Origin of the sequence: Sphingomonas sp. (assembly GCF_039595165.1) — a bacterium.
In the GTDB taxonomy this organism is placed as follows: domain Bacteria; phylum Pseudomonadota; class Alphaproteobacteria; order Sphingomonadales; family Sphingomonadaceae; genus Sphingomonas.
Genome location: NZ_JBCNMA010000017.1, coordinates 1 through 48626, shown reverse-complemented (window position 1 = coordinate 48626; position 48626 = coordinate 1). Strand labels below are relative to the sequence as shown.

Annotated in this window: 33 protein-coding genes; 18 read left to right on the top strand and 15 right to left on the bottom strand. The window is 67.9% G+C overall.

The features are described 5' to 3' along the window. The 10 genes from rhmD to ABDV68_RS05100 all read left to right on the top strand — a co-directional run. Positions 1–969, top strand: a 969-nt coding sequence (gene rhmD, locus ABDV68_RS05145; protein WP_343518604.1) for an L-rhamnonate dehydratase, incomplete at its 5' end; no start/stop codon positions are given. A gap of 23 nt (positions 970–992) precedes the next feature. Further along, complete coding sequence (locus ABDV68_RS05140; RefSeq protein WP_343518602.1) at positions 993–1850, top strand: fumarylacetoacetate hydrolase family protein; 858 nt, start codon at positions 993–995, stop codon at positions 1848–1850. After that, positions 1847–2599, top strand: a complete 753-nt coding sequence (locus ABDV68_RS05135; protein WP_343518601.1) for an SDR family NAD(P)-dependent oxidoreductase — start codon at positions 1847–1849, stop codon at positions 2597–2599. The genes ABDV68_RS05140 and ABDV68_RS05135 overlap by 4 nt, the downstream gene beginning before the upstream one ends. Position 2600: 1 nt before the next feature. Beyond that, a complete protein-coding gene (locus ABDV68_RS05130; protein WP_343518600.1) occupies positions 2601–3527 on the top strand; it encodes an amidohydrolase family protein in 927 nt (308 codons plus the stop codon). Positions 3528–3530: 3 nt separating this feature from the next. Beyond that, the gene (locus ABDV68_RS05125; RefSeq protein WP_343518599.1) at positions 3531–6599 is read left to right on the top strand and encodes a family 78 glycoside hydrolase catalytic domain; all 3069 of its coding nucleotides are present in this window, start codon (positions 3531–3533) and stop codon (positions 6597–6599) included. A gap of 14 nt (positions 6600–6613) precedes the next feature. Further along, positions 6614–7282, top strand: coding sequence for an aspartate/glutamate racemase family protein (locus ABDV68_RS05120; RefSeq protein WP_343518598.1), 669 nt, complete (start codon positions 6614–6616; stop codon positions 7280–7282). After that, a complete protein-coding gene (locus ABDV68_RS05115; protein ID WP_343518597.1) occupies positions 7279–8526 on the top strand; it encodes an MFS transporter in 1248 nt (415 codons plus the stop codon). The genes ABDV68_RS05120 and ABDV68_RS05115 overlap by 4 nt, the downstream gene beginning before the upstream one ends. Next, entirely contained in the window at positions 8523–10580 is a 2058-nt protein-coding gene (locus tag ABDV68_RS05110) for a beta-galactosidase (RefSeq protein ID WP_343518595.1), read from the top strand. The genes ABDV68_RS05115 and ABDV68_RS05110 overlap by 4 nt, the downstream gene beginning before the upstream one ends. After that, positions 10580–12646: a beta-galactosidase gene (locus ABDV68_RS05105; protein ID WP_343518594.1), complete on the top strand. Its 2067-nt coding sequence runs from the start codon at positions 10580–10582 to the stop codon at positions 12644–12646. Before ABDV68_RS05110 ends, ABDV68_RS05105 begins: the two co-directional genes overlap by 1 nt. After that, the gene (locus ABDV68_RS05100; RefSeq protein ID WP_343518593.1) at positions 12643–13845 is read left to right on the top strand and encodes an SGNH/GDSL hydrolase family protein; all 1203 of its coding nucleotides are present in this window, start codon (positions 12643–12645) and stop codon (positions 13843–13845) included. Before ABDV68_RS05105 ends, ABDV68_RS05100 begins: the two co-directional genes overlap by 4 nt. 227 nt (positions 13846–14072) lie before the next feature. Here ABDV68_RS05100 and ABDV68_RS05095 read toward each other — a convergent pair whose 3' ends face one another. The 4 genes from ABDV68_RS05095 to ABDV68_RS05080 form a co-directional block, all read right to left on the bottom strand. Beyond that, entirely contained in the window at positions 14073–15116 is a 1044-nt protein-coding gene (locus ABDV68_RS05095; protein WP_343518592.1) for a hypothetical protein, read from the bottom strand. Between the two features lie 11 nt (positions 15117–15127). Continuing rightward, complete coding sequence (locus tag ABDV68_RS05090; protein WP_343518591.1) at positions 15128–17335, bottom strand: hypothetical protein; 2208 nt, start codon at positions 17333–17335, stop codon at positions 15128–15130. Then, on the bottom strand, positions 17335–18939 hold the full coding sequence (locus tag ABDV68_RS05085; RefSeq protein ID WP_343518590.1) for an alpha-L-fucosidase: 1605 nt from the start codon (positions 18937–18939) through the stop codon (positions 17335–17337). The genes ABDV68_RS05090 and ABDV68_RS05085 overlap by 1 nt, the downstream gene beginning before the upstream one ends. A gap of 105 nt (positions 18940–19044) precedes the next feature. Further along, entirely contained in the window at positions 19045–19827 is a 783-nt protein-coding gene (locus ABDV68_RS05080) for a FadR/GntR family transcriptional regulator (protein WP_343518588.1), read from the bottom strand. Positions 19828–19926: 99 nt separating this feature from the next. Here ABDV68_RS05080 and araD1 point away from each other — a divergent pair, with 99 nt between their 5' ends. Continuing rightward, positions 19927–20919: an AraD1 family protein gene (araD1, locus tag ABDV68_RS05075; RefSeq protein WP_343518607.1), complete on the top strand. Its 993-nt coding sequence runs from the start codon at positions 19927–19929 to the stop codon at positions 20917–20919. A gap of 163 nt (positions 20920–21082) precedes the next feature. On the opposite strand, the gene ABDV68_RS05070 is transcribed toward araD1, so the two are convergent. Together ABDV68_RS05070 and ABDV68_RS05065 are read right to left on the bottom strand one after the other, a co-directional pair. Beyond that, on the bottom strand, positions 21083–22873 hold the full coding sequence (locus ABDV68_RS05070; protein WP_343518587.1) for an IlvD/Edd family dehydratase: 1791 nt from the start codon (positions 22871–22873) through the stop codon (positions 21083–21085). Positions 22874–22886: 13 nt separating this feature from the next. Next, positions 22887–24020, bottom strand: coding sequence for an aldose epimerase family protein (locus ABDV68_RS05065; protein ID WP_343518586.1), 1134 nt, complete (start codon positions 24018–24020; stop codon positions 22887–22889). A 116-nt stretch (positions 24021–24136) separates the two neighbouring features. Here ABDV68_RS05065 and ABDV68_RS05060 point away from each other — a divergent pair, with 116 nt between their 5' ends. The 3 genes from ABDV68_RS05060 to ABDV68_RS05050 all read left to right on the top strand — a co-directional run bounded on the left by ABDV68_RS05060 (position 24137) and on the right by ABDV68_RS05050 (position 29331). Continuing rightward, on the top strand, positions 24137–25468 hold the full coding sequence (locus ABDV68_RS05060) for a sugar MFS transporter (protein WP_343518585.1): 1332 nt from the start codon (positions 24137–24139) through the stop codon (positions 25466–25468). 136 nt (positions 25469–25604) lie between these two features. Beyond that, the gene (locus tag ABDV68_RS05055) at positions 25605–28241 is read left to right on the top strand and encodes a TonB-dependent receptor (protein ID WP_343518584.1); all 2637 of its coding nucleotides are present in this window, start codon (positions 25605–25607) and stop codon (positions 28239–28241) included. A 40-nt stretch (positions 28242–28281) separates the two neighbouring features. Further along, positions 28282–29331, top strand: a complete 1050-nt coding sequence (locus ABDV68_RS05050; RefSeq protein WP_343518583.1) for a hypothetical protein — start codon at positions 28282–28284, stop codon at positions 29329–29331. 141 nt (positions 29332–29472) lie between these two features. On the opposite strand, the gene ABDV68_RS05045 is transcribed toward ABDV68_RS05050, so the two are convergent. From ABDV68_RS05045 to ABDV68_RS05010, 8 genes are all read right to left on the bottom strand, one after another. After that, on the bottom strand, positions 29473–33516 hold the full coding sequence (locus tag ABDV68_RS05045) for a glycosyl hydrolase (protein ID WP_343518582.1): 4044 nt from the start codon (positions 33514–33516) through the stop codon (positions 29473–29475). 35 nt (positions 33517–33551) lie between these two features. Continuing rightward, positions 33552–34832 carry a four-carbon acid sugar kinase family protein gene (locus ABDV68_RS05040; protein WP_343518581.1) on the bottom strand — a complete coding sequence of 427 codons (1281 nt, stop codon included), beginning with the start codon at positions 34830–34832 and terminating at the stop codon, positions 33552–33554. A gap of 148 nt (positions 34833–34980) precedes the next feature. After that, positions 34981–36249, bottom strand: a complete 1269-nt coding sequence (locus ABDV68_RS05035; RefSeq protein ID WP_343518580.1) for a ribulose-bisphosphate carboxylase large subunit family protein — start codon at positions 36247–36249, stop codon at positions 34981–34983. A 154-nt stretch (positions 36250–36403) separates the two neighbouring features. Continuing rightward, the gene (locus ABDV68_RS05030) at positions 36404–38236 is read right to left on the bottom strand and encodes a beta-L-arabinofuranosidase domain-containing protein (RefSeq protein ID WP_343518579.1); all 1833 of its coding nucleotides are present in this window, start codon (positions 38234–38236) and stop codon (positions 36404–36406) included. A gap of 271 nt (positions 38237–38507) precedes the next feature. Continuing rightward, positions 38508–39278, bottom strand: coding sequence for a FadR/GntR family transcriptional regulator (locus tag ABDV68_RS05025; RefSeq protein ID WP_343518578.1), 771 nt, complete (start codon positions 39276–39278; stop codon positions 38508–38510). A 369-nt stretch (positions 39279–39647) separates the two neighbouring features. Next, complete coding sequence (locus tag ABDV68_RS05020) at positions 39648–42479, bottom strand: TonB-dependent receptor (RefSeq protein ID WP_343518576.1); 2832 nt, start codon at positions 42477–42479, stop codon at positions 39648–39650. 92 nt (positions 42480–42571) lie between these two features. Next, positions 42572–43843: an MFS transporter gene (locus ABDV68_RS05015; RefSeq protein ID WP_343518575.1), complete on the bottom strand. Its 1272-nt coding sequence runs from the start codon at positions 43841–43843 to the stop codon at positions 42572–42574. Between the two features lie 27 nt (positions 43844–43870). Then, positions 43871–45022, bottom strand: a complete 1152-nt coding sequence (locus ABDV68_RS05010; RefSeq protein WP_343518574.1) for a mandelate racemase/muconate lactonizing enzyme family protein — start codon at positions 45020–45022, stop codon at positions 43871–43873. 294 nt (positions 45023–45316) lie between these two features. Between ABDV68_RS05010 and ABDV68_RS05005 the strand changes: the two genes are divergently transcribed. Continuing rightward, entirely contained in the window at positions 45317–46048 is a 732-nt protein-coding gene (locus ABDV68_RS05005) for a FadR/GntR family transcriptional regulator (protein ID WP_343518572.1), read from the top strand. 36 nt (positions 46049–46084) lie between these two features. On the opposite strand, the gene ABDV68_RS05000 is transcribed toward ABDV68_RS05005, so the two are convergent. Continuing rightward, positions 46085–46447, bottom strand: coding sequence for an L-rhamnose mutarotase (locus tag ABDV68_RS05000; RefSeq protein ID WP_343518570.1), 363 nt, complete (start codon positions 46445–46447; stop codon positions 46085–46087). Between the two features lie 87 nt (positions 46448–46534). On the opposite strand from ABDV68_RS05000, the gene ABDV68_RS04995 reads away from it, so the two are divergent. The 3 genes from ABDV68_RS04995 to ABDV68_RS04985 form a co-directional block, all read left to right on the top strand. Then, entirely contained in the window at positions 46535–47713 is a 1179-nt protein-coding gene (locus ABDV68_RS04995) for an aldose 1-epimerase family protein (RefSeq protein WP_343518569.1), read from the top strand. Beyond that, positions 47710–48456, top strand: a complete 747-nt coding sequence (locus tag ABDV68_RS04990; protein WP_343518568.1) for an SDR family oxidoreductase — start codon at positions 47710–47712, stop codon at positions 48454–48456. The genes ABDV68_RS04995 and ABDV68_RS04990 overlap by 4 nt, the downstream gene beginning before the upstream one ends. Before the next feature lie 10 nt (positions 48457–48466). Continuing rightward, a partial coding sequence (locus ABDV68_RS04985; RefSeq protein ID WP_343518606.1) for a CoA transferase occupies positions 48467–48626 on the top strand: 160 nt, incomplete at its 3' end.

The window sequence follows — 48626 nt, the reverse complement described above, 5'->3', positions numbered from 1 at the left end:
GCCATAGTAGGAGAGCCGGCCTGCTTCATCGTCGAGAAGCATCTCTCGCGCTTCCTGATCGGGCGCAGCCCGGCCGAATATGAGAAGATCTGGGACCAGATGTACTTCTCGACGCAATATTATGGCCGCAAGGGGCTGGTGGTGAACGCCATCTCGGGGGTCGACCTTGCGATCTGGGACCTGCTCGGCAAGCTGCGCGGCGAGCCGGTCTATCACATGCTCGGCGGCGCGGTGCGCGACGAGCTGCAATTCTACGCCACCGGCGCGCGGCCCGACCTGGCCAAGCAGATGGGGTTCATCGGCGGCAAGCTGCCGCTGCACCATGGCCCCGCCGAGGGGCTCGAGGGGCTCGAGAAGAACATCGCCGACCTTGCCGACATGCGCTCAAAGTGCGGCGACGATTTCTGGCTGATGCTCGATTGCTGGATGAGCCTCGACCTCGACTATGCGACCCGGCTCGCGCATCGCGCCTATCATGAGTGCGGGCTCAAATGGATCGAGGAAGCGCTCTCGCCCGACGATTACTGGGGCTATGCCGCATTGAAGCAGAACGCCCCCAAGGGCCTGCTCGTCACCACCGGCGAGCATGAGGCGACGCGCTGGGGCTTTCGCATGCTGATGGACATGGACTGCTGCGACATCATCCAGCCCGATGTCGGCTGGTGCGGCGGCGTCACCGAGCTCATCAAGATCGCCAACTATGCCGACAGCCGCGGCGTGCTCATGGTCCCCCACGGCTCGTCGGTCTACAGCTACCACTTCGTCATCACCCGCCACAACTCGCCCTTCGCCGAGTTCCTGATGATGCACCCCGGACCCACCGAGGTCGTCCCCATGTTCGCCCCGCAACTCCTCGGCGAACCCGTGCCCCAGAACGGCAAGATCCGCGCCAGCGAACTCGACAAACCCGGCTTCGGCGTCACCCTCAACCCAGACATCGCGCTACACCGGCCCTATCCCGCCAACTGATTCTCCAGACTGAAGGACTCGACATGAAGCTCTGCCGTTATGGCGCCCCCGGCGCCGAGAAGCCCGGCCTGATCGACGCCGATGGCCGTATCCGCGACCTGTCCAATTATGTCGCCGATATCGACGCCCGGACGCTGTCGAAGGAAACGCTGGCGAACCTCGCCGCTGTCGATCCCGCGACGCTCACGCTGGTCGAGGACGGCGTGCGCTACGGCCCCTGCGTCGCCGGCACGCGTCAGTTCGTCGCGATCGGCCTCAACTATGTCGACCACGCGCATGAATCGAACCTGCCGATCCCCGAGGAGCCGGTGGTGTTCAACAAGTGGGTGAGCTGCATCCAGGGTCCGAACGATCCCGTGACGATCCCCAGGGATTCGAAGAAGACCGACTGGGAAGTCGAGCTCGGCATCGTCATCGGCACCGCCGCCAATTACGTGTCGGAGGCCGATGCGCTGGATCATGTCGCCGGCTATTGCGTGGTCAACGACGTGTCCGAGCGCCACTGGCAGGCCGAGCGCGGCATGACCTGGGACAAGGGCAAGGGCTTCCCGACCTTCGGTCCGATCGGCCCGTGGCTGGTCACCGCCGACGAGGTGGGCGATCCGCAGAACCTGTCGATGTGGCTGTCGGTCAACGGCAAGAAGGTCCAGGACGGCAACACCAAGACGATGATCTTCAACGTCGCGCAGATCGTCTCCTACCTCTCGCAGATCATGACGCTGCTGCCCGGCGACGTGATCACCACCGGCACCCCGCCGGGCGTGGGCCTCGGCCAGAAGCCCGAGCCCTGGTATCTGAAGGCCGGCGACGTGGTGGAGCTCGGCATCGAGAAGCTCGGCCAGCAGCGCCAAGACTTCGTCGCATGGGCGCCGGCCAAGTGAGCGCGTACGCGGGCCGTTTCGCCGGGCGTACGGCGGTGATCACCGGCGGCGCGTCGGGCCTCGGCAAGGCGGTCGCCAAGCGCATCGTCGCCGAGGGCGGGCAAGTCGCTTTGTGGGATCTCAGCGCAGACAATCTCGCGGCGGCGAAGGACGAGGTCGGCGCCGCCGACGTCCAGGCGCTCGACGTGTCGGATCAGGCGGCGGTCGAGGCCGCGGCCAAGGCGAGCGCCGCGGCGCTGGGCGGCAAGGTCGACGTGCTGGTCTGCTCGGCGGGCATCACCGGGGCGACCGCGCCGGTGCATGAGTATCCGGTCGACAGCTGGCTTCGCGTGTTCGACATCAACGTCAACGGGCTGTTCTACTGCAACCGCGCGATCGTGCCGCTGATGCTCGCGAACGGCTATGGCCGCATCGTCAACATCGCCTCGGTCGCGGGCAAGGAAGGCAATCCCAACGCCAGTGCCTATTCGGCGTCGAAGGCGGCGGTGATCGGCCTCACTAAGTCGCTCGGCAAGGAGCTCGCGGGCAAGGGCGTGATCGCCAACGCGCTGACCCCGGCGACGTTCGAAAGCCCGATCCTGGCGCAGCTGCCGCAGAGCCAGGTCGATTACATGCGCTCGAAGATCCCGATGGGCCGCCTCGGCGAGGTCGACGAGAGCGCCGCCATGGTCTGCTTCATGGCGAGCGAGGAGTGCAGCTTCACCACGGCCTCGACCTTCGACACCTCCGGCGGACGGACCACCTTCTGACATGAGCACCCCAGAGTCCTTTGGGCGCCCGCCCCTCGTCGACGCGCACGTCCATCTCTGGGACCTGTCGCACATCCGCTATCCGTGGCTCGCGCCGCCGTACGACGACAATAATCCCAACGGCAGCGTAGAGCCGATCGCGGTCGACTATCCGCTCGACGCCTATCTGGCCGATGCGGCGAAGTGGGACGTGCGCGGGATCGTGCATATCGACGCGGGGGCGCATTCCGAGGACTCGCTCAAGGAGACGCAGTGGCTCCAGGCAATGGCCGATGAACGCGGCTTGCCGACGGGGATCGTGCCGTTCGCGGCGCTCAATGAGCCGGGGGTCGAGGCGCTGCTCGCGGCGCACGCCGAGCATCGCAACGTGCGCGGCATCCGCCACATCATCAACTGGCATCCCGATCCGGTGCGCAGCTACTCGCCCGCCGACGTCACCACCACCGACGAATGGGAGCGCGGGTTCGGGCTGCTCCGCAAGTTCGACCTGAGCTTCGACCTGCAGGCCTATCCCGGCCAGTTCGCGCATCTCGCCGAGCTTATCGCACGGCATCCGGACACGCAGGTGATCCTCGACCATACCGGCATGGCGATCCCCGGCGACGAAGATGGCTGGGGCGTGTGGCGGCGCGGCATGGCGGGCTTCGCGGCCTTGCCCAACGTCGCGGTCAAGATCTCGGGCATGGGCTTCACCTGGCGGCCATGGGACGCCGAGCAGGCGCGGCCCTATGTGCTCGAGACGATCGAGCTGTTCGGCACCGATCGCGCGATGTTTGCGAGCAATTTCCCGACCGACAAGCTGTTCGGCAGCTTCGACAAGCATTTCGACGCTTATGACGCGATCACCGCGGACTTCAGTGCGGACGAACGCGCGGCGCTGTTCGGCGGCAACGCCAACCGCATCTACCGGCTGGGGATCGAGCTCTAGGCCATGCGCGTCACCGACCTTCGTGCCGAATACACCGTCGATCTGCTCGGCACGGAGGTGCGGCACCCGCGCCTGTCGTGGCGGATCGAGGATGCCGCGCGCCAGACCAGCTATCGTATCCGCGCCGCGGCGAGCGAAGCGGCGCTGAACGCCGGTGGGCTGCTGTGGGACAGCGGCGAGGTCGCCAGCGATGCGACGATCGACATCGCCTATGGCGGCCCGGCGCTCGCGTCGATGCAGCGCGTGTGGTGGACCGTCGAGGTCGACGGCGCGGTGACGTCCGAGCCGGCATGGTTCGAGGCGGGGCTGCTGACGCCGGACGACTGGCGCGGCGAGTGGATCGAGGCGGAGGACGCATTCGCCGCCGCCGATCGCGCGGCGGGGGTGAGCTGGACGTGGGGCGAGACCTCGCTCGACGCGCGGCCGCACGCCTTCCGGCTCGATTTCGACGCGCCGGCCGATCTGGTCTCGGCCGAGGTGCTGATCGCGGGCAAGGATCATCTGCGCGGCGTGTGGGTCAACGGCGCCAAGTCGCCGCTCGACTGGCATTTCGACTGGGACACCTATCTGCCCTTCTGGGGCACGCTCGCGCCCTATGCAGGCGAGGTGAAGCCGGGCCGCAACAGCGTGTGTGCGCTGGTCGAGGCGGACACGACCGGCTTCTTCCCGGTCGACGGCGGCGCGTTCGCCGCGCTGATCCGGCTGCACCGCGCCGACGGCAGCGTCGAGCGGATCGTGAGCCGTGCCTTCCGCGTGATGCCCGATGCGCCCGAGGACTGGACCGAGCCGGGCTTCGACGCGAGCGGCTGGGCGGCGGCGGTGCCGAGCACGAGCTGGGCGCAAGGCGACCCGCGGCCGAGCGAGCCGGCGATGCTGCTGCGGACCGGGTTCGAGGTTTCGAAGCCGGTCGCCTCAGCGCGGCTCTATGCGACGGCGCTCGGCGCCTATGACGCGCGGATCAACGGCCAGAAGGTTAGCGAGGCGATCCTCGCGCCCGAGATCACGGTGGCGAAGCGCCATATTCTCTACCAGACCCACGACGTCACCGGCTTGGTCGCGCAGGGCGAGAATGCGCTCGGCGCGGTGGTCGGCGACGGCTTCTACGCCTCGCCGTTCGGGTGGCGGATCGAGCGTTATGGCTTTGGCCCTGCGCCGCGGCGGTTCCGCGCGATGCTGCGGATCGACTATGCGGACGGCTCGCACGACTGGGTGACGACCGGGCGGGGCTGGAAGATCGCGAGCTCGCCGATCCTCAAGTCCGAGATCTATGACGGCGAGACGTTCGATGCGCGGCGGATCGTGCCGGGCTGGTCGGCGCCGGGGTTCGACGCGTCGGGCTGGGCGGAGGCGAAGGTCGGCGTGGCGCCGAACGCGAAGCTGGTCGCGCAGACCTCGCCTTTGCTCGAGCGCACCGGCGCGCGCCGCGCGGTTTCGGTCAGCGAGCCGTTGCCCGGCCGCTTCGTGTTCGACTTCGGCCAGAATTTCTCCGGCTGGGTGCGTATCCGGGCCACCGGTCCGGCGGGCACGACGATCACCGCCAAGTTCGCCGAGCTGCTCAACCCGGACGGGACGGCGGACCTGTCCAACCTGCGCCTCGCCAAGGCGACCGACAGCTTCACGCTGGCGGGGACGGGGGCGGTCGAGAGCTTCGAACCGCACTTCACCTATCACGGTTTCCGCTATGTCGAGGTCGAGGGCTATCCGGGCACGCCGACGGCGGACGATATCGAGGGCGTGATCGTCCACAGCGCGTGCCGCGAAGTGGGTGAGATGACCTTCCACGACGCGCCGTTGCTCCAGCAGATCTGGAACAACGCGCTGTGGAGCCAGCGCAGCAACTTCTTCGCGGTGCCGACCGATTGCCCGCAACGCGACGAGCGGATGGGCTGGATGGGCGACATCCAGGTGTTCCTCGACGCCGCCGCGTTCAACATGGAGGTCGATCCCTTCATCCGCCGCTTCCTGCTCGAGGCGCGCGCGGCGCAGCGCGAGGACGGGGCGTATCCGATCGTGGTGCCGCAGCCCTTGTCCTTCCCCGACGTGGTGACGGCGGGGTGGAGCGAGGCCGGGATCATCCTGCCCTGGCAGCTGTGGCAGCGCTATGGCGACACCGCGGTGATCGACGAGAATTGGGACGCGATGGAAGGCTGGATGGCCTATGTCGCGCGCACCAATCCCGACCATGTCTGGCGCAACGACCGCGGGCTCGATCTCGGCGACTGGCTGTCGGTCGACGCGATCAAGCCCGACGACGAGACCACCCCGCGCATCCTCTGCGCGACCGCCTATTGGGCCTGGTCCGCCGAGCTGATGGCCGAGATGGCGGCCGCGACGGGGCGCGACGCCGACGCGGTGCGCTACCGCGCGCTGCGCGAGGCGATCGGTGAGGCCTATGCCGCCGAGTTCGTGGGCGCGGACGGGGTGTGCGGCAATGGAAGCCAGACGAGCCAGGTGCTCTCGCTCGCCTTCGGGCTGGTGCCGGAAGACCGCCGCGCGGCGGCGGCGCAGGTGCTGGCGAAGGAGATCCGCGGGCGCGGGATGAAGCTGTCGACTGGCTTCCTCGGCACGCCCTATCTGCTCGATGTGCTCGCCGATGCGGGGCTGTGGGAGGAGGTCAGCGGCCTGCTGCTCCAGACCGGCTATCCGAGCTGGGGCTATATGCCGCAGCAGGGCGGGACGACGGTGTGGGAGCGCTGGAACGGCGACACCGGCGACCTCAGCATGAACAGCTACAACCACTATGCCTTCGGTGCGGTGGTCGGCTTCTTCTATCGGCGGCTGGCCGGAATCGCGCCTGCCGCGCCGGGCTTCCGCCGGATCGCGGTGCGGCCGGTATGGCTGGCCGAAGTGGGTCGCGTCGCGGCGCGGTTCGATTCACCGGTCGGGCTGATCGCGACCGAGACGGGCGGCGATGGCGAGGGGTTGAAGCGGTTCGCGCTGACCGTGCCGGCCAACACGATCGCCGAAGTCGAACTGCCGGGCATTGGTTGGCGCGGCGTGAGTAACGCCCGCGAGGATGAAGGATCGACCCGCTTCGAAGTCGGCGCGGGCAAATACGAATTCACAAGATAATCGAGAGGATTGCGATGCCGACGCTGGGACTGATCCACAACTCGCCGATGCTGGCGGGCGTGTTCAACGAGATCGCGGCGCGGGCGATGCCCGATGTGCGCATCCTCCACTTCGTCGACGAGAGCACGATCAAGAACACCATCGCCGCCGGGCACTTGCAGAAGGCGACGATGCGGCAGGTGATCCGGCTGGTCGGATCGACCTTCGACGCCGGCTGCGACGTGGCGATGGTGACCTGCTCGTCGATCGGCCGCGCGGTCGAGATGGCGGCGGAACTCTATGAGCAGCCCGTCCTGCGCGTCGATCGCGCGATGGCCGAGCAGGCGGTGGCGAGCGCCAGGCGCATCGGCGTGGTCGCCACGCTCTCGACCACGCTCGATCCCACCGCCGACCTCGTCCGCCGCGTCGCCGCCGAGCAGGGCAAGGACATCGAGCTGGTCGCGCATCTGTGCGAAGGCGCGTTCGACGCTGTGATGAAGGGCGACGGCGCGACGCATGACCGCATCGTCGGCGAGGCGCTGACCAACGCGCTGGCCGATGTCGACGCGATCGTGCTGGCGCAGGCATCGATGGCGCGCGTCGTCGCGAGCCTGCCCGACGGCGCGGTCAAGGCGCCGGTGCTGTCGAGCCCCGAGCTCGGCATGCTGCGCGCGGCCGAAGTGCTCAAGGGTCTCGACGCGTGAAGAAGCGGCATGTCGTACTCGGCCTGCTCGCCGCGCTCTCGGTCATCACCTTCATCGACCGGATGGCGATCGCGGTCACCGGCACGGCGATCCAGAAGGACCTCGGCCTTACGCCGTCGCAATGGGGCTGGGTGCTGGGCGCCTATACCTTCGCCTACGCGGTGTTCGAGGTGCCCTCGGGCGCGATCGGTGACCGCTATGGCTATCGCAAGGAGCTGACCCGCATCACTGTGTGGTGGTCGTTCTTCACCGCGATCACCGCGGCCTGCGTCAATTTCTGGCAGATCACCGCGGCGCGCTTCCTGTTCGGGCTCGGCGCTGCGGGCGCCTATCCCAATATGTCCGGCGTGCTCTACCGCTGGTTCCCCAAGCGCGAGCGCGCGCGGGGGCAGGGCGTGATCTGGGCGGCGAGCCGGCTGGGCGGGGCGCTGGCGCCGCTGTTGCTGGTGCCGATGAACACGCATCTCGGCTGGGAGATGGTGTTCGTCATCCTGGGCCTGATCGGCTTCGTCTGGGCGATCCTGTGGTGGCGCTGGTATCATGATCGTCCGGCCGAGCAGCCCGGCATCACGGCGGAGGAAGTAGCCGAGATCGGCGACGATGCCGGCGCCGGCCATGCGGGCACGCCGTGGGGCAAGCTGCTCGGCCTGCCGCAGCTGTGGCTGATCGGCGTGGCCTATTTCTTCTATGCGTTCGGCAGCTGGTTCTTCTTCGGCTGGTTCGCGCAGTGGATGACCAACGGCCGCGGCTTCACCCCGGCCGAGATGGCCTTCTATGCCGCGATCCCGTTCCTGCTCGGCATCGTCAGCAACCTGATCGGCGGGGTGCTGAGCGACCGGCTGGGCGCGCGGATCGGGTTCAAGCTCGCCTATCGCCTGATCACCAGCGTGTGCCTGACCGTCACCGCGGCGCTGCTGCTGGCGATGAGCCTGACGCCGGACAAGACCATGGTCGTGATGCTGGCGGCAGCGAGCTTCGCCGTGATGGACCTGATGCTGCCGTCGGCCTGGGCGATGTGCATGTCGATCGGTGGGCGCTACGGCGGCACCGCGACGGGCTTCATGAACATGCTCGGCAATCTCGGCGGGTTCATCTGCACCGTGGCCACCGGATACATCATTGCGGGCACCGGCAGCTACGACCTGCCGGTGCAGGGCATCGCGCTGATGGTGCTGATCGCCGCGGGGCTGTTCGCGCTGATCGACAGCTCCAAGGGCTTCGACCAGAAGGCGGCGACGGCATGAAGCGGCTTCTGGCATTCGCGCTGCTCGCGGCGGCGCCCGTCCTTCCCGCGGCGGCGCAGACCGATGCGCCGGCGGGCCAGCAGCAGTTCGAAAAGCTGTGGCTCGGTTCCGCCTGGTATCCCGAGCAATGGCCCGAGGAACGCTGGGCCGAGGATCTGCGCCTGATGAAGGCGCATGGCGCCAATGTCGTGCGCATCGGCGAATATGCCTGGAGCCGGATGGAGCCGGAGGAAGGCAAGTACGACATGGACTGGCTGGTGCGCGCGGTGCGGCTGGCGGCCAAGTACGACATCAAGGTGGTGATCGGCACGCCGAGTGACACGCCCCCCGCCTGGATGACTCAGAAATACCCCGACGTCTCGCAGATCCAGAGCAACGGCCAGAAGGTCGGTCATGGCGGGCGGCGCCAATTCTCGATCTCGTCGCAGCGCTATCGCGACTTCTGCCGCGAGATCGTGACGCGTATGGCGCAGGCGCTGGGCAAGGAGCCCAATGTCATCGGCTGGCAGATCGGCAACGAGCCGACCGACGAGAGCTACGACCCCGAGGCGCGCGCAGCGTGGGTCGCCTGGCTCAAGCAGCGCTACGGCACCTTGGACAAGCTCAACGACGCGTGGACCACGCAATATTGGTCGCAGAGCTACACCGCCTGGGAGCAGGTGCCGTTCAGCAACGACAAGGCCAATCCCGGCTGGATGCTGGAATTGAAGCGCTTCATCACCTCGCAATGGGTGGGCTTCCACAAGAACCAGCTCGACGCGATCCGCGCGCACGCGGCGCCGTCGCAGTTCATCACGGTGAACTTCGGCGGGCTCGGCTGGGCCAATCGCTTCGACCGCTACGCCGCCAATCGCGACCTCGATTTCACCTCGTGGGACAATTATGTCGGCTCGGGGCACTTGAAGCCCTATCGCAACGGCGCGACGCACGACCTGGTGCGCGGGTGGAAGCGCAAGAATTTCTGGGTGATGGAGATCCAGCCCGGCTATGTGAACTGGGCGGGGGTGAGCAACATGCTCTATCCCGGCGAGACGCGGCGCATGGCGTGGCAGGCGATCGGCCACGGATCGGACGGCATCCTCTATTGGCAATGGCGCAACGCGCTCAACGGGCAGGAGACGCTGCACGGATCGCTGATCGGCGCCGACGGCAAGCCGGTGCCGGTCTATGCCGAGGTGCAGCAGATCGGGCGCGAGATGGCCAGGGCGACGCCGCTGATCGCGGGCACGCATCCGGTGTCGCCGGTCGCGGTGCTGCAGGACTATGCCAGCCGCTGGGCGATCGACTTCCAGCTGCACCACAAGGACTATGACCAGATCGAGGTGCTGCTGGATTACTACCAGCCGCTCAAGGACGCGCTGGGCGCGGTGGACATCGTCGAGGCGGAGGTGGCGCCGCTGTCGGGATACAAGCTGGTGGTCGCGCCGAGCCTCAACGTGATCAGCGAGACGACGGCGAAGCGGCTGACCGATTATGTCCGCAGCGGCGGGCACCTGATCCTCGGGCCGCGATCGGGGATGAAGGACGCGTTCAACGCGCTCGAGCCGCAGCGCCAGCCGGGGCCGCTTGCTGAACTGCTCGGCGGGCGGGTCGAGCAATATTACGCGCTCGACGAGGAAATCGAGGTCGGTGGGGGCAAGGCGACGATCTGGGCCGAGCAGCTCTCGACCAGCGCGCCCGATACCGAGACGTTGCTGCGCTACGGCAAGGCCAATGGCTGGCTCGACGGCAAGCCAGCGGTGATCAGCCGCAAGGTCGGCAAAGGGCGCATCACCTATGTCGGCGCGTTAGTCGACGATGCGGTGATGAAGACGCTGATCGACGGGGCGCTGGCCGGCGCTGGCGTGGCGCGTGACCTCGCCGTGCCGGCGGAGGTCGAGCTGATGACTCGCGAGGGGCAGGAGCGGCGGATCGTCATCCTGATCAACCATGGGCGCACGGCGCAGACCGTGACCTTGCCCGAGCCGATGGCCGACATCCTCGCCGGCGGCACCAAGTCGAGCGTCACGCTGCCGGTCGAGGGTGTGGCGGTGCTGCAGCGCAGGGGGAAATGATGCGGACGATCCTGCTGGCCGCGGCGGCGGCGGCGCTGGCGCTGGTCCCGGCGGCTTCGGCGCAGACCGCGTTCCCGAACCGCGCGACCGCCTTCGCCGACCGGCCCGCGATCGCCGTGGGCGTCGCCTGGTATCCCGAGCAGTGGCCCGAGGCGCGCTGGGAGGTCGATCTCGACCTGATGAAGGCGTCGGGCTTCAACACCGTGCGCATCGGCGAGTTCGCCTGGGCGCGAATGGAGCCGGAGGAGGGCAAGTTCGACTTCGCCTGGATGGACCGCGCGATCGATGCGGCGGTCAAGCGCGGCTTCATGGTCGTGATCGGCACGCCGAGTGCGGCGCCGCCGGCGTGGCTCACCCAGAAATACCCCGATACGCTGCGCGTCGATGAGAATGGCCAGCGCGCCAGCCATGGCGGGCGGCGGCACTTCTCCTTCGCCAGCCGGCGCTATCGCGAGCTTTCGCGCCGCATCGCGGTGGAGATGGCGAAGCGCTACGGCAAGCATCCCGCGGTGGTCGGCTGGCAGATCGACAATGAGGTCGGGCCGCCGTCATGGGATGCGGAATCGGTCGCGGCATGGCATGCGTTTTTGAAGCAGCGCTACGGCACGATCGACGAGCTCAACCGCCGCTGGACGACGCAATATTGGTCACAATCCTATAACGACTTCGATCAGGTCCCGCTGCGCCAGACCGGGCAGCAGAACCCCGGGCTGCTGCTCGACTTCCGTCACTTCACCACCGCGGTGTGGACCGACTACGTCCAGAACCAGGCGCGCGCGATCCGGCCGCTGATCGCGCCGCGGGCGTGGATCACGACCAATACGATGTTCTGGAACGCGGGCTTCGACCATTTCGTGATGCACCGCGATCTCGATATCGCGAGCTGGGACAATTACATCCCCGACGGGCGGCCCGACTGGGTGGCGAACGGCGCCAATCACGACCTCGTCCGTGGCTACAAGCAGCGCAATTTCTGGTTGATGGAAACTCAGCCTGGCCGGGTCGACTGGGTGCCGGTCAACCGCGCGCTCGATCCGGGGCAGGTGCGCGAGCTGGCGTGGCAATCGGTCAGCCATGGCTCGGACGGGGTGCTCTACTGGCAGTGGCGCCCGGCACGGAACGGGCAGGAGACCTATCACGGCGCGGTGCTGGGGCAGGACGGCACGCCCAATCCGATCCATGCCGAGATCGCGCAGATCGCGAAGGAGCTGACTGCGGCCGGGCCGCTGCTGGCGGATACGGGCCCGGCGGCGAAGGTCGCGATGCTTTGGTCCTATGACAGCCGCTGGGCGATCGATCTGCAGCGCCACCATCGCGAGTTCGATCCGGTGAAGGCGTTCACCGACGTCTACCGCCCGCTGCGCGTGCAGAGCCAGGGCGTGCACGTCGTGTCGCCGGATGCCGAGCTGAAGGCTTATCCTTTGGTGGTCGCGCCCAACCTCAACGTCGTGACTCAGGCGCAGGCCGACCGGCTTGCGGCCTATGTGCGGGGCGGCGGGCATCTCGTGCTCGGGCCGCGCTCGGGGATGAAGGACGACGCCAACGCGCTGTGGCCGCAGCGCCAGCCGGGGCCGCTGGCTGGGCTGCTCGGCGCGACGGTCGAGCAATATTACGCGCTGGACGTGCCGGTCGGGATCAAAGGCGAGCTGGGCGAGGGGAAGGTCGCGATCTGGGCCGAGGACATCCGGCCCGACGCGAAGGACGTGCGCGTGCTGGCGACCTATACCGATCCCGGCGGCTGGCTCGACGGCAAGCCCGCGGTGGTGACGCGCAAGGCCGGGCGCGGCACGATCACCTATTTCGGTGCGTGGCTCGATCCTACGACGATGCAGGCGCTGGCGGCGCGGTTGCTGGGCGAGGCGAAGATCGCGCCGCTCGTGCCCGGCGCGCATGCCGATCTCGAGATCAGCGAGCGTGCGGGAGGCGGAAAGCGGGTGATGATCGTGATCAACCATGGCAGCGGCGCGCGGCCGCTGGCGCCGCCCGAGGGTGCGCGCTTCGTCAGCGGCGATTGGGCGGACGGCCAGATGAAAGCGCACGGCGTGGCGCTGTTCCAGCTCAAATGAGGGTGCTGCTCGCCTCCGCCGCCGCGTTGCTGCTGATTGGCGCGGCAGCCCCCGAGCGTTGGATCGCGGCCTGGACTGCGCCGCCGATCGGCTATGAGCCCAAGATCCGCGACGGGCTCGGCCGGCCCTATCGCGACGAGACGGTGCGCCAAGTGGTGCGCGCGGGGATCGCCGGGCGCACGCTGCGTATCCGCCTGTCGAACGAGCTGAGCGATGCGCCGCTGAAGCTGGGCGGCGCGTCGATCGTGCGGCTCGATGCCCAGGGAGCACCGGTGCCGGGGAGCCTGCGAGCGCTGCGCTTCGCGGGCAGCGGCGAGGTGATCATTCCAGGCCGGGCGCCGTATCTGAGCGATCCCGTCGACTTCCCGGTGGCGGCAGGCGAGCGTTTTGCCGTCTCTGTCCACTATGCCGGCGAGAGCGAGGCCGCGGCGCATGCGCAGATGGTCGATATCGCGCCCGGTAACCAGACGGAATCGGTCGCGCTGACCGACGCCAGGCGGGCGCGGGCCTCGGGCATCGTCTCGGGCGTCGAGGTGACGGGCAGCCGCGAGAGCCGCGTGCTCGTCGCATTCGGCGATTCGATCACCGAGGGTGCCGGCGCGACGCAGAGCAAGGCGATGAGCTGGCCCGACCAGCTTCAGCGGCTGCTCGCGGCCAATGCGCGCGGGCGCTGCTGGTCGGTCGCCAATGCCGGGATCAGCGGCAACCGGCTGCTGAGCAGCGGGCGCGGCCCGAATGCGCTGGCGCGCTTCGAGCGCGACGTGCTGAGCGTGCCGGGCGTGACGCATGTCGTGCTGCTCGAGGGGATCAACGACATCGGCAAGATCGCCGATCCGGCGCGCGCGCACGAGCAGGCGACCGCGGCGCAGATCATCGCCGCGCACCGCCAGTTGCTCGCGCGGGCCAGGGCGGCGGGGCTCAAGGTGATCCTCGGGACGCTGCTGCCCTATGAGGGCGCGGCCTATGCCGATGCGGCGGGCGAGCAGCGGCGGCAGACGGTCAATCGCTGGATCCGCGACAATGCGCGCCAGTATGATGCGGTGATCGACTTCGACGCAGCGATGCAGGAGCCGGGCAAGCCCAACGTGATGCGGCTGGCGTGGCAGATCGGGGATCATCTGCACCCGAACGATGCGGGTTACACGGCGATGGCGCAGGCCGCGCTGCCGGTGGTGCTGCGGCAGGGGTGCGGGCGGTAGAAGAGACGCGATCAAGGCTCTCGCGCCGAAAGTCGACACTGGCTTTACACTATCGCGCGGACGTGCGGCGTTGACGAAGTTGACGGGTTCGCGCGGCGGGTGATCCCCGGTTCAAGAGCGGCCGGGACATGCTCCAGCAGCGGGCGCCGGCAGCGGAAGTGGAGCAGGCGAATTCCAACATTGCAAGAGGATTGAGGGGTGACGGAGTCGCTCACCTCGCCCTCACCTCACCACGGCTTCGACCGCGCCACCGCCAGCCCGCGTACGTCGTTCGGCCATTTCCCGCTGACCGCGCAGTAGAAGTGATAGAGCGCCCCGTCGTGCCAGATCACCGCTGGCTTATGCGCGTATTTCTCGTCGATCGACCCCGGCGGACCGACGTCGATCAGCACCTCGCTCGACTTGGTGAAGCTGGTCGGGCCGTCGCCGAGCGCGATCAGGTCGCGGGCGAAGCCGTCGGTCGACAGGCCGAAATAGAACATCGCCCATTGGCCCTGGTGCGTCACCACCACGGGGTCGCTGGCGAAGCGGTCGTCGGGCGAGCCCTTGGGGCCGTTGACCAGCAGCGGGCTCGCCGGGTGGCGCGTCCAGGTCTTGAGGTCCCTGGAGATGGCGAGGCCGGTCTGTTCCTTCCACGGGCTGCCGGTGGTCTTGGCGTTGTAATAGAGGTGGAAGGTGTCGCCGACCTTGATGAGGTAGGGCTTGTAGAGCCCGCCGCGCTCCCATTCGGCGCCGTCCTCGGCGCGCAGGATCACGGGCCCGCGCTCCCACTTCATGAAGTCCTTGCTGAAGGCGAGGCCGATCACCGCCGGACCTTCCTCATAGCCGGGGCTGGGATAGGCGTGCCACGCCGCGACGTACTGTCCGCCGATCTTCACCAGCCGCGCGGGGCTGCGCAACTCGTTCTCGCGCAGGATCGAGGCGCAGGCGATGTTGTGGCGCGTGACCGGATCGCTCGGGTCGCGCGACATGATCATGCCGAGCCGCTTCCAGTTCAACAGGTCGCGCGATTCGCAGATGCCGGTCTGGTAGCCGGAGCCGTCGAAGCCGACATAGGTCAGGTAGAACTTGCCGTTCGCCGAGAAGACGAACGGGCAGTCGACCGCCTTCTCGTCGAAGCTGCCCTTCACCCCCGAACCGCCGAGGATCAGCCTGGGATGCTTGTAGGGCGTGCGATAGGGCGCCAGCGGATCGCGCGCGGCCCGGGCCGGGAGCGCGGTGAGCCCCGCGCCCGCGAGCGCACCGCCGATCAGGTTGCGCCGGTCGATCATCGAATTTCTCCCTAGCGGATCACGCGCACGAGATAGGAGGCCGCGGCGGGGGTGCCGACCTCGATCTCCCAGCCCGGCTCGATCATCCTGCCGCGGATCTCGGGTCCGATCGGCCGCGCCGATCCGTCGAGCGGCTGCGCGAAGACGCCGACCGCGCCCTCGAGGTCCTTGAGCTGGATCCAGCCGGTGATCGGCTCGATCAGCGTCGGCGCGGTGCCCCAGTCGGTCAGCATCGCGCGGCGCGCGTCCCACTTGGCGCCGGTGTTCTCGACCCGGCCGGTGGTGGTGAGCAGCATCCGGTCGGAAATGTTGATCGGCTTGCCGTCGAGCGAGGACAGGGTGATCGCGGCGAAAAGGTTCCTGATCTCGGCGCCGAGATGCCGCGTCTGCGCGTCGCGATTGGCGGCGACGAAGCCGACCAGCCCCTGGCTCAGCGGACTGTCGATCCGCACCAGCCCGTCCTTGCCGCCATTGGTCTGCCAGCTGAGCTCGCCGGTGTCCGACACGATCGGATTGGCGGCGGGCAGCGGCGCGGGGAGCGAGGGCTTGCAGTCGATACAGGCGATGCGCGAGCCGTGGCGCAGCGGGATCGTCATGTCGAAGCCGGGCGAATAATAGGGCATCGCCGCGCGCGGCATCCGCGCCGCGTCGCTGATCTGCTCGGCGGAGTAGGAGCGGGTGAGCGTCCGCTTCGCCGCCGACACGTCGCCGCGCAGGAAGATCATCGCCCCCGCCGGCATCTGGGCCATCTTCACCGGATCGAGCGTGATGTCGAAATGGTCGCCGATCGCCGGCTTCCATTCGCCCGCGATCTTGGTCTCGAAGGTGTAGAAGAAGATGCCGTCCCAGTCCTGCAACGCCGCATAGGAAGCGAGGATCGGGATCATCTCCGCGCCATAGTCGCTGGGGAAGGGGTGATTGACCTCGCTCACCGTGAACGGCTTGCCCATAGCGGTGCTGCGCGCGAGCTTCTGGATGATCGAGAGTTCAGGCGCATTGACCATCGGCTCGTTGCGGCGGCCATAGATCGCCGGGTGCTGCCAATAGACATGCGCGTCGAGCAGGTCGGCGGCTAGTGCGGTGCGCATCAGCGGCTGGTTGGCCATGAAATAGGTGTGGTCGGCGGTCGGCACGATCGGGACCTTCACGCCGATCTCCTCGCGCAGGAAGCGGCGCATGTCGGCGTGGAAGTCGAGCTCGACTTGCGTCACGAACTCGAGCTCGGAATCGAAGCGCAGGCGCGGGGCGGTGGGGTGGTCGCCGCGGCGCATCAGCGGGATCGGCTGGCCCTCGCCGACGCCGGCCATGTCGCGCAGGCTGGCGATCTCCCTAGGCGTGCGGTGCTTGCCGAGCCAGTCATTGTACATGCCGACCAGCAGCTTCTGGTAATGCGGCGTCATGTCGAGCTGGGCGTTCTCGCCGCCCGGCACGCGTTCGCCGCGCAGCCAGTTGCGCATCCAGAATTCGAGCAGCGAATTCTCGTTGACCACCTCGACCGTCATCACCGCCGGGTCGTCGGCATAGCGCAGGCCGGTATAGGGGTTGGTGTGGCCGAGCAGCTTGCGCGCATAGTCCTTCTGCAGCGCGATCAGCTCGGGGCCGAAATAGGTGAAGGCTTTGAACGGCGCGATCAGATCGGCGTCGGGAACGCCGTCGCCTTTCTTGAAGCGGCGGCCGACATTGAGGTTGAAGTTGACGTAGATGCCGTTCTTCTTGAGCTCGGCAATCCAGAAATCGAGCCGGTCGAGCCGTTCGGGATTGAAGCTCTGGCTGTCGGGAAGATCGTCGCGGATCAGCCCGCGCGGGCGATGCGTGAACGGCCCCGCCGCCGGACCTCGCGCGGCCCCCTCGTTGCGTACCGGCGCGATCGAATCTGGCATGTCGAGGAAGTGGAGGCGCACGCAATTGACGCCGAGCCGGGCCAGCGCCTTGGCATAGGCGGTCGCCGCGCCATGCGCGGGGATCTCGTCCGATCCGACCGCCCAGCCGGTCATGTTGACGCCCCAGCAGCGGAAGCGCTTGCCGTCGCCGCGCCACAGCTTGCCGTCGCGCGCCTGGACGAAGCCGTGCTTGCCCGCCGGCCCGTCGAGCAGGAAGCGGGCATCGGCGGAGGAGTCGACGCGCACCTCATGGTCCACCGGATAGGGCTGGAGCGCGATCTCCTGGCTCGATGCGGGAACGGCGGCGACGACTGCGGCGAGCAGGAGCGCCAGCCGCATCAGCGCACCTTGATCCGCAGCGCGTAGGGCATGCCGTCGCTACTGTCCGCCGGCAGCTTGAGCTCGAGCCCGCGCGCGGTCTGTTTCCAGCTCAGCTTGCCGCCGTCGAGCAGCTCGATGCGCTTGATCGCGGCGGGCAGGTACGGCGTGCCGGCATAGAGCGTCTTGACCAGCACGACGCCGTCGGCGGGCCGCTCGAGCCCGAGCGCGTAGAGCGTGTCGCCCTTGACCGTGAAGCGGATGTCGGCGGTGGTGAACCCCTTCTTCGCCGATTCCTCGACCTGTCCGCCGACGCGGACCTGGCCCGAACTGGTCGGCCCCTCGCCGAAATATTTGAACGGGCGGGTGCCGTAGATCGCCTCGCCATTGACCTTGAGCCAGGCGCCCATGCCCTTGAGCACGCTCGCGATCTCCTGGGGAATCGTGCCGTCGGCCTTGGGGCCGACGTTGAGCAGGAGGTTGCCGTTCTTGCTGACGATGTCGATCAGGTCGGCGATCAGCGACTTGGGCGTGCGGTAGCTGTCATTCTGGGCATAGCCCCAGCTGTGCACGCTGACCGAGGTGTCGGACTGCCAAGGGGTGAGCTTGAGCGCGTCGCTCTTGCCGCGCTCCATGTCGAACATCGCCGAGCCCTCGGCGAATTGCGAGCCCTTGTAGGCGATGATCCCCGGCGCCTTCCACCCGGCGGACCGGTTGTAATAATAGGCCGCGGTGTCGCGCATCAGCGGCTCGTAGAGCGGGGCCGAGGTCCACCAGTCGAAATAGATGAGCTCGGGCCGGTACTTGTCGATCAGCTCCGAGGTGCGCGCCATCCAGTCGTCGAGGAATTCCTGGCTCGGCGGCATCCAGTTCTGGAGCTGGCCGCTGTCGGGCCAGGTGTCGGGGTCGTCCGACGGCAGTCCCGTGGGCGCGGCGGGACCGTAGAGGCCGCGGTTCTTCGGATCGGCGACGTCGGAGGGGAAGCTGCGTCCCTTGTGATACCACCACCAATGCTCGGCGCGGTGCGAGGACAGGCCGAAATGCATGCCGTGCGCGCGGGCGGCCTTGGCGATCTCGCCGGTGACGTCGCGCTTGGGCCCCATGTCGGCGGCGTCCCAGCGCGTGAAGTCCGAGGCGTACATCGCGAAGCCGTCGCAATGCTCGGCGACGGGCACGACGTAGCGCGCGCCGGCGTCGGCGAAGAGCTGGATCCAGGCGGCGGGATCGAACTTCTCGGCCTTGAACAGCGGGATGAAGTCCTTGTAGCCGAACTTGTCCTGCGGGCCCCAGGTGGCGCGGTGGTGCTCATAGGCCTTGTTGCCCGGCACATACATGTTGCGCGAGTACCATTCGTTGGCGAAACCCGGGACCGAATAGACGCCCCAGTGGATGAAGATGCCGAACTTGGCGTCGCGGAACCATTCGGGGGTGCGATAGCCGCGCAGCGAATCCCAGTCGGGCGCGAACGGACCGGCGGCGACGCCCTGCCTGACCTTGGCGAGTTGCGCGGCGACGGCCTCTTTCGGCGTCTCCATCGGCCATTGCTGCTGCGGTGCGGTCTGCGCCTGCGCCGATGACATGCTCGCGACGAATGCGAGCGCGGAAAGCGTGCCGAGCCTGTTCACGCAGCGATCCCCTCTCAACGTATATAATAGGATTATTTACCTATCAGACAGGCGTGCGCACCGCAATGCGCGCGCTCGCTCATTTGTCGGAGAAGATCGGGGGCATCAGCCCATCGAGGAGCTGGTATCCTGAAGCGCGAGCTCGACCAAAATCCGCATCGCCGCCTCGGCCTCGTCGGCGTCGCCGGCGATGATCGCGTCGCCGACGCGGACATGGTCGGGCACCGGGTCGCGCGGCAGCGCGCGGACGCGCTGCTTGAACTGGGTGGTCCAGCTCACCGCGGCGCCGATGCTCGCGCTCAGCGTGATCAGCACGTCGTTGCGCGAGGCGCGCAGGATCGCGTCGTGGAAGTCGCGGTCGGCGGCGCGGCCGGCCTCGGTCGCCAGCGTGTGCCGGCGCATGCCGGTCAGCGCCTCGCGCAGCGCGCGGATGTCGGCCTTGTCGCGCCGCTCCGCCGCCAGCCGCGCGGCGGCCGGCTCGACGATCGCGCGCAGCTCGAACAGGTCGCGCACATAGCCAATGTCGGGCTCGCCCGAGAACGCCCAGGCGAGCACGTCGGGATCGAGCAGGTTCCAGCGGCTGCGCGGCAGCACGCGCGTGCCGGCCTTGGTCCGGCTCTCGACCAGCCCCTTGGCGGCGAGCACCTGCACGGCCTCGCGATAGGCGCTGCGCGAAACGTTGAGCGCGGCGGAATTGTCGACTTCGCCGGTCAGCCGCTCCCCGGGCTGGATCGCGCCGCTGACGATCGCCGTGCCGAGATAGTGCGCGACGGCCCCGCGCAGCCGGCGTCCGGTGCCGCGCTCGCTGCGACCGGATCCGCTTGCCGGAAAGATGCCCTCGTCTGGATTGTCGTCGCCCAACTCGCGTTTTTCCCGCGTTCTCTTCATCGCGGACATAAGCACAGCGGCGGGTCCGGAGCAAACCGCCGCGCCCATTGCCCGAAATTAAATGTCGGACTAAATCCGCGACTCCCAATTGGAGGTTGCCTGATGTTGAAGCTGTCGCGCTATCGTTCTGAGGAGGGTGGCACCCGCCTTGTCGCCAGCATCGACGGCCGGGCAGGATTCGTTGCCGGCGCGCGCAGCCTGACCGAGCTGGCGAACCAGGCAATCGCGCTCGGCATCGGGCTGCGCGAGATGGTGGAGCGGGCGGGGATCGAGGGGCCGGTCGATCTCGCGGAAGCGCTGGCCCAGGGGCGGTTGCTCGCCCCGGTCGACCATGCCGACTCGGCGCATATCGTGTTGAGCGGCACCGGGCTCACCCATCTCGGCTCGGCCGAGGGGCGCGACAAGATGCATCGGGCGGCCGCGGCGGGCGAGAAGCTCACCGATTCGATGCGCATGTTCCTCGAGGGCGTCGAGGGCGGCAAGCCCGCGCCGGGCGATGTCGGCCAGCAACCCGAATGGTTCTACAAGGGCGACGGCTCGCAGCTCGCCGCGCCCGGCGCCGACCTGGTGATGCCCGCCTTCGCGCAGGACGGCGGCGAGGAGCCGGAGATCGCCGGCATCTACCTGATCGGTCCCGACGGCGCGCCGTGGCGGCTCGGCTTCTGCCTCGCCAACGAGTTCAGCGACCATGTGACCGAGCGGCACAACTACCTCTGGCTCGCCCATTCGAAGTTGCGCCAGGCGGCGCTCGGCCCGGAGCTGCTCGTCGGCGAGCTGCCCGCCGATGTCCGCGGCGCCAGCCGCATCGTGCGCGACGGTGCGGTGCTGTGGGAGAAGCCGTTCCTGTCGGGCGAGGCGAACATGTCGCACAGCATCGCCAATCTCGAACATCACCACTTCAAATACGCGCTGTTCCGCCGCCCGGGCGATGTGCACGTCCACTTCTTCGGCACGGCGACGCTGTCGTTCAGCGAGGGTATCGCGACGCGGCCGGGCGACGTGTTCGAGGTCGAGGCAGCGCCGTTCGGCCTGCCGCTGCGCAACCGGCTGGCGCGGGCCGAGGCGGAGGCGGTGACGGTGCGGGCGCTTTAAGGTCGCCGAGTTTCAAGCTCCCGCCGTCACCCCGGCCTTGTGCCGGGGTCCACAGCGCCGCACCGGCAGCCCTCAAACCTCCTGTCCGATGCCCGCCTCCCGGTGGACCCCGGCACAAGGCCGGGGTGACGAGGAGGGTAGCGGGTAGCGCCGATAAATAGCGCTAGTGATTGTCGCGCGGCAGCCCCTGGATCTGGGCGATGCGCTGGAAGCGCTCGGACCCTTCGAGGATCGCGCCGCTGTCCATCTGGCCGACCAGGTTGCGCTGGATCTCCTGCCACGGGGTCTGCGACGGGGGATAGCGGTAGCCGCCCTCGGCCTTGAGCGCGCGGCGGCGCTCGGCCCACTCATCCGCCGGGACCAGGGCATCGGCGCTGCCCTTGCGCAAGTCGATGCGGATGCGGTCGCCGTCGCGCAGCAGCGCGAGGCCGCCCATCGCCGCCGCCTCGGGCGAGGCGTTGAGGATCGAGGGCGACCCGCTTGTGCCCGACTGGCGCCCGTCGCCGATGCATGGCAGCACGGTCACGCCCTCGCGCAGCAGGTGCGCCGGCGCGCGCATGTTGACCACCTCGGCCGCGCCCGGATAGCCGATCGGCCCCGCGCCGCGCATCACCAGCAGCGTGTCGGCGGTGATGCCGGTCGCCGGATCGTCGATGCGCGCGTGATAGTCCTCGGGCCCGTCGAACACCACGACTGGCCCCTCGAAGGCGTCGGGATCGTCGGGGTTGGACAGGAAGTGCCGGCGGAACTCGTCGGAGATCACGCTGGTCTTGAGGATCGCCGCGTCGAACAGATTGCCGCGCAGCACGACGAAGCCGGCCTGTTCGAGGATCGGCGTGTCGATCGGGTGGATGACGCGCTCGTCGTCGATCTTCGCGCTGGCGCAATTCTCTCCGATCGTGCGGCCGTTGACGGTCAGCGCGTCCTCGCGGATCAGCCCGCGCGAGATGAGTTGGGCGACCACGGCCGGGACGCCCCCGGCGCGGTAGTAATCCTCGCCGAGATACTCGCCCGCGGGCTGCAGGTTGACCAGCAGCGGCACATCGTGGCCGAACGCCTGCCAGTCGTCGATCTTGAGCTCGACCCCCATGTGCCGCGCGATCGCGTTCAAGTGGATCGGCGCGTTGGTCGATCCGCCGATCGCCGAATTGACCGCGATCGCGTTGAGGAAGGCGTCGCGGGTCAGGATGTCGGAGGGCTTCATGTCCTCGCGTACCAGCTCAACCGCGCGCAGGCCGGTCTGGTAGGCGACTTCCTGCCGGTCGCGATAGGGGGCGGGGATCGCCGCCGAGCCGGGGAGCGACATGCCGAGCGCCTCGGTCAGCGAGTTCATCGTCGTCGCGGTGCCCATCGTGTTGCAATAGCCGGTCGACGGGGCCGAGGAGGCGACGAGGCGGATGAACTCGTCATCGTCGATCTCGCCCGCCGCGAGCAGCTCGCGCGCCTTCCACACGATCGTGCCCGATCCCGTGCGCTCGCCCTTGTACCAGCCGTTGAGCATCGGGCCGACCGACAGCGCGATCGCCGGGATGTTCACCGTCGCCGCGGCCATCAGGCAGGCGGGGGTGGTCTTGTCGCAGCCGATCGTCAGCACCACGCCGTCGAGCGGATAGCCGTACAGCGCCTCGACGAGTCCCAGATATGCGAGGTTGCGGTCGAGCCCGGCGGTCGGGCGCTTGCCGGTCTCCTGGATCGGGTGGACCGGGAACTCGATGGCGATGCCGCCCGCCTCGCGGATGCCCTCGCGCACGCGTTCGGCGAGCACGAGGTGGTGGCGGTTGCATGGGCTGAGGTCGCTGCCGGTCTGCGCGATGCCGATGATCGGGCGGCCGCTGCGCAGCTCCTTGAGGCTCAGCCCGAAGTTCAGATAGCGCTCGAGATAGAGCGCGGTCATGTCGACATTGTCGGGGTTGTCGAACCAGGCGGCGGAGCGCAGTTTTCTGTCTTCGGTCATCGTTCTCAAAAACTCAGGGAAGCACCGCGAGGCGGTAGATCATGACGTGGCGATAGGGCTTGCCCGGATCGACACGCGCGGAAACGAAGCGCGGCTGGTTGGGCGCATCGGGGAATTTCTGAGGCTCGAGCGCGATGCCGTCGCCCATGCGATAGACGCGGCCCTGCCGGCCCTTGAGCGTGCCGTCGAGGAAGTTGCCGCTGTAGAACTGGATGCCGGGCTCGGTGCTCAGCACTTCGAGGACGCGGCCCGAGGCCGGATCCTCCAGCCGCGCGGCGAGCGCGGGGGTGGCGGTCGGGCCCTTGTCGAGCGCGAAATTATGGTCATAGCCGCGGCCGGCCACGATCTGCGGATCGCGGCCGTCGCGCAGCCCGTCGGCGATGCGCCGGGGCTTGCGGAAATCGAACACGGTGCCTGCCACCGGCTTGAGCTCCCCGGTCGGGATGCGCTTGGCGTTGACCGGGGTATAGGACGTCGCGGGGATGGTCAGCAACTGGCCTGCGGTGCCCTCGGCCGCGCCGTCGCCGGCGAGGTTGAACAGGGCGTGGTTGGTCATGTTGACGATCGTCGGCTTGTCGGTCCGCGCCGCGAACTCGATCGTCAGGTCGCCGCCGTCGTTGAGCGCATAGCTGACGGTGACGTCGAGCTTGCCGGGATAGCCCTGGTCGCCATCCGGGCTGATGAGGCCGAGCACCACCTTCGCCGTCGGCCCGCTGGTCACCGACACGATCTTCCAGATGCGCTTGTCGAAGCCCTGCTTGCCGCCGTGCAGCGAATTGGCGCCGTCATTCTGCGTCAGCTGATAGTCGCGCCCGTCGAGCTTGAAGCGCCCGTCCGCGATGCGGTTGGCGTAGCGGCCGACGGTGACGCCGAAATAATTGGGCCTGGCCTCGTAATCGGCGACATCGTCATAGCCGAGGGTGATCTCGGCGGCCTTGCCGTCGCGGCCGGGCGCGACGAGCGACTGAAGCGTCGCGCCATAGGTGAGGATGCGCGCCTTGACGCCGTTGGCATTGCTCAGCGTCACCGCCTCGACCGGGCTGCCGTCGGCCAGGCGGCCGGCCGGCGCGCGCTCCGCCTCGGCGGCGAAGGCCGAACCGGCGGCGACCGGCGCCATCAGCGCCGCGGCATACAGCATTGCTCGCATTCACTCGCCTCCCCGCATCCGGCCCGGCGGCCATTGACGATGTTCCCTCCCCGCATATAGTCGGAGAAATAATCGGGCAAGCTGCTTGCACGGATAAAACACCCTGGAGACATTGAATGGCGCTTGCACCTTCCGACACGGCGATCGGCGAACGGGCGGCTTCGCCATCGTTCAACTACCGGCCGGCGCTGGCGCTGCTGGCGAGCCTGTTCTTCATGTGGGGCTTCATCACCGTCATCAACAACACGCTGCTGCCGCACCTGCGCAGCGTGTTCGAACTCACCTATACCCAGACCACGCTGATCGAGAGCGTGTGGTTCATTGCCTATGGCGTCGCTTCGATCCCCTCCGCATTCCTGATCGAGCGCATCGGCTACAAGAAAGCGATTATCATCGGGCTCCTGGTCATGGCCGTGGGGTCGCTGGGCATGGTCCCGGCCGCGCGCATCCCGTCCTATGAGGTGACGCTGCTGGCGCTGTTCGTGATCGCCTGCGGCATCGCGCTGCTGCAGGTCGCGGCGAATCCCTATGTGGCGGTGATCGGACCGGCGGAATCGTCGGAATCGCGTCTCACGCTGGTGCAGGCGTTCAATTCGATGGGCACGTTCTTCGCGCCCTATTTCGGCGGCTATCTCATCCTCAGCCGGACGACCGGGGGCACCTCGCTCGAGGGCGCGCAGATCACGGCGGCGGAGCGGCTGGCCGACGCGCAGGCGACTCAGCTGCCCTATGTCATGGTCGCGGTGGTGCTGGTCCTCATCGCCCTGGTCTTCTGGCGCGCCAAGCTGCCGGCGCTGGGCGAAGCGACTCGCCGCGCCCACGCCTCCGAGCGCACCACCGTCCCGCTGTGGAAGGTCTGGGCGCACCCGATCTACAAGCACCGCAACCTGGCCTTCGGCATCCCGGCGATCTTCATCTACCTGATCGCCGAGATCGGCGTCGCGAACCTCTTCATCAACTTCGCGATCCTGCCCGAGATCGCGGGCATCACGCCGGCCCAGGCGGCCAACTACCTCGTGCTGCTGTGGGGCGGGATGATGGTCGGCCGCTTTGCCGGCGCCTTCATCATGCGCGCCTTTCCCGCCGACAGGGTGCTCGCCGTCTATGCCGCGGCCGCGTTCGTGGTGATGGTCGGCGCGGCCACGCTGCACGGACCGCTGGCGATGTGGTGCCTGATCCTGGTCGGGTTGTGCCATTCGATCATGTTCCCGGCGATCTTCGCGATGGGGATCAAGGGCCTTGGTCCGCTGACCGAGGAGGCGTCCGGCCTGCTGATCATGGCGATCGCCGGCGGCGCGCTGGTCGTGGTGCAGGGCTGGCTGGCCGATACCATCGGCCTGCAGAACAGCTTCTGGCTGACGGTCGCGTGCGAGCTCTATGTGCTGTTCTACGCGCTGTGGGGCTCGAAGCCGACGGGGGCGCAGCTCGCTGCAGAGCTCGACAATTAGCAGCCATCAATAGTCGGACAAAAATCTGGAAGGGCATACGCTTTCGGCTTGATCCCGCCCCCTCTCAGCACATATTAGTCATATTATATGTGATGAGTCCCGCCTCGTAAGCGGGAGCAGGGAGAGGGAGTAGCGTATGCGTAGTCTCACCAACCTTCTGGCGAGCGCCGCGGGCTGTGCGATCGTCGTCGCTGCGCCGGCGCTGGCGCAGGACGGCGCGGGTGCGCCGCCGGCGCCCGCGGACGGCGCCGTGCAGGAGGCCGGGGAAGGCGAGATCATCGTCACCGGCATCCGCGGCAGCCTTCAGTCCGCACAGAGCCTCAAGCGCAACGCCGACCAGGTCGTCGACTCGATCGTCGCCGAGGACATCGGCAAGCTGCCCGACGTCAACGTGACCGAAGCGCTGCAGCGCGTGTCGGGCATCCAGGTCGGGCGCGACCGTGGCGAGGGCTCGGGGATCACCATCCGCGGCCTGTCGCAAGTCACCTCGACCTTCAACGGGCGCTCGGGCGGCAGCGGCCGCGGCGTCGATCTCGAGAACATCCCGGCCGAGCTGATCGCGCGCGTCGACGTCTACAAGACCCCGTCGGCCGACCTGGTCGAGGGCGGTATCGGCGGCCTGATCAACGTCGTCACGCGCAAGCCGCTCGACAAGCCGGGCTTCACGCTCAGCGGCTCGGTGCGCGGGCGCTATTCGGACCTGCCCGACAAGGTCGATCCGATGTTCTCGGCGCTGGTCAGCAACAGCTGGGACGTGGGCGACGGCGAGTTCGGCATCCTCGTCGCCGGTTCGTTCCAGCAGCGCGCGTTCGAGAGCCATGTCGTCAATGTCGGCGCGCCGATCAAGCAACCGGGGATCGGCGCCAACGCGGTGTCGCTTTCGGAACAATATCAGCCGGCGATCAACGCCGACCGCCGCCGTATCGGCATCGATGCGGTGATCCAGTACAAGCCCAATCCCGAACTCGAATTCTACCTCCAGGGCACCTATCAGGACGCCAACCAGCTCCAGAAGCAATATGGCCTGTACATCCGTTCGCTGGCCAACCGCAGCTTCGTGCCGGGATCGGTCGAGTTCTTCCCCGGCACGAACGACGTCAGCCAGGTGTCCTTCACCAACGTGCCCGTCCGCACGTTCGGCGCGGACCGCGACGCCTATGAGGAGAGCTGGCAGATCGCCGGCGGGGTCAAGTTTGATTCCGGCCCCAACCACCTGTCGATCGACGGTGCCTATACGCGCAGCAACGGCCAGCTCTACTACAGCGAACTCAATCTCGAGACGGTCGCGCCGCGGGTCGATTTCGATGTGACGACATTGCCCGGCACGGCGCAAATCAGCGGCGTCGATCTCACCAGCCTCGACAGCTTCACCGTCGGCGGCCTTGCCCGCAACATCAACCTCTCCGAAAGCGAGTCGAAGCAGCTGCGCGCCGATGCGTGGTTCGAGATCGACAGCAATTTCCTGAAGTCGATGCACATCGGCATCCGCTGGACCGATGCCGAGACCCGGTCCGACCAGCTGCGCTTCTCCCAGACGGCCCGGGGGCCGGGCGGGGTCGCGCTGCAGGCCTCGGCCTTTGCCGACCTGTTCATCCCCAATCCGCTCAACCAGATGTTCGGCGGCAGCACGCTGATCGAGCAGAATTTCCTCGCCGCCAACCATGAGCTGCTCGACGGCGAGGGGTTCAATGCGCTGCGCACGCGGCTCGGCACGACCGCCGACTATTTCTTCAACCCGCTGTTCGGCTATCGCATCGGGGAAAGCACGCTCGCAGCCTATGTAATGGGCAAGTTCGAGGTCGACGGCCCGGTCCGTGTCGACGGCAATGCCGGAGTGCGCATCGTCCGCACCAACCTCAACGTCAACGGCACGCGCGCGATCTTCGAGGAGATTCCCGGCAGCAATCCGCCAGCGTTCCAACAAGTCGGCTTTGCGCCGGTCGAACTCGACTCGCAATATGTGAGCGTGCTGCCGAGCGTGAACGTCCGCATCCGCTTCACCGACAATCTGCAATTGCGCCTCGCCGCAGCGAAGACGCTGACGCGGCCCGGGTTCAGCTCGCTGTCGCCGACGCTGTCGCTGGTCCCCGGCCAACGCACCGGCTCGTCCGGCAATCCCGATCTGCGGCCGCTGCGCGCCGACCAGCTCGACGCCAGCCTCGAATATTATCCGTCGCCGACGAGCTCGGTCTATCTCGCCGGCTTCTATCGCGAGATTTCGGACTTCCTCACCACGCGTACCAGCGACCAGCGGGTCGACGGGATCGACTACAGCATCAGCCGGCCGTTCAACGAGCTGGGCGGCAAGATCAAGGGGCTCGAGGTCGGCGGACAGACCTTCTTCGATTTCCTGCCCGGCCTGCTCAGCGGCTTCGGCGTGCAGGCCAACTACACCTTTGTCGACAGCAAGACCGACACCGCGGTCGCCGGGCTGCAGGTGCCGATCGCCAACCTCTCGAAGCACAGCTTCAACACCAGCCTGATCTACGAGAAGGGCGGGCTGTCCGCGCGTCTCGCCTATAACTGGCGCGACAAATTCTATTCGAGCCTGCTCAGCAACGATCTCGTCAAGAACGAGCCGGTCTACACCCGTGCGCGCGACTGGCTCGATGCGTCGATCGGTTATGACATCACCGACAAGATCACGGTGACGGTCGAGGGCGGCAATCTCCTGCGTTCGAAGACCCGCACCTATTTCGGCGTGCCGACGCGGCCGGGCAATTACGAACAGGATGCAAGGACGATCATGGCCGGTGTCCGCTTCACGCTCTGAGTCCCCCCTCCTCCCCGCCGCTTCGGCGGCGGGGACCCTTTTGGAGGTCACGCGGCGCACGGCGCTCGCTGGGCTGTGCGCGAGCGCGGTCGCCGGTCCTGCCCTGGCACGCGAGCGCGGGATCGACCTCGCCCCGTTCCGCACGCCGCACAAGCTTGGCCGGCTGATCGTGACGAAGGGCGACGATCCGGCCGGCTTCGACGGCAAGTTCGTCGATGCGCCGATGGTCTTCCGCGGCCCCGACCGCTTCTACATGACCTTCTACGGGTTCGACGGCACCGGCTACCAGACCGGGATCGCCGAGAGCCAGGATCTGATCGCCTGGAAAAAGCTTGGGATCGCGCTCGCCCGCGACCCGAGCTCGCCGATCACGCGCTACAATATCGCGATGTCCTCGATCCTGCGCGAGCCGGGGCTGCGCTCGGCCGGGCGGCCGCTCAAGGTGAAGGGGCGCTACGTCGCGAGCTGGAACGCCTATCCCAGCCCGGGGATGGAGGAGGGGCCGGCGGTGATCGGCCTCGCGTGGAGCGACGACCTGATCCGCTGGGAGCGTGACGACACGCCGATCCTGCGGCCCGAGGACGGCGCCGAATGGGAGCGCGGCGGGCTCTACAAATCCTATCTTACCCGCGACGGCGACACCTTCTACCTCTACTACAACGCCAAGAACCGCGACGTGCCGTGGCTCGAGCAGATCGGCGTCGCCACCTCGCGCGACCTCAAGACGTGGACGCGCCATCCGGGCAATCCGATCGTCAAGGTCGGCGCGCCGGGATCGAACGACGCGCGCTTCGCCGCCAATCCCTGGGTGCTGCGCCACAAGGGGCTGTGGGCGATGTATTATTACGGCTACACCTCGCGCCGCGGTGCGCGCGACCTGCTCGCGATCGGGCGCGACCCGTTCAACTTCGAGAAGGTCGCCGAGCCGATGATCGACCGCGGCGTGCCGGGCAGCGTCGACGAGACCCATGCGCACAAGCCGTCGGTGATCTGGCACGACGGCGCGCTCTGGCATTTCTACTGCGCGGTCGCGGGCACCTGGCCCGACGAAGTGCGCGGCATCTCGGTCGCGCGCTCGACGCCGTGGTAAAAGTGAATCCTCCCCCGCCAGGGGGAGGTGGCGCGCGAAGCGCGACGGAGGGGGAGGAAGCACCACCTCTGAATCGTGTCCGCCCCCTCCGTCAGCCTGCGGCTGCCACCTCCCCCTGGCGGGGGAGGATTGAGAGACCGCCTACTCCACCTTGATCTGATCGGCGAACACCACGCGCACCGGGCCGAGCAGCCCGGAGTCGAGCAACGGCTCGTGCGCCTGGTAGAAGGTCCAGGGCGTGAAGGTGACGCGGCCGCCCGCGGGCTTGGCCTGGCCCGCCCTGTACCAGTCGGGCAGCGCGGTGATCTTGCGCGCCATCACGTCCTGCTTCTTCCCGTTGGCGAGGATGCGCTGGCCGATCGCCCAGTCACCGTCGACGAACTCGCCCTCCTCGGGCAGCGCGGCGTCGGCGATCATGCGGTTGGCCCAGAGATTGGTGACCGCGAGCGAGACCTGGTTGGCGCCGGGGCGCACGGCATCGGTGATGTCGACGCGATAGGGCTCCTTCCATGTCACGCCCAGATCCTTGCCGTTGACCGTGACGCCCGCGAGCACCTCGACCCGGCCGAGGTCAAGGAAGACGCGGCGGCCCTTCTTGAGTGCGTGCGCGGGCACGTCGATCGTGCGCGTATAGGTTGCGGTGCCCGAGAAGTGGCGGACGCCGGCGTCTTCGTGGCGGCTGAGCGAGTAGAGACTGGGCAGGGTGATCCTGGCCGGCGCGCCGCGGCCGGGCTGGAGTGCGACCTCCCACGGCCCGTGCACCGCGATCGGCGCGGGCAGCTCGGCCTCGAACTTGCCGCCGTCGCTGAGGGTGTAGCTGCCGCTCTCCCATGCCAGTGCCTGGAGGTCGCCATAGCGGTCGCGGCTGATCTCGGCGGGCGCAGTGGTCAGGACCGGCGCGGGCGGTCCGGCGGCCGCCTCGGCGGCGATCTCCTCGGCCGAGCGCACGCGCGCCTCGGTCCGCGCCGGGGTGAAATTGCCCTCGAAGCCATAGGTGACGCCGACCGGCGCGGGGGCGGCGTTGCCGCCGGCATAGACGGTGCGGCCGCTCTTCTTGCCGGTGCGGACGAGCTTGCCGTTCAAGTAGAGGCGCGGCGTGCCCTTGTCATAGACCAGGGCGACATGAGTCCAGCCGGCGACCGGGGTGTGGCTGACCAGCACCGCGGGCACGCTGTCGGGCGATACCCGCTCGATCACGAACGCGCCGTTGCGGCCGAGCGCGAGCCCGGCGATGGCGGTCTTCGGCCCGTGGATGTCGCGGCCCGAGCGGGCGGGGATCAGATACTGCTTGCCGGTCTCGTTGATGCGGCCCTCGGCGCTCTCCTCGGGCATCAGGCGCTGGTCGATATCGGGCTTGGCCCAGAGCGAGATGGTGAAGCTGTTCGAGGGGGTGGGCGGGACCACCGGCTTGGCGGTGGCGTCGACGAAACGCCGGCCGTCCTTCGCCGCCCAGTCGATCCGCTTCGCCCCGGCGGCGAAGTCGAGCGTCACGAAGGTCGATCCGGCGGGCGAGAGGTCGAAGGTCACCTCGGTGAAGTCGCGCTCGGTGCGGAACAGCGCGGGGCGGGTGATGCCGCCGGTCTCGGCGTCCCACAGCGAGGGCGCCGCGCTGCCGACGCGGAAGGTGCAGGTGACTCGCTCGGCCCGGCGCTGGCGGTTGGCGACGAAATAGATGTCGTTGGCGTCGGTCTTGCGGTGCAGCCACACCACTTGTCCGTCGGGCGTCGCGGTGCGGCAATCCGCGTCGGGCGCGACCTTGAGCGCGGCGAGCGCGTCGTCGACCGACCCGCCCGGGAAGACGCGGCCCTTGCCGACCTTGCGCGCCGCGCCGCCATCGCCCCACACCGCATCGACCGCGCTGCGGAAGGCGGCGTCGCCTTCGGCCTTGCCGGCCATCGTCATCGGGTGGACCGGCTTGGGCCCGAGCACCGCCATGCCCGCCTCGACCAGCTCGCGGATCTTCGCGGCGAGCTGCGGGGTCATCGTGGTGATGTCCTGCGGGATGACGAGCAGGCGATAGGCCGCGCCGTTGGCGAGCACGACCTGGCCGTCCTTCACCTTCGCGCGGGTCAGGAGCACCTCGGCATTGACCAGGTCGTACTGGTGGCCGGCGGGGACTTGCGGGTCGAAATGCACGCCGATCTTCGGATTGGTGTCGGGCGAGACCTGCGGGCGGACATATTCGGCCTGGTTGGGACTGTCCTCGCCGACGAAGTAGAGCACGTCGGCGACGTAGGTGCCCTGGCGCAGCATGTACTGGCTGCGCGCGAGATACTCCATCCACGGCCTGGCCTGCCGCACCCAGGTGTTCGAGGGCTCGAGGTTGATGCCCCACGGCCCCATCGCCATGCCCGGCAGCGCCTTGGGATTGGGCTGGTGCGCCCAGCGGTGGAAGAAGATCTGGTTGAAGCCCTGCGCGAACATCTGGTCGCCCAGCGTCTTCATCGAATAGGGATAGTCCTGCCAGCGGCTGGTCTCGGCCTCGCCGGTGAAGGCCTCGGCGGCGATGACGTTCTTGCCGTAGACGTGCCCGGCGGACGCGACCATCTTGACCGTGCGGTTGTCGGTCCAGGGGGTGCGCGACCAGAATTCGGTCATCGGCACCTGGGCATGGCCCGACACCTGAAGCGCGTCGAACGGGCCGGGGCCATAGCCCTCGATATGGAATTTGAGGCCCGCATGGTTCACGCGGTCCTGCATCCGGCCATAGTAATTGTCGGCCATCAGGTCGGCGAGCGTGCGGCGGAAGTCGAACAGGAAGCGGTTGGAGACGTCGAGGTCGCCGACGATCCGGCCGGTCAGCGCGGGCAGGAAGGGCGTGACCGCATAGCCGTTGCGCTTCTGGAAATCGGCGGGGAGCGCGGGGGTCCAGTTCTGCATCCCGGCTTCGAAGCTGTCGATCTCGATCATGTCGAACGCCTTGCCGGCGAGCGGGCCGGCGGCCTTGACCACCTTGGCGAGGGTGCTGTCGAACTGGTGGTCGACCGCCGCTTTGCTCAGCTTGTCGACCTCGAGCCCGCGGCCCGAATCCGATGCGGCGACGTTGAGCTTGCCGGTCGGGGTATGGCCGAAGCGCATCACGGTCCACTCGCCCGCGGGCGGAGTCCAGTTGAGCGTGCCGGCGGCGTCGAGATTGGCGGTGATGTCGATCACCTGCGCCGGATCGATCGCATATTGCGGCTTGAGGTCGGCGGGCGGCTTCTCGGCCGGGCCGGCCATGACGAAATCATGCTCGGCCTTGAGGTCCCAATTGTCGATCCGCGGCGTCGCATAGATCAGCGCCTCGGCGAGCTTGACCCTGGCCGAGGGGGTGATGCGGAAATAGATCGCCTCGACATTGGGAAAGTTGAGCGTGCCGGGGGATTCGATGCCGCGCTCGGGGCCGACGCTGACCTTGCCGACGCTCGACCAGGTGACCCCGTCGACCGAGGCCTCGACCGTGGCCGAAAAGCCCGGCGCTTCCTTGACCGCGTAGAGCGTGATCGCCTGCGCGGCGAACGGCTTGTTCATCGTCACGACCAGCGGCGTGGTGGGCGAGACCTCGACCGCGGTGTGGAGGTCGCGATCGGTCAGCGTCGCTGGCTGCACCGCCGCGCCCGCGTCCATCGCCACCACCGCCGCGCGATACTGGCTTTCGTCGCCGGGCGAGGCGGGGAAGGCGATCACCGCGGCGTCGCGATAATAGCCCTCCTTGGTGTAGGGCTGGGGCAGCTGCAGGCTGACCGGCGCGGTGCCGTCGCCGGTGACGCGCGTCTCGGTCCACACGATCTGCTGCATCGCCTGGTCGGGCTTGATCCACGGCCCGCCCGAGGACGACCAGCCCGGCGCATTGTGCAGCCCGACCTTGAGCCCGAGCTCGTCGGCCTTGCCCATCATGTGAGTCATCAGGTCGAGCCATTGCGGGCTGAGATAGTCGACCGGGCCCTTGGGCACGTCGCTGCTGCCGTCGAACATCAGCACACCGCCGATGCCGATGTCGCGCATCGCCTGGAGATCGGCGTCGATCCCCTCCTTGGTGACGTTGCCGTTCATCCAGAAATAGAGCGTGTGCGGGCGTGCCTCGGCCGGCGGGTTGCGGAACTTGTCGGGATCGGGGGCGGGCTGCGGTACGCGCTCCTGCGCCGCGCTCGTCGTCGCGAGCGCCGCCAGCGCCGTTCCCATCGCCCAACGCGCGACCCGTGTCATTCCGCTCTCCCTTTTTGCGGCCGTTGCCGCCTGTCTTAGCCGCCGCGGCGGACCGTCTCGAAGAAATCCTCGCCGCCCATCTGGCCGCCCTTGAGCACCAGCTCGAGCCCGTCGATCGCGGGATCGGCGGCGTGGGCGCGCACCAATGGCGCGCCGCGCTCGACCGGGGCGGCCCAGGTCAGCGCGTCGATGCCGAGCTGCGCGACGCCATGACTGGAGGTGTCGCCGCCGGCAAACAGTAGGCGGGTGAGACCGGCGCGGCGGACGACCTCGCGGGTGACGCGGCCGAGCGCCTGGCCGAGCTTCTCGCCCGCCGCGAGAGCATCGGCGTCGAGCGGGCCTTCGGCGGAAGCGATCAGCGCGCGGCTGCCCTGGGCGAGCGCGGCGAGGGCGGCGTCGGCGAGGCGCGCTTCCTCGGCCATCGAGCCTTCGAGCAGTGCGGGCACGTCGGCGCGCGCGGCGGCGAAGCCGTCGGCGGCACTGCGTGCGATCTGGCGCGCGGTCACCGGCGAGCAGCTGCCGCTGACGACGAGCAGGCGTTCGGCCTCGGCGGCGCGGGTCGCGGCGGGCTTGCCGTCGATCACGCCCTCGGCCTGCCACGCCAGCACCAGCGCGCGGGTCACCCCCGAGCTGCCCGCGGCGAAGCGGATGCGGCGCGTGCGCAGGATCGTGCCGGTCGCGGCGAGATCGGCGAAGGTCGTGCCGTCGAACAGCACCGCATCGGACTCGCGCACCGCGTCGAACGCGGCCTCGGCCTCACCCGACTGGATGCGGTCGAGCGGGACATGGCCGATCCTCGCGCGGGTCTGCGCGGCGAGGTGGCGGATCAGGTCGGCTTCGTGCATCGGCGTGACCGGGTGGCGCGACATGGTCGGGTGGCGGTCGATGCGGTGGACCTGCGCGCCCGCCGCCGCGAAGAGATTGGCGAAGGCGACGTAGCGGCCGAGATGCGGCGCGGCGACGACGATCGCGCCGGGCGCGCCGAAGCTGCGCACGCCGATGTCGAGCGCGCGCCCGATCGACCCGACATGCGGCGCGCTGTCGAAGGTCGAGCAGGTCTTGTAGTGGACCAGCGCCGCGTCGCTCAGCGCCGCGAACATCGCCGGCAGCTCGGCGTCCATCCATTCGGGCGGACGACTGCGCGCGTCGCTGGCGATGCCGATCGCGCGCGCCTCGGGGAAGCGGGCGCGGAGCGCGGCGTCGGGCGTGCGCAGGAACAGCACCGCGGGCACCCCGCCCTCGGCGAGCTGCTCGAGCACGTCGGTCGAGCCGGTGAAGTCGTCGCCGACGAACGCGTAGAGCGGCGCGCCGTTCATGCCGCGGAAGTTGACACTAGCTTGACACTATCGGCGCGTGTCGGCGCGGCGGGCGATCCGGGATCGCGAGAGAGCACGGGATCGCACCCTGACGCCGGACGGGTCGTATCGGCATGCAAGCAAATCAATTCCAACATTGCAAGCGCGCTCATCCACCAAACGCGCCGAGCGCCGCCTTGAGCTCGGGCGCGTCGTTTGCGGCCTGCTCGGCGGGGATGCCGGCGACCGCGGCTTCCCAAGCCTGCTGCAGCGCGCGCACGCCCGCCGCCGGGCCGCCGGGATGCGCCATGATACCGCCGCCCGCCGCGAACATGCAGTCGACCGAGCCCAATGCGGCGAAGGTCGGCGCGGCCTGCCGGGCCGACTGACCGGAGGAGAAGACCGGCATGATCTCGCAGCCCTTGTGCGGCGCCGGGAACATCGGCGTCAGGCACTCGCGCGCCGAGGCGATCACGCTCTCGTTGCTCTCGCAGAACTTGTTGTCGATGCCGTTGACGTGGGTGTGGTCGATCCCGGCGAGGCGCCAGAGCTTCTGGAAGGCGATGTAGCTCATCCCGATCGCGGGCGAGCGGCCGAGCATGCCCCAGCCGTTGCGGTGGCCGTGGATCGGCAGCCGCGAATGGGCGCGAAGGACCTTCATCGCGGGCAGGCCGATCGAGTTCATGCTGGCCATGATGCAAGTGCCGCCCTGCGCGACGACATGGTCGTGGCGGGCGAGCATCTCGTCGATCTCGCCGGTCAGGTTGGCGGCGAACATCACCTTCTTGCCGGTCCGCTCGGCATGGTCGTTGATCACGCGCATCACCGCGCTGATCCGTTCATCGAACGGGCAGTGCGGGCCGTCGGCCTGGAGCTCGTCGTCCTTGATGAAGTCGATCCCGGCCTCGACCAGCGTGCGCACCTGCGCGGCGGTGGCTTCGGGCGACATGCCGACGCTGGGCTTGATGATCGTGCCGATGATCGGGCGGTCGAACACGCCGGCCAGCTCGCGCGTGCCTGGCACGCCGAATTGCGGCCCCTGATAGCGTGTCAGGAACTCGGGCGGCAGCGTCACGTCGATCAGGCGCAGGCCGGAAAAGGCCTTGAGCTCGGAGAGGTTGCCGTTGATCGTCGCGAGCAGATTGGGGAGCGACAGCCCCATGTTCGAGACGGGCCAGGAGAGGCGCACGCGGGCGCGGCGGCGCTTGCCGTCCCAGTTCCTGGGCGTGCCCGATCCGGGGAGCGAGGGCTCGGCGACCTCGCCCAGCTCGACCAGTTCCTCGACCCGCGCGGCATGCGCTTCGCGCAGCGCGTCGGTCTCGCCGGGGACGCGGACGAAGGTGCCGGTCGACTGCTCGCCGGCCATCGTTTCCGCGGCCTGGTGCAGCGGGAAGGCGGTCTCGATCTCGTAGGTGGCGGTGACGCGGGGGTCGGTCATTTCAGTCCGAGGCCTTCATATTCCCCTTTCGTCATCCCCGCGAAGGCGGGGATCCATTGCCGCTGCCGTCGCGGCTCGATGCGGGAAGTCAGCCAGAATGGATCCCCGCCTGCGCGGGGATGACAGATGAGAGAGGAGACAGGCATTCCGATCGTCACGCCGTCTTGAAGTAGGTCGTCGTGCGCTCGGTATCGACCGCGTAATAGGGGATGAACACCAGGTTCCGCTGGCCGACCTTGGCGCGATAGGATTCGGGATTGCCCGGCATCGGCTCGAGCGCGCCGGGCAGCGCGATCGTTTCGTTCTCGATCCCCTCCCACGGGTTGAGGCCGACATACATGACGGCGCCGCGCATCACGGCCTGGAGGTTGGGATTCTCGGGATCGATCGCGAGCGTGCGCAGCGGCTGCGGGATGGTCAGCTCGACCGTGTCGCCGGCCTTCCAGCTGCGCGTGATCGTCGCGAGCTGGCCCGGCGTCGCCGGCTGGGCCCTGCCGTTGACCAGCAGCTTCGCGCCCCTGGTCCAGTGCGGGATGCGCAGCTTCATGCCGAAGCGGCCATTGCCGGCCTTGCGCACGCGCAGCTTCACCGTGTCGGCGACCGGATAGTCGGTCTCCTGAACCACTTCCACCGCGCCGCCGGGGCGGTCCCAGGTCACTTCCGAGGGGGTGTAGAGGTTGACCAGCAGATTGTCGTCGTCGTGGAAATAGGCGTTGAGCACATAGTCGGCGACGCCTTGCACCAAGGTGCCCGAGCAGCACGGCCATTTCTGGTGGTAATAGCGCTTCTGCCCCTGCGCGCCGTAGTCCGAATAATAGGGATAGCCGCCGTCGCTGTCGGGCAGGCGAGTGGCGAGCATGGTGTTGTAGAGCGAGCGCTCGAGCCCGTCGCCATATTGCGCCTCGCCGGTGAAGCGGATCAGGTAGCGCGCGAGCTTCAAGTCGGCGAAGGCGCCGCACGGCGTCTCGAAATGCGCCTTGGAGGACTTGAGGCTCTTGGCGAGGTTGCCCTGGCCGAGCACGACGAACTGCTCCTCCGGCCCCCAGCCGCCCGAGGCGAAGCGCTGCGGCTCCATGAACTTCCAGGCGTTGACCAGCGCCTGCTTGTACTTCTCGTCTCCCAGATGGAGATAGGCCTGCGCGCCCGAGGCGTTGCCGATGGTGTGGCTATAGGCGTGCTTGGTCGGCAGCACGTCCTCGCCCGCGGCGAGCGGGTCGAACCATTCCTTGTTGAGCAGATAATGGACCGCCATGTCATGGTACTTCCGGTCGCCGGTGATCTCGGCGACGTGGAACAGGTTCTCCGAGATGACATAGGTCTCGTCATACGGCGGATTGACCTTGCCGATGCGGTCGCGCGAGACGGGCGAGATATAGGGGCGGCACTTCTCGATGATGATCGGGAGCAGGGTCCTGGCCTGCTCGGCGCCGCTCAGGCGATAGGCGTCGACCAGGCCGACGACGTACTTGTCCATGACATAGGCGGCCCACTGCGCCTGCGCCTTGGGGCCGGCATAGGGATTGGTCGCGGCGACCATCGCCTTGCCCCACTCGCTGACCAGCAGACGGACCTTGTCATGCGCGGCCTGGTCGCCGGTCGCGGCGCCGTAGCGCGCGAGGCCCGAGATATACTGGCCCAGGGTGAGCCCGGCGACGAAGCCGTCGCGGTCGTACCAGCCGCCCATGTCGGGGCCGGGGGCGGGCAGGCCGGCATTCTGGCGGAACACCTTGAGGATTCGGTCATTGTCGAGCGCTAGGAAATGCGCGTGGATATGGTCGAACTGGCGCTTGATGCGGCCGCCGGTGAGCTTGACCTTGCCATAGGCGAACTCGTGCATCGCCTCCTTGCCCTTCAGCGCGCCAGAGGCCTGGGTCGCGGCAAGCGCGCTCGCGGGCAGCGCGCCCATCCCGGCGGCCGTGGTGGCGCAGGCGGCGCAATGCATGAAGTGCCGCCGCGAAAGGCCTGCGGTCACCGGGCCGTCAGTCATCCAATCCCTCCCATGTCGTTCCAGCTCCCTTACGAATTTTTACGGATTCGCGGGGAATTGAAAATATAATAATACTAATATTTGCGGGGCGCAACCGGCCGGAGGAGGGGCCGGTACTCCGCTTTGCTTTTCCGAACCGGGTTCGGCCGGGCTTCCATATCCGAATCCCGTCGTCATCCCGGCGAAGGCGGGAATGACGACGTGGGAAGATGATTCCCCAATCTAGCCCCGCTTTCGCAGGGGAATGATTCAAGCTGAATCAGAGCGACGCCTACTTGCCGCGCTTGCCCGGCGCGGTGCTCTTCTCGATCCGCGACACGCCATGGCCGATGATCTCGCGCATCGCGCGCGCGGCGCGATCGCCGTCGCCCGCCTCGATCGCGTCGACGATCTGCGCGTGGCCGCGGACGCTGGTGTGATGCTCCTCGGCCTCGTTGACCGGCGAGCTCATGCGGAACGAGGCCATCAGCGCGGTCTCGATCACGGCCGCGAGCGAGCGCATCAGCGCGTTGCCCGAAGCGCGCCCGATCGCCTTGTGGAACTGCAGGTCGGCCTCGGCATAGTCGCGCGCGCTGTCGGTCGCGTCGCGCATCCCGGCGAGATGGCGGCGCAGCTCGGCAAGGTCCTCGTCGGTGCGGCGCTCGGCCGCGGCGCGGGCGGCGGCGGATTCGATCGCGACGCGAATCTCGGCGAGATCGCGCAGGAACGCCATGTCGAAGCCCTGGCTCACCTTCCAGGCGAGGATGTCGGCGTCGAAATAATTCCAGTGCGAGCTGTCGAGCACGGTGGTGCCGACGCGCGTCTTGGAGACGATCAGCCCCTTGGCCGTGAGCGTCTTGAACACTTCGCGCAGGACGGTGCGCGAGATGCCGAAGCGGGCGAGGATCTCGGCTTCCTGCGGCAGCTTGGTGCCTGGCGGGATCGCGCCGGAGAGGATCTCGTTGCCGAGCACTTGCGCGACCTGGTCATGACTGGACCGGATGTTGCGCGCGAACCGGCCGAAGCGGGGTTCCTCCTGGTCGATCGCTGCTTGCTGCTTCACATTCTGCACCCGGTTGCCGCCCCCATCTTGCGGCCGGCGCCTCGCCGCCTGCGAAGCGCTGACGCGGCCGATTCCCCTGTATGCGGCGAAGCGTCCCACATTTCCATCGGCATTTGATGCGCGCGCCGCCCGAACGAAGCGGGGCGCCCCGGCACGGCCGATCGACCGCGACGGAGCGCCCCTCAGCCGCGCCGGGGAGAGGGGTGGCAGGCGGCTGTCGGTGTTCGCTTGGAAAATGCGTCGGGCGCTTTTGCGGCACCAGGCCGCTCCCCCACCCGGCCACCCGGCGGCAGCATCATATGGGTGGCCGGGTGGGGAGCGGGCTGGTGCCGCCCTGAAATTCGCCCTTTCGCGAATTTCCGGACAGACTCAGAAGCGGACGCGGACGCCGGCGGAGACGCGGCGGCCGGTCTTGCGATACTCCTTGGTGCGGTCCTCGCTCACCGAGTAGATGAACTCCTTGGCGTTGTTGAGGTTGATCGCGTCGGCGAAGACGGTGAAGTTCTTGCCGATGTCGTAGGACAGGCTCACGTCGAGCTGGCCATAAGAGTCGAAATATTCGGGCTCGCCGTTGCGGCCCGAGGCCAGCACCAGGAAGTTGTCGCGATAGGTATAGGCGACGCGGGCCTGGATGCCGTATTTCTCGTAGAAGCCGACTAGGCTGTACGAATTCTTCGACAAGCCCTCGAGCCCGAAGGTCACGTTGGCGACCGCGTTGCGATACTGCGCGTTCGAGTCGGTGTAGTTGTAGCTCGCCTGGATGCCGAAGCCGCTCAGTACGCCGGGCAGCCAGTTGTCGAACGACTGGCGATAGCCGATCTCGAAGCCCTTGACCGTCGCGCCCTCGCCATTGTCGGGCACGGTGACCTGGAAGGTCACCTGGTCGACGAGCTGCGGGGTCGTCGTCAGCGTCACGAACGAGTCGATATCCTTGTAGAACGCCGCCGCGGAGAGCAGCGAGCCCGGGGCGAAATACCACTCGGCGCCGGCCTCGACCTGCTTGGCGCGGAACGGCTGGAGGTCGGGATTGCCGCGGCGGATCGTCTCGTTGCCCGGGTTGGTCTGGATCGACTGGCGCGGCGACAGGTCCGACAGGGTCGGGCGGGTCATCACCTTTGACGCCGCGAAGCGCAGCAGCAGATCGTCGGTGAGGCCGAGGCGCACGTTGATCGAGGGCAGCCAGTCGCGATACTTGCCGCGGAAGCTGATCGGCTGGACCGGCGACAGAACGATGTCGTTCTGGCCGGTGAGGTTGCCGTTCTGGTCGCGGCGCGGAACGGCCGAGACCACCTGCGAGGACGCGCCGGACGAGGTATAGTCGGTGTCCTCGTAGCGCAGGCCCGCGTTGATCGCGAGGTCCATGCCGCCGATCTGCGTCTCCAGCGCGGCCATCAGATAGCCGCCCCACACCTTCTCATCCACCTTGGACGAGCCGGTCGCCGAGATAGTGCCGGGGTTGAACGTCTTGCCGTCCTGAGCGGCGAACTGGTCGATCTGGAGAACCATCTCCTGCGGGCTGTAGATCAGCCAGTCGCGCAGGATGTTGTTGCCGCCGCCGGAGAAGAAATAGCGGTCGGTGGGCGAGAACAGCGAGGCCGGAAGCGCGCGATCCGATCCGCAATAGGTGCATTGCTGGCCGAACGGAGTCTCGGCGGCGGTGATCGTCTTGATGCGGCTCTGCTTGAACGCGCCGGCATAGAAGGTCAGCGCGCCGTTACCCGGATTCCATTCGATGTCCGCCTTGTACTCCTCGATCTCGTCGTCGATGTCCGAGCCGCCGCCCCAGATGTAATAGTGCGCGGTGAGGCCGTTCGGGTTGGTCGCGGCGTTGGCGTAGTTGGGGCTGCTGAAGGTGTAGTCGTAGATCGGGCTGCCGCTGCGGCGGTCGTAGCTATAGTCGATGTTCTTGCGGCGGATCGTCGTGAAGAGGTTGTTCTCCTTGCCGCGGCGGCGCGCGTCGGAGAGCGAGCCGTCGAGGCGGACGCGCAGCGTGTCGGTCGGCTGCCAGTCGATGTTGATGCCGAACTGATCCGTGGTGACGTCGCGGTCGTCATACTGGATGATCTGGTCGACGAAGCCGCCGGTGACGCGCTGGTACAGGGTCTTGCCGCCGACCTGGACGCCGTTGGCGACGGTGCCGTTGCCGAGATCGAAGCCGTTGACGATGCTGCCGCCCTCGACGACGTGCTCGACCAGCGTGCCGCCCGAGAAGTCATAGGCGAGGCCGGTCTGCTGCTCGATGAAGCGCGCCTTCGAGAACAGCGTGTCGACGGTGACGGTGAGCTTGTCGCTCGGCCGCATCTGCACCGAGCCGTTGACCGCCCAGCGCTTGAGCTCGCGCTCGAAGAAGAAGGGCGAGAGGTTCGAGGGCATGTCGACGCCGGAGAATTGCGTGACGCCGGGGCCGGTCCGCCCGAAGAAATAGTCCGCGCCGCGCGCCGGCCGGCCGATCGTGTCGTCCTTCGCCACCGCGGGCTGCACGCTGCCGCGCTTCACATGGCCGGCGCCGATGGTGAACTCGTCGATCCGGTTCTCCTGCTCGGAATAGACGCCGGAGAGCGCGACGCCGAACGTGCCGGAGTCGTTCTTCCAGCTCGCCACGCCCGAGAATTCGGGGTTCCAGCTGTCGGCGATTTCCGACCACATGCCGGTGGCCGAGCCCGCGAACTTGAAGCCCTGCTTCTGCTCGAGCGGGCGCAGCGTCTTGACGTTGATCGTCGCGCCGATCGACGAGCCCATCATGTTCGCCTGGGGCGACTTGAACACGTCGGCGCCGGAGATGACCTCCGACGGGATCACGTCGAACGAGAATTCGCGGCCGTTATTGTCGGTCGCCAGCGTGCGGCCGTTGACGGTGACCGCGTTGAACTTGGGGCCGAAGCCGCGGACGGTGACGTAGCGGCCTTCGCCGCGGTTGCGCTCGATCGTGACGCCGGCGACGCGCTGGAGCGATTCCGCGACATTCTGGTCGGGCAGCTTGCCGAGATCCTCGGCGACGATCGAGTCGACCACCGCGACGGCGTTGCGCTTGATGTCGATCGCGGCGCGCTCCGAGGCGCGGATGCCGGTGACGAGGATCTCTTCCTCGGCGGGCGCGGCGTCCTCGGCGGGGGCCGCCGTCTCCTGCGCAAGGGCGGGCTGGGCCAGCGTGAATGCGCTTCCGGCGACGGCGGACAGCAGCATGGCACGGCGAATCTTCATGGTTTCTCTCCCTGAGAACTTGTTTGACGGCAGGATGGCGCAAGCCAGCCCGTATGTCAAATTATCATCATATGTATTACAAATGCAGCGAGTCAGCGCACGCTGCGGATCGGCAGCACGCAGAGCGCGGAGCCGAACACGAAGACGATCGCGGCCCAGAAGATCGCGCGATAGTCGTTGTCGAAGGCGCTGAGCAGCGCCAGCGCCATCATCGGGCTGATGATCTGCGGGATGTTGATCGCGGTGGTCAGCACGCCCAGGTCCTTGCCCTCGTCGCCCAGCGCGCTCTTGGGGAGGACCTGAGTCATCAGCGCGGTGTCGATCGACATGAACATGCCGTAGCCGGCGCCGATCACCGCGGCGTAGATCCACATGCCGTCCATCGTCGGGATCGCGAGCAGCACGACCATCGCGATGCCCATGATCAGGCTGCCGAGCACGACGAACGGCTTGCGGCGCTGCCAGCGATCCGAGAGCCAGCCCGAGACGAGCGACGCGACGATCGAGCAGACCAGGGTGATCAGCGCCATGTTGGCGATGGCGATGTTCGCCTTGGCGAGCCCGAGCCCGATATAGTCGGCGAGGATATAGAGCAGGAACGCCGCGACCGCCTGATAGCCCATGTAGATGAAGAAGCGGCTGGCGAACGCCCAGGCGAAATCGGGATGCTGGCGCGGCGAGATCCAGAAGCTCTTGAAGAAGCTGCCCCATTCGATCGGCCGGTGCGGCAGCTTCTCGCTCGACGGCTCGCGGTTGATCGCGACGAAGGCCAGGCAGGACGCGGCGATCGCTCCCGCGAACAGGCCGTAGGCGAGGACGCGCTCGCCGGCGAGGTAGCCGGCGACGAAGGTGCCGGCGGTCAGTCCCGCGGTGGTGCCCGCGCCGATCAGGCCGGAGACGGTGCCGCGATGCTCGGGCGCGAAGCGGTCGGCGATCAGCGTCGTCATCGCCGGCTGCATCGAGTTGTAGGCGACCGCGGCCATGATCCACAGCACCATCAGCGAGACGAAGCTGGTCTGGAACGACACGCCGAACAGCGCGAGCGAGCCGATCAGCGAGGCGATCGCGATCCACGGCGTGCGGCGGCCCCAGCGGCTGCGCGTGCGGTCGGACAGCGCGCCCGAGATCGGCGTGGCGAGCGTCGAGAAGATCGAGGTGATGAAGAACAGCAGCGCGAGGTTGCTCTCCTTCGACCCGGGATCGATCTCGGCCAGCTGGTTGGGGAGCAGCACGCCGAGCACGCCGCTGTACAGCGCGAGCAGCAGGAAGGTGTTGACGGTCAGCGAGAGCTGAAGCTTCAGCCGCTGGGGGCCGAGCACATAGGACGGGGCTGGAGCCAGTTTGGTGTCGGCGGCGCTGGCCATGGTCTCTCCGCTAATCTCGCTTGTCTATTATTCTGCGGCCTGCGGCCCGTCCGGCACCAGCCGCAAGCCGGCCTGGCGCGGGCGGCGGTGCGGGCCGCCGGCGCTGTTCCAGCCGGGCGCGGCGCGTGGGGCCAGCGCCGCCTCGTCGACCGCGATGCCGAGCCCCGGCGCGTCGCCGAGCCGGATGCCGCCATCGGCGATCGTCTGGTCGACCGCGAGCCCGGCGGGCATCTTCCAGTCCTGCACCTCGATCCCGATCATGTTGGGCAGGCTCGCGGCGGCGTGCGCGACCGGATTGGCGTTGTAGCCGACCGGCGAGACCGGCAGGTTGCGCGCATGCGCGGCGGTCGCGACGCGCAGGAAATGAGTGATGCCCCACACGCTGCCGGTCTGCACGACGTCGGCGCCGTGCGCATCGAACAGCGGCGCGAACTGGTCGAGCCCGGTGAGGTTCTCGCCCGTCGCCACCGCCGCGCGGCACGCGCGCGAAATCTGGGCGTGGCCGGCCGCGTCCCAGCGCCGCACCGGCTCCTCGATCCAGGTGAGGTCGAGTTGCGCCTCGATCTCGGCGAGGTGGCGCACCGCCTGCTTGACGTTCCACGCCTCGTTGACGTCGAGCATCAGCGCGGGCTGCGAGGTGTTGGCCGAGAGGATATCGCGTGCCGCGAGCAGCCGCGCGATGTCGCGGCCGATGTCGCGCCCGCCCTTGATCTTGGCCGAACTGTAGCCGCGCGCCGCCCAGTCGCGATAGAGCGCGGCGAAGGCCTCGTCGTCGAGCCCGTAGCACAGGCCCGAGGCATAACCCGGCACGAACCGGTCGAGCGCGCCGAGCGTGCGCCACAGCGGCTCGTCGGCCATCTTGGCCTTGAGGTCCCACAGCGCCATGTCGACGGCGGCGATCGCGCCATAGGTCGCGCCGGCATGGCCGCTCTTGAACACGTGCGCGAGCATCGAGTCGTAGAGCGCGGTGACCGCGCGCGGATCCTGCCCCTCGACCGCCGGGAACACTCGGTCGATATCGGCATGCTGGCCGAGCCCGACGCCGGTGAGGCCGCCATCGGTCTCGAGCAGCAGGATCGGCACCTCGGTCACGCCGCTCGCGACGACACCGTTGACGTCGCCCACTGGCCGGCCCCAGTCATGGGTCGTCGTCAGGCTGCGATATCCGGTAATCTTCATGCTTGGCGGCGCCCCTCTGTCCGGGCGGAATCTTGCCCGGCGTCGAAACATAGTATGTATTATCTTTCCAAATCTGCAACCCTGTGAATTTGAGTTCGGTTCAGCAGAGCTGAGCCGGTTGCGGCGCCGGTCCGCTCCGCTACCCGGCCACCCAGCGCCAATATCCCATGGGTGGCAGGGTGGGGGAGGGGCCGGCGCCGCGTTTCAGCGAAGCCGAATCCGACTCTAGAGCTTGACGGTGCGGGGCTTGCGGTTCCACCCTTGGTGGCTGAACGGCGTGAGCGAGAGAAACGAATGAACGAAACCACGTCCACGCATCAGCGGGTCCGCCGCCGGCCGCGGCTGTCGACGGCGGTGGTCGAGGATCTGGTCAACGCGATCGTCATGGGCACCTATCCCGTCGGCACCGCGCTGCCGCCCGAGAACATGCTGTGCGACATGTACGACGTCAGCCGCACCGTGGTGCGCGAGGCGACGACAGCGCTGACCGAGAAGGGTCTGGTCGTGTCCCAGCAGGGCCGCGGCACGATCGTGCGCGACAGCCGCGCGTGGAACATGCTCGATCCGATGATCCTCTCGGCGCTGTTCCAGGGCGAGGAGGGGCTCGCCTATCTCGACAATCTCTCCGAGATCCGCACGCTGCTCGAATCGACGATGGCGGCCAAGGCGGCGGCGAACGCCACGCCGGATGCGATCGCCGAGCTCGGCAGCCAGATCGAGAAGCTCGAAGGCCTGGTGACGATGCCCTCGGCCTATGTCGTCGAGGATCTGAGGTTCCACGACATCATCATGCGCATGTCGGGCGACCGCCTGAGCAAGGCGATCATCGACGGCATCCAGTCGGAAGCGCTGCGCACCCACGGCTATTCGGGCAAGCTCAGCATCGAGCATGTCCGCGAGACTCACGCCGCGCACCGCAAGGTCTATGAGGCGATCGCGGCGCGTGACCCCGGCGGGGCGTCCGCCGCGATGCACGAGCATATCGCGGGGTCGTGGGCGAAGCGGCGCGCGCAGCCGCGGGGGTAGAGTGACCGGGATAATCCTCCCCCTGGCGGGGGAGGATCAGTCGGGCTGCGCCGCCAGCGAGTAGATCTGCTCCATCTCGACCCATTTGCGGTCCGGCGCGAACGGCAGTGATTTCTGGTAGGTCCCGCCCATCAGCTTCTCCCAGGCGACGACGTCGGGATTGGCGGCGTCGCGAGCCTGCTTGCCGGTATCGTCGGCAGCGGCCTCCGCGTCCTGCTCCATGATCATGAACATGCGGTTCCCGACCAGCCAGATCTCGAGCGACTCGACCCCGTCGGCGCGGATCGCCGCGTTGATCGCAGGGGGCGGGCCGCCCGGCTCGTGCCAGCGGCGATAGGCGGCGATCAGCTCGGGGTCGTCGTGCAGGTCGACGGCGAAGCAACGGCGGACGATTGGCATGAGCGATTTCTCCCGGACTTCGATTGACGCGCCACGCAATCCTGCCCTAAACATAATACGTCTTACAACATCATATGGAGCGGGATGGTGCCGAGGCTCTATGGCGAGACCCTTAACCGGCGCGAGCTTGCCGCGCGATCGGGATCGTTCTCGCAATTCGCGGGCGTGCGCTTGTCGACGCTCGGCGACGGCGTCGAGCGCGGCGTGCGGCAGCTCGAGTTCCGCACCGGCTCGGGCCTGCGCTTCACCGTGCTGGTCGACCGCGCGATGGACATCGCCGAGTGCGAGCATAACGGCCGTGCGGTGGGCTGGCACTCGCCCTCGGGCTTCCGCCATCCCGGGCTGCACGATTATGAGGGCGAGGGCGGGCTCGGCTGGTTCCGCTCGATGTCGGGGCTGCTGATCACCTGCGGGCTCGACCATGTCCTGTTCATGCACGACGATCCCGCCGGCCATTATTTCTATGGCCCGCGCGAGAAGGTGTCGTCATCGCTCCACGGGCGCATCGGCACGATCCCGGCGCGGCTCACCGGCTATGGCGAGACCTGGAACGGCGATGCATGCGTGCTGTGGGCCGAGGGCGTCGTCCAGCAATCGACCGTGTTCGGCGAGGACCTCCACCTCATCCGCCGGATCGAGGCCGATGTCGGCGGCGACGAGATCCGGCTGATCGACCGCGTGGTCAATCACGGCTTCTACCGCACGCCGCACATGTACTGCTACCATATCAACGTCAGCCACCCGGTGGTGGCCGAGGGCTCGCGCTACGTCGCGCCGGTCAAGGACGTGATCTGGGCCGCGCATCAGGACAAGTATCGTGCGCAGGGGACCGGCTACCGCACCTTCCCCGCGCCGATCGTCAATTTCCACGAGCAGGTGTGGCAGCACGACATGGCCGCGGATGCCGCGGGCAAGGTCAATGTCGCGGTGGTCAACGAAGCGCTCGGCTTCGGCTTCGAGGTCGAGACGCGCAAGGACCAGTTCCCGGCGATGTACGAGTGGCAGAACCTCCATGCCGGCCATTATGCCGTCGGGATCGAGCCCTCGACCAACCATGTCATGGGCAAGGATTTCGCGCGCGAGCGCGGCGAGCTGATCTGGCTCGAGCATGGCGAGGAGCGGCGCTACGACAGCGTGTTCCGCATCCTGCCCGATGCCGGCGCGGTCGCCGACGCGGTGAAGCGGATCGAGGGCGTCGCGCTTCAGCCGGCGGATGAATATCCCGCCCCATCGGGCAATTTCCCGCCGATCGGGGGTGCCGAGTGAAGGGCCGGACCGTCCTCTATACCGGCGCGGCCGGCGGGCTCGGGCTCGACACCAGTTTGCTGCTGATCGAGCGCGGCGCGACGGTGGTGGCGATCGACAATGATCTCGCCAAGGTCGAGGCGCTCAAGGCAGCGGCGGAAGGCAAGGGACCGGGCGAACTGGTCGTCTCGACCGCCGATCTCTCCGACCTCGCCGGCTTTCGCGCGACGCTCGACCAGCTCGCGCGGCACATCGGCGGGTTCGACGTGGTGATAAACAACGCCGCGATCTATCCCTCCAAGCCGTTCGAGGACTATTCGATCGAGGAGCATCAGGCGGTCCAGCGCGTCAATGTCGATGCCGGGATCGTCGCGGTGCAGGCGGCGTTGCCGGGGATGCGCGACAAGGGCTTCGGCCGGATCATCAACGTCTCGAGCATCACGCTGTCGGGGGGCTGGGCGAACCTGTCGCCCTATGTCGCGTCGAAGATGGCGCTGGTCGGCCTGACCCGCGCCTGGGCGCGCGAGTTCGGGCCGTACGGCGTGACCGTCAACGCGATCGCGCCCGGCGCCTTCCCGACCGACGCCGAGAAGATCCACCCCGACCCCGAGGGTTACAACCGCATGGTGCTCGACGCGCAGTCGATCAAGCGCCGCGGCACCGCGCATGACATCGCCAACGCCATCGCCTTCTTCGCGAGCGACGAGTCCGGTTTCGTCACCGGGCAGACGCTGCACGTGAATGGCGGCTGGACCATGAATTGAGGAACTCCGAGTGACCAATATCCTGAGCGGCATCCGCGTGCTCGACTGCTCGATCGCGATGGCCGGGCCGTTCGCGGCGCAGCGCATGGGCGACATGGGCGCCGACGTGGTCAAGGTCGAGCCGACCAGCGGCGAGTGGCAGCGCACCGTCCACCAACACCGGAATCTGG

Coding starts and splice junctions, on each gene's coding strand:
- ABDV68_RS05140 (WP_343518602.1), top strand. CDS start 993: ATGAAGCTCTGCCGTTATGGCGCCCCCGGCGCCGAGAAGCCCGGCCTG.
- ABDV68_RS05130 (WP_343518600.1), top strand. CDS start 2,601: ATGAGCACCCCAGAGTCCTTTGGGCGCCCGCCCCTCGTCGACGCGCAC.
- ABDV68_RS05125 (WP_343518599.1), top strand. CDS start 3,531: ATGCGCGTCACCGACCTTCGTGCCGAATACACCGTCGATCTGCTCGGC.
- ABDV68_RS05120 (WP_343518598.1), top strand. CDS start 6,614: ATGCCGACGCTGGGACTGATCCACAACTCGCCGATGCTGGCGGGCGTG.
- ABDV68_RS05110 (WP_343518595.1), top strand. CDS start 8,523: ATGAAGCGGCTTCTGGCATTCGCGCTGCTCGCGGCGGCGCCCGTCCTT.
- ABDV68_RS05105 (WP_343518594.1), top strand. CDS start 10,580: ATGCGGACGATCCTGCTGGCCGCGGCGGCGGCGGCGCTGGCGCTGGTC.
- ABDV68_RS05100 (WP_343518593.1), top strand. CDS start 12,643: ATGAGGGTGCTGCTCGCCTCCGCCGCCGCGTTGCTGCTGATTGGCGCG.
- ABDV68_RS05095 (WP_343518592.1), bottom strand. CDS start 15,116: ATGATCGACCGGCGCAACCTGATCGGCGGTGCGCTCGCGGGCGCGGGG.
- ABDV68_RS05090 (WP_343518591.1), bottom strand. CDS start 17,335: ATGCGGCTGGCGCTCCTGCTCGCCGCAGTCGTCGCCGCCGTTCCCGCA.
- ABDV68_RS05080 (WP_343518588.1), bottom strand. CDS start 19,827: ATGAAGAGAACGCGGGAAAAACGCGAGTTGGGCGACGACAATCCAGAC.
- ABDV68_RS05070 (WP_343518587.1), bottom strand. CDS start 22,873: ATGACCGAAGACAGAAAACTGCGCTCCGCCGCCTGGTTCGACAACCCC.
- ABDV68_RS05065 (WP_343518586.1), bottom strand. CDS start 24,020: ATGCGAGCAATGCTGTATGCCGCGGCGCTGATGGCGCCGGTCGCCGCC.
- ABDV68_RS05060 (WP_343518585.1), top strand. CDS start 24,137: ATGGCGCTTGCACCTTCCGACACGGCGATCGGCGAACGGGCGGCTTCG.
- ABDV68_RS05055 (WP_343518584.1), top strand. CDS start 25,605: ATGCGTAGTCTCACCAACCTTCTGGCGAGCGCCGCGGGCTGTGCGATC.
- ABDV68_RS05045 (WP_343518582.1), bottom strand. CDS start 33,516: ATGACACGGGTCGCGCGTTGGGCGATGGGAACGGCGCTGGCGGCGCTC.
- ABDV68_RS05040 (WP_343518581.1), bottom strand. CDS start 34,832: ATGAACGGCGCGCCGCTCTACGCGTTCGTCGGCGACGACTTCACCGGC.
- ABDV68_RS05035 (WP_343518580.1), bottom strand. CDS start 36,249: ATGACCGACCCCCGCGTCACCGCCACCTACGAGATCGAGACCGCCTTC.
- ABDV68_RS05030 (WP_343518579.1), bottom strand. CDS start 38,236: ATGACTGACGGCCCGGTGACCGCAGGCCTTTCGCGGCGGCACTTCATG.
- ABDV68_RS05020 (WP_343518576.1), bottom strand. CDS start 42,479: ATGAAGATTCGCCGTGCCATGCTGCTGTCCGCCGTCGCCGGAAGCGCA.
- ABDV68_RS05015 (WP_343518575.1), bottom strand. CDS start 43,843: ATGGCCAGCGCCGCCGACACCAAACTGGCTCCAGCCCCGTCCTATGTG.
- ABDV68_RS05010 (WP_343518574.1), bottom strand. CDS start 45,022: ATGAAGATTACCGGATATCGCAGCCTGACGACGACCCATGACTGGGGC.
- ABDV68_RS05005 (WP_343518572.1), top strand. CDS start 45,317: ATGAACGAAACCACGTCCACGCATCAGCGGGTCCGCCGCCGGCCGCGG.
- ABDV68_RS05000 (WP_343518570.1), bottom strand. CDS start 46,447: ATGCCAATCGTCCGCCGTTGCTTCGCCGTCGACCTGCACGACGACCCC.